Source organism: Pragia fontium DSM 5563 = ATCC 49100, assembly GCF_900112475.1.
Lineage (GTDB): Bacteria > Pseudomonadota > Gammaproteobacteria > Enterobacterales > Enterobacteriaceae > Pragia > Pragia fontium.
The window spans coordinates 57,672-108,704 of record NZ_FOLW01000011.1; the positions used below are offsets into that span (position 1 = coordinate 57,672).

Consider the following 51,033-nt stretch of genomic DNA (forward strand, 5'->3'; position numbering starts at 1 on the left):
TGGATGGGCTTTGGTTCAGCGATTAGCCGTTTATTGAGAAGTCGCCAATCGTGGGCGATCTTTAACGTATCGATGGGGATTCTGACCGCGGGGTGTGTGGTTTTTATCTGGCAATAGGTTGTAAATTAAAAGAGGGAACCGAGTAAAGGTTCCCCCCTGAGTATCAGCTTTAGCCGTTATCCTGATTAAAGCTGTTGGTCATCTCTTCCAACTGTTCATGTAATTCCAGCCAGTGCATTTCACACTCTTCCTGAGCTGACTTAACTGCGACCTGCTGCTGCAGTAATTTGGTTAACTCCGCTTTCTTTTCTGCTTCATAAATCGCACTGTCGGATAGCGACTGTTCAATATCGCTAAGCTGTTTAGACAGTTTCTCTAGTTCGTTATCCAGCTTGTCGATTTTTTTGCGGATTGGCTGAGTTTGTGCTCTGAAATCTGCTTCACGGCGTTTTTGGTCTTTTCGGGCCTGGGCGCTGTTGGCGGTAGACTCTTTGCTGCTCTCTTCCGGTTGAAGTTCCTGTTTTTGTAGATCGACCAGCCACTGTTGATAATCTTCAATGTCGCCGTCAAAAGGCTCAACTTTTTGGTCATGAACCAGATACAGCTCATCGGTGGTGGAACGCAGTAAGTGACGATCGTGGGATACCACAACCAAGGCACCATCAAAGTCGATCAGGGCTTCGGTTAGCGCCTGACGCATATCAAGGTCGAGGTGGTTAGTCGGTTCATCAAGCAGCAACAGGTTTGGTCTTTGCCAGACGATTAGCGCCAGTACCAAACGGGCTTTTTCACCGCCGGAAAAACGTTCAGTATTTTCACTTACTTTATCGCCGCGAAATCCGAACCCACCCAGATAATCACGTAATGGCTGCTCAAATTCTTGCGGAGCCAGGCGACTAAGGTGCTGTAACGGGGACTCGTCCGAGCGCAGCGTCTCTAACTGATGCTGGGCGAAATAGCCCAGCTTGATACCTTTCGCCAAGCCAATTTCACCCTGTTGGGGAGTCAACGTTCCAGCCAGCAGTTTGATCAGGGTTGATTTACCGGCACCGTTGCGACCCAATAGCCCAATACGTGAACCCGGTACCAGATTCAGTTTGATTGATTGCAGAATAGTTTTATCACCGTAGCCAGCGCTGACCTTTTCCATTCTTAGCAGTGGATTTGGCAGGCTTTCTGGTTCCCGGAAGCTAAAATGGAACGGATTATCAACGTGGGCTGGGGCAATCAGCTCCATGCGCTCCAGCATCTTAATTCTGCTCTGGGCCTGTTTGGCTTTAGTGGCTTTGGCTTTGAAGCGGTCAATATAGCTTTGTAGATGTGCCACTTTTTCTTGCTGACTTTGGTATAAAGCCTGCTGCTGCGATAGCTTAGCGACTCGCTGGCGCTCAAAAGAGGAGTAGTTACCTGTGTATTCGAATAACTGCTGTTGCTCAATATGCAGAATTTTATCGACGATCGGATCGAGGAAATCGCGGTCGTGCGAAATCAGAATTAAGGTGCCGTCGTAGTTTTTCAGCCATTTTTCCAACCAGATTACTGCGTCCAAATCCAAGTGGTTGGTCGGTTCATCCAGCAGGAGTAAATCGGAACGGCACAATAGGGCCTGTGCCAGATTCAGACGCATCCGCCATCCACCTGAGAAAGCGCTAACGGATTGTTGTAACTGTTCCTGAGAGAAGCCTAATCCGTGCAGTAAACTTGAAGCGCGAGGATAAATGGTCCAAGCCTGAATAGCATCCAGTTTGCCATGTAGCAAAGCGATAGCATGTCCATCATCTTTTTCGTTAGCTACAGCCAGTTCGCGTTCTAACTGGCGATACTCTCTGTCGCCATCAATAACGTACTCAATCGCTGGTATATCCAGAGCGGGAGTTTCCTGATTGACCCATGATAGCGCCCAGGCGGAAGGGAACGTGAAGCTACCTCCGTCAGCGGTTAGTTCGCCTTTTAATAACGAGAGCAGGGTGGATTTACCGCAGCCATTTTTGCCCACTAAGCCAACTTTCTGGCCGGGGTTAATAGTTGCTGTGGCGTTATCGAGTAATACATTCACGCCGCGTCGGATTTGTAACGAAGAAAATACAATCATAGGGTCACGTATCTGGTTATCTGTAACAAGGCTATCAATTGGCTAAAAAACCTAAAGCCAATGATGAAACCATTGATAGAAAATAGCGGGAGGAGGAGTACACTCTCAATCGCGCTATTTTTAGTATTATTATTAAAAAGCAATGTGTTCAGGGTGGTTGATAATGGGAGATTAGGTTACTTATCACCATCTCTTTTTTCATCATCTTATTTATCAACATCTGGATACATTAGCTAGACTTATAGCGTGTGATGTTCGTACAAAACAGTCATCTGTTCACGTCAATAATTAAATAAGTTATGCATGGTAGCGGAAAATGTCAGCGATGACGATGTTTAGGGGAAACGAAATGTCACACTTACCGAAAGTGCTTGTCTTGTTTGCCCACCCGGAGCCTAAACGCTCGGTGGCCAACAAAGCGTTATTAAGAGTGATCCGAAATTTAGATAATGTGACGGTTCGCGATTTATACGCCTATTATCCTGATTTCTTTATTCATACCCACCGGGAACATCAACTGTTAAGGGAGCATGACACTATCGTGTTTCAGTTTCCTATACACACCTATGGTTGCCCGGCTTTAATGAAAGAATGGATTGATAGGGTATTGAACCTTCAGTTTGCCGGAAGTATTGGCGGGAATGAATTATCAGGTAAGCGTTTCCGGCTGGTGGTGACTGCTGGGGGGACGGAGAACAGCTATCAACCAGGGGGTTCGGTGGGCTATTCATTTCAGGATATTTTATTACCGTTTCGCATTATGGCTAAATCTTGTGGAATGGTATGGGTTGATCCGATGATTATTTATCGCGCCCGTCGTCTTGAAGACGATCAGTTACAGCAGTATGCCCTGAAGTATGCTGAATGGTTGAGCGTGTCTGCGGAAGAGGGCAACCAATAATGGAAACTTCACCACAGTTGGCCGCGGTTTTAATTTTTCTGTCTGTTGCCGTTTTAGCGGTTCCTCTTGCCCGACGCGTTGGTATTGGTGCGGTACTCGGCTATTTGATAGCTGGAATTGCTATCGGTCCGTGGGGATTTCGCCTGATTAACGATGTGGATGAGATTCTACACTTTTCCGAAATGGGTGTGGTTCTACTGTTGTTCGTTATCGGATTAGAGTTGAATCCAGCCAAACTCTGGAAGATGAGAAAGCCTATTTTTGGTTTAGGTACGGCTCAGGTGTTGTTCACGACGGCGATTATCTGTGGATTGTTATATTGGGCTGGTTTCGGCTTATCGGCGGCGATCATCGGTGCTCTGGGGTTGTCGATGTCTTCTACGGCCATGGCTTTACAGTTGATGAAAGAGAAAGGCATGCGCGGTGATGGAGGGCAATCCGGTTTTGCCGTCTTGCTGTTTCAAGATATGGCGGTTGTTCCGGCTTTAGCGTTAGTGCCGATCTTGGCGGGGAAAAGTACCGGTGATGCGGATTGGTTTACCGTACTCAGTAAAGTCGTCGGATTAGCAATATTAGTGCTCGCTTGTCGTTACCTATTAAGACCTATTTTCCGTTACGTGGCGTCATCCGGTGTACGGGAAGTATTTACTGCCACTGCGCTGTTAGTGGTGTTGGGTGCCGCAGCGCTGATGCAAGAAATTGGTTTCTCAATGGCGTTGGGAACGTTTCTGGCAGGGGTACTGTTAGCTGAAAGTGAGTATCAGCACGAATTGGAAGTGGCTATCGAGCCTTTTAAAGGGTTATTGTTGGGGCTATTTTTTATTTCGGTGGGTATGGTGTTGAATCTGGGGGTTTTCTACTCCCATTTTCTACAGGTCTTAATCTGGGTTTGTGTATTGTTGTTGGTTAAAGGCTCGGTACTGTATGGACTCGCGCGCTTTTTCCGCATTAATCGCTCAGAGCGTTTGCAGTTTTCTGCGGTGTTGAGTCAGGGAGGAGAGTTTGCCTTTGTGCTGTTTGCCGCGGCTCGGGCGCAGAATATTTTTGATACTGAGCAGATTTCACTGTTGCTGGTCGTTGTGACGATTTCGATGATGACTACGCCGTTTATGATGCAGATTGTTGACCGAATTTTGGCTCGACGCTATAACTCTGGTGAAGAGAATGACCAGAAATCTGATGTAGAAGACGATGAACCACAGGTTATTGTGGTGGGATTTGGGCGTTTTGGTCAGGTCGTTGGACGTTTGTTGATGGCCAATGAAATTCGTTTAACGGTGTTGGAACGCGATGTCAGTCAGGTCGGTATTTTGCGCAGCCACGGTTATAAGGTTTACTATGGCGATGCAACTGAGCTTGAGCTATTACGGGCTGCTGGTGCGGCGAAAGCCAAAGCGATTGTAATTGCCAGTGATCTACCAGAAGAAACCATGACCATCGTTCATCTCTGTCAGCAATACTTTCCCAATCTATCTATTTTGGCGCGTGCCAGAGGTCGAGTTGAAGCTCATGAATTATTAAGTGCCGGCGTCGAGCTTTTCTCCAGAGAGACATTTTCCAGTGCAACGGATCTTGCTCGTAAGGCCTTAATTGATTTGGGGATGCACCCTCATCAAGCCTATCGAGCGCAACAGTATTTTAAACGGCTGGATGAAAGTATGTTGCGTGAATTAGTGCCGGTTAGACAGGGAAATATGCAGCAGATATCACGTGTAGCAGAAGCGAGACGTGAACTGGAAAACCTCTTCCAGCGAGAGATGCAGTATGACAGTAAATTATCTGACGATTGGGATTTGGACGAAGAGGTTCAAGAAACCAAGCATGATACCTTGGATTGATGATGAGATAACCTGATGGCGCTTTTATTTTTGCAAATGAATATTCGACATTGGTCGTACTTAGTAATATAAAGTTGCCTAAATTTTTATCTCAGTGAGTACAGCGCCGTTGATTTCAGCTACAATCAGCGGAAATTAGGTATCAACGGTAGGAGAAATCATGAAAGTAGCAAAAGACCTAGTGGTCAGCCTGGCATATCAGGTTCGTACAGAAGACGGTGTATTAGTTGATGAGTCTCCGGTGAGCGCACCGCTGGACTATCTGCACGGACATGGTTCTCTGATCGCGGGTTTAGAAAAAGCATTGGAAAACCATGCGGTAGGCGATCGTTTTGACGTGTTTGTAACGGCAAATGAAGCGTATGGCGATTATGATGAAGTGTTGGTTCAGCGCGTACCTAAAGATGTTTTCATGGGCGTTGATGAGCTTCAGGTTGGTATGCGCTTTTTAGCCGATACCGATCAAGGGCCTGTTCCGGTTGAAATTACCGAAGTAGAAGACGACCACGTGGTGGTTGATGGTAACCATATGCTGGCTGGTCAGAATCTGAACTTCAATGTAGAAGTGGTAGCGATTCGCGAAGCGACTGAAGAAGAATTAGCTCATGGTCATGTACATGGTGAGCACGATCACCATGGTGAAGGCGGCTGCTGTGGCGGCAATGGTCACGGCGAAGGCGGTGGTTGTTGCGGTGGTGGTGGTCACGACCATGACCACGATCATGAACACGGTGAAGGTGGCTGTGGCGGTCATGGCAAAGGCAACGATGGTTGTGGTTGCAGCCATTAATACGGCATTCATAGCAATTAAAATGGCAGCTTAAGGGCTGCCATTTTCTTTGGTATATTTTAAGCCCAGCATTAGTAGTGTGGTGGTGGGACTTCTTCTGATAGTGGTGCAATCATCGAAGGTTGTGACTCTTTTAGTTTATCGCTTAATAGTCTCAACTGTTCTTGAAGTTTTGCTATTTCACGCTGGTGTTGAATGATTGCCTGATTGAGATCGTCAATAGTCACCTCCTGAAAGGCTTGACGACTTTCAAGTAGTTCTAGTCGCTGTAGTAGTCTTTCAATATCGAGCTGTTGCATGTTATCTCCGGTGAATAGTGATTAGTCTGATTTGATGAATATGATATTAAATCAGCGAAAAAATTTGTAATATGTGTGTTGAATCGAATGCTTGCCATCGAGTTTTGTTATTGTAATAAAGGGAAGTAAGCGTTTAATTGGATTATTCTACAATGAAACACAAGGAATATATTGATGTCTTTTTTAAATAAGCATTCATACGTGATTGGTGCTTTGCTTTTTGCATTGCCCGTTTTTAGCATTTCTGCTAATCAGTTAACGAATAATAACAAAAATGAGAAGAATGAGAACGTAGTACAGGCTGAATCTACCCCGGTTAAGGAGCAATCAACTGCATCAGTAGAAGCCGTTGGTTCAGTTCAAAAGGATGCGGTTGTATCCACATCAACTCCGGAACAAGCTATTGTCGCAGAGCATGTTCCAGCTGCTGTTTCGGTGGGACTTGTTGCTCAGGTTGAGAAAGACGCCACAGAATCAGCACCTGCTCAGAAATCATCTTCTGAGGCAGCGTCAGTAGAAAAAGTTTCTGCAGAACAAGTTGTTGCACCAACCACACCGGTGAAAACCGCCGTTCAGGTTAAGAAAGATGCTTCAGAGTCTAGCCAAGCTAAGGACCCATCTTCCACAGCTGCACTGGCAGACGCTGCCGTTCAGGCCGAGGAAGAGGCTACAGAATCTACTCCTGCTCAGAAACAATCTCCGGCAACAGTGGCAGTAGTAGAAGCTACTGAACAAGCATTAACAGTACCGGTAGAAGCGGAGAAAGATGTTGCTGTATCTACTACAGCTGATCCTGCAATAGTGGCAGTCGATACGGCTGAGCAAGCTCAGAAGGACAATGCAGTCTCTATATCAGGTTTAGTTGTTACAACACCGCAAGAACAAGCGCCATTAGCCGAAAAAAATCAGGTTAAACCTAGCGTTAAAGATGATAACAAAGAAAAAAGTTCGGCACCGACAGAAGACAAAATGTTAGAGACGTCTTCGTTATCTGCTGTGAAATTTCATTTAAACAGTGAAGAACAACGCCGTGCCTATGCGAGTGGTGTGGCCTTAGCACGTTATTTACAAGAAAATATGGCCCAGCAGCAGAAACTGCATATCACGTTGGATCCTAAAATTGTTTTAGCCGGTATCGTTGATACTTTTGGTAATGATATCAAAATGGATGAAGCCACGATTAAACAAACCATGGATGTGTTTGACGATCAGGTTAATACCTTGAATAAAGCCAAGGTTGAACAGGATGCCCGCCATGAGAGTGAAATGGGTAAGGCATTTCAGGCTGAATTTGCTCAGCAGGATGGAGTGAAAAAAAATAAAACCGGCCTGCTTTATCTGATCGAGAAAAAAGGATCTGGCGCAGCAATTACCGATAAAAATACGGTTGAACTTGAATTGCAGGGTATGTTGGTCAATGGAACTGTATTTGAGAAAACAACAACCCCAATTATTTTGAAAGTAGCGGATGTGATTCCTGCTTTACGTAGCGGAATTAAACTGGCTGGTAACGGTGGTAAAATTAAACTCGTGGTACCGCCAGAACAGGCTTATGGGGAAAAAGGTGCGCTACCAAGTATTCCACCTAATGCAACATTAGTATTTGAAATTACGGTGTTACGTGTAAATCCAAGTAAAGCTAAATAATGACAGTGATGTTATTGATGGTTCGTTGAAAGATTATATTTATTCTCTTAGCGAACCATTACGTTTTATGCTGTCGAAGATTAGGTCATGAAGTTCATAAACACTTATCATTGAGTAATAAGATTTTTTGATACTCTTTGATTATATTTATCGATAACCTGTATGGTATAAATTCCGGGTTTATTTGTTGCGTAATATTTTCCTATCACTGGAGAAGTAGATGAAATCATTATTTAAAGTAACGCTGTTAGCGACCTCGATGGCTTTTGCTACTGGTGCTATGGCTGACGATGCCGCGTCGAAAACAGCAGCGCCAGCTGCGGCAACACCAGCAACTGCGCCAGCATCAGCTGTAAAATTTGACAGCGAAGATCAGAAAGCGGCTTATGCTTTAGGTGCTTCTCTGGGCGGTTATATGAATAACTCGCTGAAGGATCAAGATAAGTTGGGTGTTGTATTAGACCGCACCCAAATTCAAGCGGGTTTTAAAGATGCGTTTGAAAGCCAAAGTAAATTAAGTGATGCTGAAATTGAGCAGACGTTGCAAACCTTTGAAAATCGCGTGAAAGAAAAAGCTCAAGCGAAAATGATGGAAGAGGCGAAGGTCAATGAAGCTAAGGGTGCAGAGTATCGCGCTAAATTTGCTAAAGAAGCCGGTGTGAAGAAAACCGAGTCAGGTCTGCTGTATAAAGTAGAAACTGCCGGTACGGGTGCAGCCCCTAAAGACAGCGACAGTGTGGTAGTGAACTACAAAGGTACCTTGATTGATGGTACTGAGTTTGATAATTCTTACAAACGTAACCAACCAGCAACTTTCCGTTTAGATAGCGTGATTCCTGGCTGGACTGAAGGTCTTAAGAATCTGAAAAAAGGTGGGAAAATGACGTTAGTTATTCCTCCTGCTTTAGCTTATGGCGATAATGTGATTCCGGGTATTCCGGTTAATTCTACTCTGGTCTTCCAGGTTGAATTACTGGATATCAAAGCAGAAGCGGCAGAACCGAAGAAAAAATAATTTTTAAGCATTAACCGAAAACCGCATGAGAAATCCTGCGGTTTTTTTATTTCTTAAGTTAGTCTGGTATTTGCTAGACTAAAGCAACATACCAAGAATGAGTCTCCAGGTTTTTTCAGTCTGAGGACCAACGTAGACTAAATATATTGGAGAAACGCAATGTCACATTCGCAATTATCCAGCGAGTATGAACCGTTGGATGAGCAGCCATTTACCCGCGAAGATCATAATATTTTATGTTCTTATGAATCCGTGGTTGACGGATTAGCGATGCTGATTGGTTCGCACTGCGAGATCGTTTTGCATTCACTTGAAGATTTGAAGTGTTCCGCGGTACGTATCGCGAACGGTGAACATACCGGACGTAAAATAGGTTCTCCGATTACCGATATGGCTTTACGCATGTTGCATGCCATGTCTCATGATGACAGTAGCGTTTCCAAGGCTTATTTTACTCGGGCAAAAAGTGGCTCACTGATGAAGTCACTCACTATCGCTATCCGTAATAAAGAACGTCGAGTTATTGGTCTGCTGTGTATCAATATGAATCTGGATGTGCCCTTTTCTCAAATCATGCAAACCTTTATTCCACCGGAAGCGAAAGAGGCTCACTCGAATGTGAACTTTGCTTCATCCGTCGATGATCTGGTTGCACAAACGCTAGAGTTCAGTATTGAAGAGGTCAATGCCGATCGCAACGTCTCAAATAATGCCAAGAATCGCCAAATTGTGCTCAATTTGTATGAGAAAGGCATTTTTGATATTAAAGATTCGATTAACCAGGTTGCCGATCGATTGAATATCTCTAAACATACGGTGTATCTCTATATTCGCCAGTTTAAAAATGGTGATTTTTCAGGAAACGAGAAGTGAGTTTAAGCTATGCCTTGTTGGTGACGGGGCCAGCTTATGGAACTCAACAAGCAACCAGCGCTTGGCTGTTTTCGCAGGCGTTGATTGAAAAAGGCCATAAGATACAAAGCGTTTTTTTCTATCGGGAAGGGGTGAATAACGCCAATCAGTTGGTTTCTCCGGCCAGTGACGAGTTTCATTTGGTGACCGCATGGCAAACGTTGGCTGAGCAGCAGGGAACGCTACTACATGTATGTGTGGCCGCCGCGTTACGTCGAGGCGTGGTCGATAAACAGGAAGCTGAATTGCAAAAGCTACCGGTGGCTAATTTGCAATCCGGATTTGTGTTAAGCGGCTTGGGGTCATTAGCGGAAGCCATGTTGACTTGCGATCGAATTGTTCAGTTTTAGCTTAGAGCCGCGGATCATGAAGAAAATTGCATTTGTATTTACTCAAGCCCCTCACGGCACTTCTGGTGGAAGAGAAGGGTTGGATGCGGTGCTAGCCACTTCCGCTTTAACGGAAGAGATCGGTTTATTTTTTCTCTCCGATGGCGTATTCCAACTGTTGCCACAACAGAATCCGGATAAAATCCTATCGCGTAACTATATTGCTACCTTTGGGGTATTGGCGTTGTATGATATTGACCAGTGCTTTATTTGTCGCGATTCTCTGACAGCGCGCGGTCTCAATGACGATTTTGAGATGGTATTAAAAGCGCAATCTCTCGAGCGTTGGCAAATCAGTGAATACTTGTCGACCTATGACGTTGTTTTAACTTTCTGAGGCGCCACGGTGTTATATACGGTTTCCCGCTCGTTTTACCAGATTGATATGGAATCATTGCTGAATATGGTAACGCAGCGTGATGTCTTGTTGTTATTGCAAGATGGCGTGACTGCGGCTATTGCAGGCAGCGCAAGTTTAAATCAATTGATGGCATGTGGTGCAGTGATTTACGCCTTAAGGGAAGATGTTGAAGCCAGAGGGCTGTTAACATTAATGGGAAATGATGTTGAACTCATCGATTATCAAGGATTCGTTGATTTAACCGTAAACCATTCTCCACAGATGGCTTGGTAATTATTTCATGAAAAGTGGAATAAAATTGGCTAGGCTTTGGTTATTCTGCATTTTTTTTCGGTTAATTGGTACGAATTAGCCAATATCGTCCGTTGTTCGTCGAACAACGCTGTATATTTCTTGACACTTACTCTCTTCAGCCATAAAATTTTGCGTCCCTCAGTGTACCTATACTCGAGGGATCGATTTATCACGTGTTTACGAAAGTAAAAAAACCAGGAGCTTTTTTTAATGGCAACAATTAATCAGCTGGTACGCAAACCGCGCTCAATGAAGGTTGCAAAAAGCAACGTTCCTGCGCTGGAAGCTTGCCCGCAGAAACGTGGCGTATGTACTCGCGTATATACCACCACTCCAAAAAAACCAAACTCTGCATTACGTAAAGTTTGTCGTGTACGCTTAACTAACGGTTTTGAAGTTTCTTCATATATAGGTGGTGAAGGCCATAACCTACAGGAACACTCCGTGATCCTGATTCGCGGTGGTCGTGTAAAAGACCTGCCGGGTGTGCGCTATCACACCGTTCGTGGTGCACTGGACTGCTCAGGTGTTAAAGACCGTAAGCAGGCTCGCTCCAAGTATGGCGTGAAGAAGCCGAAGGCTTAATGGTTACCCGTTAAGTAAGGCCAAACATTTTTAACTTAATGTCAAAATAAACTCATCGAGTTTTGGACAATCCTGAATTAACAACGGAGTAATTCCATGCCACGTCGTCGCGTCATTGGTCAGCGTAAAATTCTGCCAGATCCTAAGTTCGGATCTGACTTACTGGCCAAATTTGTAAATATTTTAATGGTAGATGGTAAGAAATCTACTGCAGAAGCTATCGTTTATAATGCGCTTGAGACTTTAGCTCAGCGTTCAGGTAAAAACGAACTGGAAGCTTTTGAAATTGCCCTGGACAACGTAAGACCAACTGTAGAAGTTAAGTCTCGTCGTGTTGGTGGTTCTACTTATCAGGTGCCGGTTGAAGTTCGCCCGGTTCGCCGTAATGCACTTGCCATGCGTTGGATTGTAGAAGCTGCTCGTAAACGCGGTGATAAATCCATGGCTTTACGCTTAGCGAATGAACTGTCTGATGCTGCAGAGAACAAAGGTACTGCAGTTAAGAAACGTGAAGACGTTCACCGTATGGCTGAAGCCAACAAGGCGTTCGCCCACTACCGCTGGTAATTTACCTTCGGTAGTCATGCTAATCATCATGCGGGCGCTTTTTAAGTTGACCCGCATGGGTTATCTGAAGAACGACCTAGTAATCGAGGAATAAAATGGCTCGTACAACCCCTATTGAGCGTTATCGCAACATCGGTATCAGTGCTCACATTGATGCCGGTAAAACAACCACAACTGAGCGTATCCTTTTTTATACTGGTGTAAACCATAAAATTGGTGAAACTCACGAAGGTTCTGCGACTATGGACTGGATGGAGCAGGAGCAGGAGCGTGGTATTACTATCACCTCAGCTGCGACTACTGCGTTCTGGTCTGGTATGGCTAAACAATTTGAACCCCATCGTGTCAATATCATTGATACCCCGGGACACGTAGACTTTACTATCGAAGTAGAGCGCTCTATGCGTGTTCTGGATGGTGCAGTAATGGTTTACTGTGCAGTTGGTGGTGTTCAGCCTCAGTCTGAAACTGTTTGGCGTCAGGCTAACAAATATAAAGTTCCACGCATCGCGTTCGTTAACAAAATGGACCGTATGGGTGCTAACTTCCTGCGTGTAGTTGAGCAGCTTAAATCACGTCTGGCAGCAAATGCTGTGCCTATTCAGTTACCAATCGGTGCTGAAGACAGCTTTACTGGCGTAATTGACTTGCTGAAAATGAAAGCAATCAACTGGAGTGATGCTGACCAAGGCGTTAGCTTCACTTATGAAGATGTTCCAGCGAACCTGTTAGAAGAAGCTAAAAAATGGCAGCAAAATGCATTTGAAGCTGCAGCTGAAGCATCTGAAGAGCTGATGGACAAGTATTTAGGCGGCGAAGAGCTGACTGAAGAAGAAGTGACTGAAGCACTGCGTAAGCGTGTCCTGAATAATGAAATTATTCTGGTTACCTGTGGTTCTGCGTTTAAGAACAAAGGTGTTCAGGCAATGTTGGATGCGGTAATTGAATATTTACCTGCACCAACCGACATCGAAGCAATTAACGGTGAACTGGAAGACGGTACCCATGCGGAACGTCATGCTAGCGATAGCGAGCCGTTCTCTGCTCTGGCGTTTAAAATTGCTACCGACCCATTCGTGGGTAACCTGACGTTCTTCCGTGTTTATTCCGGTGTTGTAAACTCTGGTGACACAGTACTGAACTCAGTGAAAGACAAGCGTGAGCGTTTTGGTCGTATCGTTCAGATGCATGCGAATAAGCGTGAAGAGATCAAAGAAGTACGTGCGGGTGATATCGCGGCAGCTATCGGTCTGAAAGATGTGACCACAGGTGACACCTTATGTGACCAAGCTAAGCCGATCATTCTGGAGCGTATGGAATTCCCTGAGCCAGTAATTTCGGTTGCAGTTGAACCAAAAACTAAAGCTGACCAAGAAAAAATGGGTATCGCTTTAGGTCGTTTGGCACAAGAAGATCCATCATTCCGCGTATCGAGTGATGAAGAGTCTGGCCAAACAATTATCGCAGGTATGGGTGAGCTACACTTAGACGTGTTAGTTGACCGTATGCGTCGCGAGTTCAACGTTGAAGCTAACATTGGTAAGCCTCAGGTTGCATACCGTGAAACAATTCGTGAAACGGCTAAAGACGTTGAAGGTAAACACGCCAAGCAGTCTGGTGGTCGTGGTCAGTATGGTCACGTTATTATCGATCTGTCTCCGTTGGAAGCTGGTGGTCCGGGTTACGAATTTGTCAACGAAATCAAGGGTGGTGTAATTCCTGGTGAATTCATCCCTGCGGTTGATAAAGGTATTCAGGAGCAGCTGAAGTCTGGTCCTCTGGCTGGTTACCCGGTAGTTGATATCAAAGTGCGTCTGCACTATGGTTCTTACCATGATGTTGACTCATCAGAACTGGCGTTTAAATTGGCCGCTTCTCTTGCCTTTAAAGAAGGCTTCATGAAAGCGAAACCAATTCTGCTGGAGCCGGTCATGAAAGTTGAAGTTGAGACTCCAGAAGACTATATGGGCGATGTAATCGGTGACTTAAACCGTCGTCGCGGCATCATTGAAGGTATGGAAGACACTGCTACAGGTAAAACTGTACGTGCTCAGGTTCCACTATCTGAAATGTTTGGTTATGCTACAGACCTGCGTTCACAAACTCAGGGTCGTGCTTCTTACTCCATGGAGTTCTTGAAGTACAGTGAAGCGCCAAGTAACGTTGCTACAGCAATTATCGAAGCTCGCAAGGCTAAATAAGCCTCACGGGTAACAATTTATATCCCAGTCCCCCTCGGATAGAGGGGGACAGTGTAAAGGAAGAGAATCGTGTCTAAAGAAAAATTTGAACGTACAAAACCGCACGTTAACGTTGGTACTATCGGCCACGTTGACCACGGTAAAACAACTCTGACCGCAGCTATCACCAACGTATTAGCAAAAACCTACGGTGGTAACGCGCGTGCATTCGATCAAATCGATAACGCACCAGAAGAAAAAGCTCGTGGTATTACCATCAATACTTCTCACGTAGAATACGACACCCCTACGCGTCACTATGCACACGTTGACTGCCCAGGACACGCCGACTACGTTAAGAACATGATTACCGGTGCTGCTCAGATGGACGGCGCTATTCTGGTTGTTGCTGCAACTGATGGTCCTATGCCACAAACTCGTGAGCACATCCTGTTAGGTCGCCAGGTTGGCGTACCATACATCATTGTGTTCCTGAACAAGTGTGACATGGTTGATGATGAAGAGCTGTTAGAACTGGTTGAAATGGAAGTTCGTGAGCTTCTGTCTCAGTACGATTTCCCAGGTGATGATACTCCAGTTGTTCGTGGTTCTGCGCTGAAAGCGTTAGAAGGCGAAGCTGAGTGGGAAGCTAAAATCATTGAATTAGCTAGCTACCTGGACAGCTACATTCCAGAGCCAGAGCGTGCAATTGATAAGCCGTTCCTGCTGCCAATCGAAGACGTTTTCTCAATCTCTGGCCGTGGTACAGTAGTAACCGGTCGTGTAGAGCGCGGTATCGTTAAAGTTGGTGAAGAAGTTGAAATCGTTGGTATCAAAGATACTGTGAAAACAACTTGTACTGGCGTTGAAATGTTCCGTAAGTTACTGGATGAAGGCCGTGCGGGTGAGAACGTTGGTGTTCTGCTGCGTGGTACTAAGCGTGACGAAATCGAACGTGGTCAAGTATTAGCAAAACCAGGTTCAATCAACCCGCATACTAACTTCGTATCAGAAGTTTATATCCTGAGCAAAGATGAAGGTGGTCGTCATACTCCATTCTTCAAAGGCTACCGTCCACAGTTCTACTTCCGTACAACTGACGTGACCGGTACCATCGAACTGCCAGAAGGCGTAGAGATGGTAATGCCAGGTGATAACATTCAGATGACTGTAACTCTGATTGCCCCAATCGCGATGGACGAAGGTTTACGCTTCGCTATCCGTGAAGGTGGCCGTACTGTTGGTGCGGGTGTTGTTGCTAAGATCATCAAGTAATTCTAATTACTTATGAATGAAAAAAGGGTGCTTAGGCACCCTTTTTTATGGTCAAAAGAAAAGTTAGCTGACGGAAGGTATGTCTGATACTTTCGGCGGTTTAAAATTAAAGCGCCATATAGGCGCTTTAATTCATCACGATTAACCTCATTCTCCAGCAGTTTTGAGGTCCTGATACAGATAGTGCTTATAACTATTCGTTAGCTTTTGATCCGGACAGTCATCTAAACGCCCCTGACAGAGATTTCTCATTCGGATATTAGCTTCATAGAATGGAGAGACAGGCAGACCCGTTCTTTCCAGCAGTATTCCACCTAAAAATGAAATGTCAGTGATATCACCAAAATTTTGAAGGGGCTCTGAGGCTAAATTATCCTTAAGATAAAATTGGGTGAGATACCAGGCGTTGGTTAATGTCGTATTGTACTTGCCGTTCCAGCCAACGTTAGGTTGGTGGTCACCAAAGTAGAGGAACATGGTTGGCTTTTCTCGTTCGGCAACAAATTGTGAGAATTGATTTGTTGCAGTATCCAACAGTTTTATCTTGTCTATATAGTGGCTAATTGCTCCCGCAGCGTTTTTGTCCCCGCTAGATTTTGCTATTTGAAAATCGTCAGAGTGATCTTTTTCATAAGGGCCGTGCTCATTCATGGTTAACACAAAGATAAATACTGGTTTATCCGTATGTTGCTTTAATAACTGCTTTACGTAACCAAGCATGGCTTCAGTTGAAATGGTCCATAGGTTATCGTCTAGTTCTGCCGGATAGCCCAATTCTTGAGGTTGAATAATCAGGTCAATGCCGAGATTTTTGTAGGTAGGACCTGCGTTATAGTTCATTTTAAACATGGGTGTTAACACAACAGTGTAATAACCATTATTTTTAAGCTCACGAAATAGACTGTTCTTTATATGTGGTGCAACCGTATAGAAGACCGAATTTTTTCTGAACTTGAAGTCATCGGTATTAAGTCCAGTGAGCAGTGAGAATTCAGAAAGCCAAGTTCCTCCGCCGAAAGTTTGCACTCTTAATGGGCTGGTTGCCCGAGTATCTTTATCGTGGGCAAACATTTTAAACTCAGGAAATGTCACCCCTGGGAGGTGATAAAGTTCAGGGTTAACCGTTGACTCTTGCAGCATAACCACGATATCTGGCTTACTGGCATTCTCCTTGGGGAGATAACTAAATTGTTTATTTGATAAAAAGTAATTGGATGATTCTTTGTATTGCGGTGGTTGGTAATACATCTGCTGGGCAGACATAAACATGTTAACAATTGTCCCTTTTCCTTTGGGGAGAGCGCCTTGCCAATTTTCGATATTATGTTTATTTTGGCTAAATTGCGTAATGCCTAAAATTAATCCCGCCATGATAAATAATGAGAGAAAACGGTAGGGGAGTGAAATTTTTATTGTGCGTATATAAAGCACAACATTTAGAGCCAATAAAATCACTAATCCAATCAGACCCAACAGTGCTAGGGGGTAATGGAAGAGTGTACCGAAATTAGCAGGATCGAGCGCGATGCTAATATCTTGGAAAAAAAGCCGTTCTTTGTAGTAATGTGCTTTTATCTGATTTAGCAGCTGAAGTATGACAATTAGCGTACTGGTAATGCTTAATGAGAGTTTTACTCTACCAGATAGAAAGAGTAGGGCAGTAAAAATAGCCAAGAAGAAGCCGAAAGCGATGAAGCCAACGTATGAAAAGCTAAATCGACTACTGCAAATAATTAATGCGGCAAGCGTAATCAGATATAAATAAGCTGTAGAAATGAAACTTTTATTGTTCTTTGATAGAAGCATGTAGTTATTAACTTAAAATAATGAAAAGGCAATCTAAGACAGCCAAAAAAGAGGCATGTTCCATAACGATTGATTTTTGTTAGTGCATTGGAGAAATAGAGCCAACTGTTTAGGCCGGGTGAATTATACATTAAATTAAAATGACAATCGGGTCTGAAATGGTAAACCGTGAATTTAATCCCAGATTGCGCTTGCGTGATGGGTGTAAATCTGTACAATGCTCAGGCCTGCACTTTTATGTGGTGCGGTATAAGTACGAAGTTAGTGCTTATTACTACAACGTTATCCTGTAAAGCTTAATTTTGTAGTAACAATACTCCCGATCTGGGGGTTACATGAAGAACGATTACACTCCCCCATCAATCGAAATGGGTGTGAGGAGTAATTTTTTTACGTTTATAAAATAATTGGAGCTCTGGTCTCATGCAGAACCAAAGAATCCGTATCCGCCTGAAAGCGTTTGATCACCGTTTGATCGACCAATCAACCGCGGAAATCGTCGAGACTGCTAAGCGCACTGGCGCTCAAGTTCGTGGTCCGATCCCGCTGCCGACCCGCAAAGAGCGTTTTACCGTTCTGATCTCTCCGCACGTCAATAAAGATGCGCGCGATCAGTACGAAATTCGTACTCACAAGCGTCTGGTTGACATCGTTGAGCCAACTGAAAAAACGGTTGATGCTCTGATGCGTCTGGATCTGGCTGCCGGTGTTGACGTGCAGATCAGCCTGGGTTAATCAGGTCATTGAGCGATTGAGAGGTTGAAACAATGATTGGTTTAGTCGGTCGTAAAGTGGGAATGACCCGCATCTTCACTGAAGATGGCGTATCTATCCCCGTGACTGTTATCGAAGTAGAAGCGAACCGTGTTACTCAGATCAAAGATCTGGCTAACGATGGATACCGTGCTGTTCAGGTTACTACCGGTGCTAAAAAAGCTAACCGCGTAACTAAGCCTGAAGCAGGTCATTTCGCGAAGGCTGGCGTAACTGCCGGTCGTGGTTTGTGGGAATTCCGTCTGAATGAAGGCGAAGAATTTACTGCAGGTCAAGAAATTAACGTTGACATTTTTGCTGACGTTAAAAAAGTTGACGTTACCGGTACATCTAAAGGTAAAGGTTTTGCTGGCACTGTTAAGCGCTGGAACTTCCGTACTCAAGATGCTACCCATGGTAACTCTTTGGCACACCGTGGTCATGGTTCAATCGGTCAGAACCAGACTCCAGGTAAAGTGTTCAAAGGCAAGAAAATGGCAGGCCATTTAGGTGACGAGCGTGTAACCGTTCAAAGCCTGGACGTAGTACGTGTTGACGCTGAGCGCAACCTGCTGCTGGTCAAGGGTGCTGTTCCGGGAGCAACCGGTAGCGACCTGATCGTTAAACCGGCTGTCAAGGCGTAACGTCGAGGAGATAGGAATGGAATTGGTAATGAAAGACGCGCCTGGCGCGCTGACTGTTTCCGAAACTACCTTCGGGCGTGATTTCAATGAAGCGTTAGTACACCAAGTTGTTGTTGCTTATGCAGCTGCAGCTCGTCAAGGTACTCGTGCTCAGAAGACCCGCGCTGAAGTAACAGGTTCCGGTAAAAAACCGTGGCGTCAAAAAGGCACCGGCCGTGCGCGTTCAGGTTCTGTAAAGAGCCCGATCTGGCGTTCAGGCGGCGTGACCTTTGCTGCTCGTCCACAAGACCACAGCCAGAAAGTCAACAAAAAGATGTACCGCGGCGCACTGAAGTGCATTCTGTCCGAACTGGTACGTCAAGACCGTCTGATTGTAGTTGAGAAGTTCACTGTAGAAGCACCTAAAACTAAGTTGCTGGTACAGAAACTGAAAGAAATGGCTCTGGATGATGTACTGATCATCACTGGCGAAGTTGAACCTAATTTGTACCTGGCAGCAGGTAACTTACACAAGGTTGACGTTCGTGATGTTGCTGGTATTGATCCGTTTAGCCTAATCGCTTTTGATAAAGTGGTGATGACTGCTGATGCTGTGAAGCAAGTAGAGGAGATGCTGGCATGATCCGTGAAGAACGCCTGCTGAAAGTCCTACGCGCACCACACGTTTCTGAGAAAGCCTCTGGCGCAATGGAAAAGCACAATACTATCGTGCTGAAAGTTGCTAAAGATGCTACTAAGGCAGAAGTAAAAGCTGCTGTTCAGAAGCTGTTTGAGGTTGAAGTCAATGAAGTTCGTACTTTGCTGGTTAAAGGCAAAACGAAACGTCATGGTCAGCGTGTTGGTCGTCGTAGCGACTGGAAAAAAGCTTACGTCACTTTGAAAGAAGGCCAGAATCTGGACTTCATCGGCGGCGCAGAGTAAGTCGGAGGATTGAAAAACAATGGCAATTGTTAAGTGTAAGCCAACATCTCCGGGTCGTCGCCACGTAGTTAAAGTGGTTAACCCTGAGTTGCACAAGGGCAAGCCTTATGCCCCATTGCTGGAAAAAAACAGCAAATCAGGTGGCCGTAACAACAATGGCCGCATCACCACGCGTCATATTGGTGGTGGTCACAAGCAGCAGTATCGTCTAGTTGACTTTAAACGCAACAAAGATGGTATTCCTGCAATTGTTGAGCGTCTGGAATATGATCCGAACCGTTCCGCGAATATCGCGCTGGTTCTGTATAAAGACGGTGAACGCCGTTATATTCTGGCACCAAAAGGCCTGAAAGCCGGTGACCAAATCCAATCTGGTGTTGATGCTGCTATTAAGGCGGGTAACTGCCTACCAATGCGCAACATCCCAGTGGGTTCTACGGTTCACAACGTTGAAATGAAACCAGGTAAAGGCGGCCAAATGGCTCGTTCTGCCGGTGGATATGTTCAAATCGTTGCCCGTGAAGGTTCCTACGTAACGATACGTCTTCGTTCTGGCGAAATGCGTAAAGTATTATCTGATTGCCGCGCCACCTTAGGTGAAGTGGGTAACTCAGAGCATATGCTGCGCGTACTGGGTAAAGCCGGTGCTAGTCGTTGGCGTGGTGTTCGTCCTACCGTTCGCGGTACTGCGATGAACCCAGTCGATCACCCACACGGTGGTGGTGAAGGTCGTAACTTTGGTAAGCATCCTGTGACTCCATGGGGCGTGCAGACCAAAGGTAAGAAGACCCGTAGCAACAAGCGTACCGATCAATATATCGTACGTCGCCGTAGTAAAAAATAATTAGAGGATAAGCCATGCCACGTTCTCTCAAGAAAGGTCCATTTATAGACCTGCACTTGCTGAAGAAGGTAGAGAAAGCGGTGGAAAGCGGAGACAAAAAGCCTGTTAAGACTTGGTCCCGTCGTTCAACGATCTTTCCAAACATGATCGGTTTGACCATCGCTGTCCATAATGGTCGTCAGCACGTTCCAGTCTTTGTTACCGACGAAATGGTCGGTCATAAACTGGGCGAATTCGCGCCGACTCGTACTTATCGCGGCCATGCGGCTGACAAAAAAGCCAAAAAGCGCTAAGGTAGGAGGAAGAGATGGAAACTATCGCTAAACATCGCCACGCTCGTTCTTCTGCTCAGAAGGTTCGCTTAGTTGCAGACCTGATTCGCGGTAAGAAAGTGTCGCAAGCTCTGGAAATTTTAACCTACAACAACAAGAAAGCTGCTGATCTGGTTAAAAAAGTACTTGAGTCTGCCATTGCAAACGCAGAACACAACGATGGCGCTGACATCGACGATCTGAAAGTCGCGAAAATCTTTGTCGACGAAGGTCCTACCATGAAGCGTATTATGCCTCGTGCAAAAGGCCGTGCAGATCGTATCCTGAAGCGCACCAGCCACATCACTGTGGTTGTGTCCGATCGCTGAGACTCTGGAGAATAGCAATGGGTCAGAAAGTACATCCGAATGGTATTCGACTGGGTATTGTCAAACCTTGGAACTCTACCTGGTACGCAAATACCAAAGAATTCGCTGACAACCTAGACAGCGACTTTAAAGTTCGTCAATTCTTAACTAAAGAATTGTCGAAAGCTTCCGTTTCTCGCATCGTGATCGAGCGTCCTGCGAAGAGCATCCGTGTGACTATTCACACTGCTCGCCCAGGCATCGTGATCGGCAAGAAAGGTGAAGACGTCGAAAAACTGCGCAACGCTGTAGCAGCTATTGCTGGCGTTCCTGCGCAAATTAATATCGCCGAAGTCCGTAAACCGGAACTAGACGCTAAATTGGTTGCTGACAGCATCACTTCACAGCTGGAACGTCGTGTTATGTTCCGTCGTGCTATGAAGCGTGCAGTTCAAAACGCCATGCGTATAGGCGCTAAAGGAATTAAAGTGGAAGTAAGCGGTCGCTTAGGCGGCGCTGAAATCGCGCGTACCGAATGGTACCGTGAAGGTCGTGTTCCATTGCATACACTGCGTGCGGACATTGACTATAACACTTCCGAAGCGCACACCACTTATGGTGTAATCGGCGTAAAAGTGTGGATCTTCAAAGGTGAGATCTTGGGTGGTATGGCTGCCGTTGAACAACCGGAAAAACCGGCTGCTCAACCGAAGAAGCAGCAGCGTAAAGGCCGTAAATAAGGAGCATCGCTGATGTTACAACCAAAGCGTACAAAATTCCGTAAAGTGCACAAGGGCCGCAACCGTGGTCTGGCTGCCGGCGCGGATGTGAGCTTCGGCACTTTCGGTCTGAAAGCTGTGGGCCGCGGTCGTTTGACTGCTCGCCAAATCGAGGCGGCACGTCGTGCCATGACACGTGCAGTTAAGCGTCAAGGTAAAATCTGGATCCGTGTGTTCCCAGACAAACCAATCACTGAAAAGCCGCTTGAAGTGCGTATGGGTAAAGGTAAGGGTAACGTGGAGTATTGGGTTGCCCTGATTCAACCGGGAAAAGTCCTGTATGAAATGGACGGTGTTTCGGAAGAAGTTGCCCGTGAAGCATTCAAGCTGGCAGCAGCAAAACTGCCGATTAAAACCACCTTTGTAACTAAGACGGTGATGTAATGAAAGCAAAAGAGCTGCGTGAAAAAAGTGTTGAAGAGCTGAACACTGAGCTGCTGAACCTGCTGCGTGAACAGTTTAATCTGCGCATGCAAGCAGCAAGCGGTCAACTGCAACAGTCTCACCTGTTGAAACAAGTGCGTCGTAATGTTGCACGTGTGAAAACTTTACTGAATGAGAAGGCGGGTGCGTAATGACTGATAAAATCCGTACTCTGCAAGGTCGTGTTGTTAGCGACAAAATGGAGAAATCCATTGTCGTTGCGATTGAGCGTATGGTGAAGCACCCGATGTATGGTAAGTTCATCAAACGTACGACTAAGCTGCATGTACATGACGAGAACAATGAGTGTGGTATTGGCGATCTGATTGAGATTAGCGAATGCCGTCCTCTGTCAAAGACTAAGTCTTGGACACTTGTTCGAGTTGTAGAGAAAGCGGTTCTGTAATACAGTACCCTTTCTTAAACAAAATAAACGGCTCAGTAAACGGGCCGTTTATTTTTTCTACCCAACATCGAAAAGCGATGGTATAATGCCGCGCCCCGATGTATGGGGGTTTTTAAACGACCCGTGAGGGTCCTTAGTAGTTGACATTAGCGGAGCACTAAGATGATCCAAGAACAGACTATGCTTAACGTCGCTGACAACTCTGGCGCACGTCGCGTAATGTGTATCAAGGTTCTGGGTGGATCGCACCGTCGCTACGCTGGCGTAGGCGACATCATCAAAATTACCATCAAGGAAGCAATTCCGCGTGGTAAGGTTAAGAAAGGTGATGTGCTTAAAGCGGTAGTGGTGCGCACCAGAAAGGGTGTTCGTCGCCCTGACGGATCTGTCATTCGCTTCGATGGTAATGCTTGCGTTATTTTAAATAACAACAGTGAGCAACCTATCGGCACGCGTATTTTTGGACCGGTAACTCGTGAATTACGTAATGAAAAATTCATGAAAATTATCTCTCTGGCACCAGAAGTACTGTAAGGAGCGAACCATGGCAGCGAAAATCCGTCGTGATGACGAAGTTATCGTGTTAACCGGTAAAGATAAAGGTAAACGCGGTAAAGTTAAGAATGTTCTGTCTTCCAGTAAGATTGTTGTTGAAGGTATCAACCTGGTTAAGAAACATCAGAAGCCTGTACCGGCTCTGAACCAACCAGGTGGCATCGTTGAAAAAGAAGCTGCAATTCAGGTTTCTAACGTTGCAATCTACAACGCAGCTACAGGTAAGGCTGACCGTGTAGGCTTTCGTTTTGAAGACGGCAAAAAAGTCCGTTTCTTCAAATCTAATAGCGAAACTATCAAGTAATTTGGAGTAGTACGATGGCGAAACTGCATGATTACTACAAAGAACAGGTAGTAAATAAACTGGTAGACCAGTTTGGCTACAAATCTGTCATGCAAGTCCCTCGGGTCGAGAAGATCACCCTTAATATGGGTGTTGGTGAAGCGATCACTGATAAGAAACTGCTGGATAACGCAGCAGCTGATTTAGCAGCGATCAGTGGCCAAAAGCCGCTAATCACCAAAGCACGCAACTCTGTTGCAGGCTTCAAAATCCGCCAGGGCTATCCGATCGGCTGTAAAGTGACCCTACGTGGCGAACGTATGTGGGAATTCTTAGAGCGTCTGATTTCTATTGCTGTACCTCGTGTACGTGACTTCCGTGGCTTAAATCCTAAGTCATTTGATGGTCGTGGTAACTACAGCATGGGCGTGCGTGAGCAGATTATCTTCCCAGAAATCGACTATGACAAAGTCGATCGTGTACGTGGTTTGGACATTACCATTACCACTTCTGCGCAATCTGACGAAGAAGGCCGCGCTCTGCTGGCTGCCTTTAACTTCCCGTTCCGCAAGTAAGGTAGGGTTACTAATGGCTAAGCAATCAATGAAAGCACGTGAAGTTAAACGTGTGAAGTTAGCAGACAAGTTCTACGCTAAGCGTACTGAACTTAAAGCGATTATCTCTGATGTGAATGCATCCGATGAAGACCGTTGGAATGCAGTGCTCAAACTGCAAACTCTTCCACGTGATTCCAGTCCAAGTCGTCAACGTAACCGTTGTCGTCAAACAGGTCGCCCACACGGCGTTCTGCGTAAATTTGGATTGAGTCGTATCAAGGTCCGTGAAGCCGCAATGCGCGGTGAAATCCCGGGTCTGAAAAAGGCTAGTTGGTAATATCACCATTGAATCACGGGAGTAGAGACAGATGAGCATGCAAGATCCGATCGCGGATATGCTGACCCGTATCCGAAACGGTCAGGCCGCGAACAAAGTTGCGGTCACTATGCCTTCCTCCAAGCTAAAACTGGCTATTGCCAAAGTGCTGAAGGAAGAAGGTTATATTGAAGAATATAAAATTGAAGGCGACACCAAGCCCGAACTGGAATTAGTACTTAAGTACTTCCAGGGCGCGCCTGTTGTAGAAAGTATTCAGCGAGTAAGCCGTCCTGGTCTGCGCATCTATAAAAGAAAAGATGAGCTGCCAAAGGTAATGGCTGGTTTAGGTATCGCTGTTGTTTCTACCTCTAAAGGTGTCATGACTGATCGTGCAGCTCGCCAAGCAGGTCTTGGTGGCGAGATTATCTGCTACGTAGCTTAATCAGGAGGAAAGAATGTCTCGTGTTGCAAAAACACCCGTCGTTATTCCTGCTGGCGTAGAGGTAAAACTCAACGGTCAGGTTATAACAATTAAGGGTAAAAACGGCGAGCTGTCGCGTACAGTCCATGATTCCGTTGAAGTTAAACAAGAAAACAATGAAATCACTTTCGGTCCACGCGAAGGTTTTGTTGACGGATGGGCCCAAGCGGGTACCGTACGTTCTTTGGTTAACGGAATGGTTATCGGTGTTACTGAAGGCTTCGTTAAGAAGCTACAGCTGGTAGGCGTAGGTTACCGTGCAGCAGTTAAAGGCAATGTGGTGAATTTATCTTTAGGATTCTCTCACCCTGTTGAACATCAACTGCCAGCAGGCATTACTGCCGAATGTCCAAGCCAAACTGAAATCGTGCTGAAAGGCGCTGATAAGCAGGTTATTGGTCAGATCGCAGCAGAATTGCGTGCCTACCGTCGTCCTGAGCCTTATAAAGGCAAGGGTGTCCGTTACGCCGACGAAGTCGTGCGTACCAAAGAGGCTAAGAAGAAGTAAGGTAACACTATGGATAAGAAAGCAGCTCGTATCCGTCGTGCGACCCGCGCACGTCGTAAGATTAAAGAACTGTGTGCGACTCGCCTGGTGATTCACCGTACTCCGCGCCATATTTATGCGCAGATTATCGCACCAAACGGTTCTGAAGTTCTGGCAGCCGCTTCTACGTTAGAAAAGGCTATTGCAGAACAATTGAAGTATACCGGAAACAAAGATGCAGCAGCAGCAGTAGGTAAAGCTATCGCTGAGCGCGCACTGGCCAAAGAGATTACGAAAGTATCTTTTGACCGTTCTGGTTTCCAATATCATGGTAGAGTCCAGGCGCTGGCAGATGCTGCCCGCGAAGCTGGCCTTCAGTTCTAAGGTAGAGGTGTAAGATGTCTCACATCGAGAAACAAGCTGGCGAACTGCAGGAAAAGCTGATCGCGGTTAACCGCGTATCTAAAACCGTAAAAGGTGGTCGTATTTTTAGCTTCACCGCACTAACTGTAGTGGGTGATGGCAACGGCCGCGTTGGTTTTGGTTACGGAAAAGCGCGTGAAGTTCCAGCAGCGATCCAGAAAGCGATGGAAAAAGCCCGTCGCAACATGATGAATGTTGCATTAAACAACGGAACTCTGCAGCATCCTGTTAAAGGTGCTCATACAGGTTCTCGCGTGTTTATGCAGCCTGCATTTGAAGGTACCGGTATTATCGCCGGCGGTGCAATGCGCGCCGTTCTGGAAGTCGCCGGAGTACGTAACGTATTAGCTAAGGCTTATGGTTCTACTAACCCGATTAACGTGGTTCGTGCAACTATTGATGCCTTGGATAATATGAAGTCTCCTGAGATGGTTGCTGCCAAGCGCGGTAAAACTGTCGAAGACATTCTGGGGTAATGAGCAATGGCAAAGACTATTAAAGTTACTCAAATTCGCAGCTCTATCGGCCGCCTGCCTAAACATAAGGCAACGCTGGTTGGTTTGGGTCTGCGTCGCATCGGTCACACTGTAGAGCGCGAGGATACTCCTGCTGTACGTGGCATGATCAACCTGGTTTCTTACATGGTTAAAGTGGAGGAGTAAGAGATGCGTTTAAATACTCTGGCTCCGGCCGAAGGTGCAAAACACGCTTCTAAGCGTTTAGGTCGTGGTATTGGTTCTGGTCTGGGTAAAACCGGCGGCCGTGGTCACAAAGGTCAGAAGTCTCGTTCTGGCGGTGGCGTACGTCGTGGTTTCGAAGGCGGCCAAATGCCTTTATACCGTCGTTTACCAAAATTTGGTTTTACTTCTCGTAAAGCAATGATCACGGCAGAAGTTCGTCTGTCTGAGCTTGCTCAAGTAGAAGGCGAGGTTATTGACCTGAACGCACTGAAAGCGGCAAACGTAGTTGGCGTACAAATTGAGTTCGCGAAAGTTATGCTTTCAGGCGAAATCAGTCGTCCAGTTACTTTACGCGGTCTGCGTGTAACCAAAGGCGCTCGTGCTGCAATCGAAGCCGCTGGCGGGAAAATTGAGGAATAAGTAGCAGATGGCTAAGCAACCAGGATTAGATTTTCAAAGTGCAAAGGGCGGACTAGGCGAGCTGAAGCGCAGACTCTTATTTGTTGTCGGTGCTTTGATCGTGTTCCGTATTGGCTCTTTTATTCCAATTCCTGGTATTGACGCCACTGTGCTTGCTAAGTTAGTCGAAGAGCAGAGAGGCACCATCATTGACATGTTTAACATGTTCTCTGGTGGCGCCCTCAGTCGTGCTTCTGTCTTCGCGCTTGGTATTATGCCGTATATTTCGGCCTCTATTATCGTGCAGCTGTTAACGGTGGTTCATCCTAAGTTAGCGGAATTGAAGAAAGAGGGCGAGTCTGGCCGTCGTAAGATAAGCCAGTACACTCGATATGGTACGTTGGTTCTGGCCATATTCCAGTCAGTCGGTATTGCTACCGGCTTACCGAATATGGGAATGCCGGGTCTGGTGATTAATCCAGGCTTTGCGTTCTACTTTACCGCGGTTGTGAGCTTAGTTACGGGAACCATGTTCCTGATGTGGCTGGGTGAGCAGGTGACTGAACGAGGTATCGGTAACGGTATTTCAATCATCATTTTCGCTGGTATTGTTGCTGGTTTACCACCTGCTATTGGACAGACTATCGAGCAGGCTCGGCAGGGTGACTTACATGTTCTTCTGCTGCTATTGGTTGCGGTGTTAGTATTCGCGGTGACTTTCTTTGTTGTATTTGTTGAGCGTGGTCAGCGTCGTATCGTCGTTAACTATGCGAAACGTCAGCAAGGTCGTCGTGTTTACGCTGCACAGAGTACCCACTTACCGTTGAAAGTGAATATGGCCGGTGTAATACCTGCAATTTTTGCTTCAAGTATCATTCTGTTCCCTGCGACAATTGCCTCATGGTTCGGTGGTGGTACTGGTTGGAACTGGTTGACAACTATTTCTATGTATTTGCAACCCGGTCAGCCACTTTATGTGTTACTCTATGCATCTGCGATCATATTCTTCTGTTTCTTCTATACAGCGTTGGTTTTCAACCCTCGTGAAACAGCAGATAACCTGAAGAAGTCCGGTGCGTTTGTACCAGGGATTCGTCCGGGAGAGCAAACGGCTAAATATATTGATAAAGTAATGACGCGTTTAACCTTTGTTGGTGCAATGTACATTACCTTTATCTGCCTGATCCCGGAGTTTATGCGTGACGCAATGAAAGTACCTTTCAACTTTGGTGGTACTTCGTTACTTATCGTCGTTGTCGTCATCATGGACTTTATGGCTCAAGTGCAAACTCTGATGATGTCGAGTCAATATGAGTCTGCATTGAAGAAAGCAAACCTGAAAGGCTACGGCCGTTAATTCAGGGCTAGCTTGAGAAGTTACGGAGAGTTAAAATGAAAGTTCGTGCTTCCGTCAAGAAGTTATGTCGCAACTGCAAAATCATCAAGCGCCACGGCGTTGTTCGCGTGATTTGCGTTGAACCAAAGCATAAACAGCGTCAAGGCTGATTTATAATTTGGCATATTTTTCTTGCAAAGTGTGATTGAGCTGGCTAGATTAGCCAGCCAATCTTTTTGTGTGTGACAGCAACATTATTTGAGTATCCTGAAAACGGGCTTTTCAGAGTAGTGTTGCAGTATATAATTAGTAGGAGTGCATAGTGGCCCGTATAGCAGGCATTAACATTCCTGATCATAAACATACCGTAATTGCATTAACTGCGATCTTCGGTGTCGGCAAAACCCGCTCACAGGCTATCTGTAAAGCGTCTGGTATTGCTGAAAATGTTAAGATCAGTGAACTGTCTGAAGAGCAAATTGACAAGCTGCGTGACGAAGTTGCCAAGTACGTTGTAGAAGGTGATCTGCGTCGTGAAGTTACCATGAGCATCAAGCGTCTTATGGACCTTGGTTGTTATCGTGGTGTACGTCATCGTCGTGGTCTACCGGTTCGCGGACAGCGTACCAAGACTAACGCCCGTACCCGTAAGGGTCCGCGTAAACCGATCAAGAAATAATCGGGGTGATTGAATAATGGCAAAAGCACCTGTTCGTGCACGTAAGCGTGTAAGAAAACAAGTTTCTGACGGTATGGCTCATATCCATGCTTCTTTTAACAACACCATTGTGACTATTACCGATCGCCAGGGTAATGCATTGGGTTGGGCAACAGCTGGTGGTTCCGGCTTCCGTGGTTCTCGTAAATCCACTCCATTTGCTGCTCAAGTAGCGGCAGAGCGCTGCGCAGAAGCAGTAAAAGAGTACGGAATTAAGAACCTAGAAGTTATGGTTAAAGGCCCAGGTCCAGGTCGTGAGTCAACTATCCGCGCATTAAACGCGGCTGGTTTCCGCATCACTAATATTACTGATGTGACTCCGATTCCTCACAACGGTTGTCGTCCTCCTAAGAAACGTCGCGTTTAATCGCCACTGTTTCTAGGATTGTTGGAGAAAGAAAATGGCAAGATATTTGGGTCCTAAGCTCAAGCTTAGCCGTCGTGAGGGCACAGACTTATTCCTTAAGTCTGGTGTTCGCGCGATCGATACCAAGTGTAAAATTGAACAAGCTCCTGGTCAGCACGGTGCGCGCAAGCCACGTCTGTCTGACTATGGCGTACAGTTACGTGAAAAGCAAAAAGTTCGCCGTATGTATGGTGTTCTTGAGCGTCAGTTCCGTAATTATTATAAAGAAGCAACGCGTCTGAAAGGCAACACTGGTGAAAACCTGCTGTGTCTTTTAGAAGGCCGTTTAGACAACGTGGTTTACCGTATGGGCTTCGGCGCTACTCGTGCAGAAGCACGTCAGTTAGTTAGCCACAAAGCTGTTATGGTTAATGGTCGCGTTGTTAACATCGCTTCTTTTCAGGTATCTCCGAATGACGTAGTCAGCGTACGTGAGAAAGCTAAAAAGCAATCTCGTGTTAAAGCCGCTTTAGAGCTGTTTGAACAGCGCGAAAAGCCGACTTGGATCGAAGTTGATGCTGCTAAGATGGAAGGCGTTTTCAAACGCAATCCTGAGCGCTCCGATCTGTCTGCGGACATTAACGAACACCTGATCGTCGAACTTTACTCTAAGTAAAGTTTAGTACCAAAGAGAGGACACAATGCAGGGTTCTGTGACAGAGTTTCTAAAACCACGCCTGGTAGATATCGAGCAATTAAGTTCGACGCACGCTAAGGTGACCCTTGAGCCGTTAGAGCGTGGCTTCGGCCATACTTTAGGTAACGCACTGCGCCGCATTCTGCTTTCATCAATGCCGGGTTGTGCGGTAACTGAAGTTGAGATTGATGGTGTACTACATGAGTACAGCACCAAAGAAGGCGTACAGGAAGACATCCTGGAAATCCTGCTCAACCTGAAAGGGCTGGCGGTGAAAGTTCATGGTAAAGATGAAGTTATTCTTAGCTTGAATAAGTCTGGCATTGGCCCTGTGACTGCAGCCGACATTACCCATGATGGGGATGTTGAAGTCGTCAAACCTCAGCACTTGATCTGCCATCTGACTGACGAAAACGCATCTATTAGTATGCGTATCAAGGTTCAGCGTGGTCGTGGTTATGTGCCGGCTTCTGCCCGTATTCATACGGAAGAAGATGAGCGTCCAATTGGTCGTCTGTTGGTTGATGCATGCTACAGCCCGGTAGAGCGTATTGCCTACAATGTTGAAGCAGCGCGTGTAGAACAGCGTACTGACTTGGATAAGCTGGTCATCGAGATGGAAACTAACGGCACGATTGATCCGGAAGAATCAATCCGTCGTGCGGCAACCATCCTGGCTGAACAACTGGAAGCTTTCGTTGACTTACGTGATGTACGTCAGCCGGAAGTGAAGGAAGAGAAGCCAGAATTCGATCCGATCTTGCTACGCCCTGTTGACGATCTGGAACTGACTGTCCGCTCCGCTAACTGCCTCAAGGCAGAAGCTATCCACTACATCGGTGATCTGGTACAGCGTACCGAAGTTGAGTTGTTAAAAACTCCAAACTTGGGTAAAAAATCTCTTACTGAGATTAAAGACGTGCTTGCATCTCGTGGTTTGTCTCTGGGCATGCGCCTGGAAAACTGGCCACCAGCTAGCATTGCTGACGAGTAACCGGATCACAGGTTAAGGTTTTACTGAGAAGGATAAGGTCATGCGCCATCGTAAGAGTGGACGTCAACTGAACCGCAACAGCAGTCATCGCCAAGCTATGTTTCGTAACATGGCAGGCTCTTTAGTTCGTCATGAAATCATCAAGACGACTTTGCCTAAGGCGAAAGAGCTGCGTCGCGTGGTTGAACCACTGATTACACTTGCCAAGGCCGACAGCGTTGCTAATCGTCGTCTGGCATTCGCCCGTACTCGTGATAACGAGATCGTGGCAAAACTGTTTAATGAGCTTGGCCCGCGTTTCGCGAGCCGCGCAGGTGGTTACACTCGTATTCTTAAGTGTGGCTTCCGTGCAGGTGATAACGCTCCGATGGCTTACATCGAGCTGGTTGACCGTGCAGAAAAAGCTCCTGAAGAAGCAGCTGCAGAGTAATATCTACAGTTGTTGAAAAAAGCCGGGTTATCCCGGCTTTTTTTATATCTGCTATTTGAAGTAAAATAATAATTATTGTTATTGCTTTATCTATTGGTATTTCCTATCTTGTTATTTTAAGCTGCTCCTTCAAGGAGGTGTTTTATGTATCGTATTGGGCAACTGGCCAAACTGGCTAATGTCACACCGGATACTATTCGTTATTACGAAAAACAGAACATGATGTCTCATGATGTTCGTTCCGAAGGGGGATTTCGCCTCTATACCGAGCAAGATCTACAGCGGCTTAAATTTATTCGTTATGCTAAGCAACTGGGTTTTACGTTGGAATCTATTGCAGAGTTGCTATCAATTCGGGTTGAGCCAGAACAGCATACCTGTCAGGAATCAAAATTCATTGTTCAGTCCAGATTGGACGAGGTAGAGAAAAAGCTGCGTGAACTGGAACATATGAAGGCTTCTTTACAGAGATTAAGCGATGCATGTTGTGGTAGCGCCCATAGCAGCGCCTATTGCTCTATTTTAGAAGCGCTGGAGCAGGGGGCAACCAATGAATTACCTCATATAGATTTAAGAACTAAATAGCCAACGGGTAAATTTTGTTCTATTATGCGCCGGTTTTTATCGCCGAAATAAATTAAGAGAGGTTTCTATGGCGAAGTATCAGCACCAAAAAGGCACGATTCAGGATAATGCGTTGCAAGCTCTGCTGCATGACCCTTTATTTCGTCAACGCGTAGAGAAAAATGTTAAAGGTAAAGGCAGCTATCAGCGTAAAGCTAAACATGCTGGCAAAATGGGCCGGGAGGCTGGAGATAAAAGGATTCTAAGCGTCTTTTTATCTCCAGCCTTCTTTATTTCCGCTAGCAACAATCTTACGATAGCCAATAGAACATTCAGTTAACCGACGTATTTTGATGATAGTGCAATGCAATCATTAACTGGCTTAATTCTTTAAATACAAACGGATCCAGCGAAGTAATCTCTTTGATCTGATGCAGACGATAACTCAGCGTATTGCGGTGTATACCCAGTTCTTGTGAAGCGTTATTGACCTCAGCGTTATTCTCAATGTAGGTAATCAGCGTTTTTAATAGCGTTTTTCCGGTGCTATGGGCAAGTAACTTCTCGATTCTCCGATTAAAATAGAGTGTGAAGTAGCTGGTTTTGGCTTCGTTCAATAGTCCACTATAAGCAAATCGTTTTCCGCTAATTATCCGTTGTTCTGGTTGATACTGCTTACCATGCTTAATCATTTCCCTGACCATAAAAATAGACTGGCGAAATTGTTGCGGGGCATCTGATTGAACACCAACGCCAATAACGTAGTGGCTTAGCTGTGTTTCCAGAAAGCTATTAATTTGATCAATGATGAATTCTGCGCGCTCGGTGTCGGTGAGCAGTAAAAGAATTTCATCGTTGCTGAGCAGTAGAACTCGCTGCGATTTTATAATTCTTGATAGCTCATTTAGAATGTGGTCAATGGTTTTACCCAGTAAATGCCCACCGGTTTCTATATTGATTAATAAGGGAATCAGCGCACTGTCTAAACCGAGATGTTGTGGTTTTAGCTGATAGAGAATCTCCTCTCCTTTTTCGGTATTACCCAGTTCCAGATACTGTTTCAGCAGCAAATCACGAATGCGGTACTGCCAGTTAATCTCGCGAATATCCCATGATTGTTTAATCAATAATTCCGCCGCTAAAATAGCTAATTCGGCGTAACGGCCAATAGCAACCGGATTACCGCTGATGCCAATCACCATTACAACTTGATCGTCTACAATAATCGGATGATTAATGCCCGGCTGCACATTTTTGTATTTTGCGGCTTGCTGGGCATTCTCTATGGTCATTCTTTGGCGGCTTTTAATGACCTCATACGCAACTTCGTGACGTTCCCCTATGCGATGGTTCTCACCGGAGGCGATAATGATCCCCTGATGATCGATGACATTTACATTATGATGGATAATGCTCATTGCCCGTTTAACGATGGTATTGGCTAACTCTAAGGTGATAAGCATACTTGTTTCCTATGGATATAAAGCAACTAATCATAATGTGAGCTATAGCTTTGTATCATATTTAACGGCATTTATGAGGTATCAGTCTCATTCCTACATTTAAGGTGCGAATTAAGGCTTCAGCGGTATCGGCTAAAAGTACTTCAACATCTTGCATTGCTTGTTCCAGTGAAATAGGACGGGGGCAGATAGACCACATAGCATCAATATTATTCTGATAAAGCAGATTAGCGCCTTCTCCTAGTGAGCCTGCCAAAGCAATCACCGGTTTATTGTAAGTCGCTGCCAATGTCGCTACGCCAACTGGCGCTTTACCAAAACTGCTTTGTTTATCCAGCTTGCCTTCACCAGTGATAATCAGGTCGGCGTCTTTTATCAGTTTTTCGGCATCGAGTAATTCCAGCACGAGTTCAATTCCCGGGCGTAATTGCGCCTGAGTAAACCACAATAATGCAGCGCCCATGCCGCCAGCAGCACCGGATCCGGGAATCTGATTAACGCTATGATTTAATATTTGGCTGAGAACTTGATGATAATTAACCATCCCGGCTTCTAATTGGTCTAACTGAGCGGCGGTAGCTCCTTTTTGCGGCCCATAAATTCGGGTTGCGCCGTTATCACCGAGCAATGGATTATTGACATCGCATGACGCTTCAAACAACGTATTGGATATGGCCGGATGCAGTTGGCTAATATCCACAGCGTTCACTCGTATAAGGTCTTCACCGCAAGCTGGGGCTGGAATCAGATTATGTTGGCGATCGAAAAATTGCACGCCTAATGCTTGTGCAAAACCAATGCCGCCATCATTGGTGGCGCTGCCGCCTAATCCGATAATAATATGTTGGCAACCTTGATCCAGCGCTTGCTTAACCAGTTGTCCTAGCCCATAGGATGATGCTTTAGCTGAATGACGTTTCTCTTTTGGCGTTAATTCCAAACCGCAGGTCTGCGCCATTTCAATAATGGCTGTGCCACCGTCCAACATGAGGTATTCAGCATCCACCTGCTGACCATATGGGCCGCTGACGGTAAGTGAGTGCTTAATAAGTCCCTTTAGTGATGGGCTTTCATTTAATATTTGTAGTAATCCCTCGCCACCATCAGCAATAGGCAACTGGTAGGTTGTGATATCGTGGCGATAGCGAGTTAAACCGGAAGCAATCGCTTGGCAAGCCTGTTGTGCGCTACAGCTTCCTTTAAATGAATCAATGGCAATAACGATTTTCATAGCCCATCCTTTGTCGTTCGGAGTATTGGGGTGAAAGGGGGCGTTATGCCCCCTGGGAATTACTGTTCGCGTTCGAATAGTACCGAGATACCTTGCCCGCCGCCGATACACATAGTGGCGAGTCCGGTATTGACATTGCGACGTTCCATTTCGTACATCAACTTGACGGAAATAATGGCACCGCTAGCGCCGACGGGATGACCCAGCGCAATTGCCCCGCCGTTGACGTTAACTTTGGCTGGATCCAGCTGCAGATCGTTAATGACCGCAAGTGACTGGGCGGCAAAGGCTTCATTCAACTCAATGAGATCGATATCGTGTACCGACATATTGAGCTTTTTCATGAGTTTTTTGGTGGCCGGTGCTGGACCAAAGCCCATGATTTCTGCTTCACAACCTGCTACCGCCCAACCACGAACCACCATTCTAATTGGCAGGCCTAGTTGCTCAGCCTTTGCTCGGGTGGTCATAACCAGCGCACCTGCACCGTCATTAATACCGGATGAGGTTGCTGCGGTTACGGTGCCGTCTTTTTTAAAGGCTGGCTTAAGTTGAGCATATTTTTCTTTTGGCGTATCACGGGGATGCTCATCTGTTTGGAAGGTTCGGGTGCTTTTTCCTTCACGGATTTCAAGCGGCAGGATTTGAGACTCAAAGTATCCGGCTTTGATTGCTGCTAATGCCTTCTGTTGGCTATTCCAGGCAAACTCATCCATCGCTTCACGGCTAATATTAAAACGCTCTGCGGTGAATTCAGCTGTCATACCGTTATGGTAAGGGCCTTCTGGCCAAGTCAGGATTGAGATGATTCCATCCTCCAGCTCGCCGTGACCTAAACGATAGCCATAGCGGGCTTTACGGATATAGTAGGGCAACTGAGTCATATTCTCAGTGCCGCAGGCTACGGTGATTTCTGCATTGCCTGTTTGTAATTCCATCATACAGTCAACAATAGCCTGTAGACCGGAACCGCATTGACGATTGACGGAGTAGGAGGTTGTTTCGTTGGGCAATCCTGCTCTTAGCTGGCAGATACGGGCAATAAAACCACTTTCTGCAATTTGCCCCACGTTTCCTACCACAACCTCATCGATCTGTTCAGGTTTTAGTCCGGCTCGAGACACGGCTTCGCGGATGACCGCTGCGCCTAAGTCATGCTGATGGACATCTTTAAAACTGCCGCCCATGGTGCCGATTGCTGTGCGAACACCGCTGACAACCACGATATCATTTGCATTTTTCATCATATTTTCCTTATAGCACCATACCGCCGCCAACATTGATCACTTCGCCATTGATATAGCGGGCTTCATCGGAGGCTAAAAACGCAACGCAGTTACCCACATCTCGTGGGTCGCCAGCGTATCCGGCAGGAATTTTACTGACCATAATGTCCCAGACTTTTTCCGGTACGCCTTTGGTCATATCGGTTTCAATAAATCCAGGGCAGATGGCATTAACCGTGACGCCTTTTCTGGCTAATTCACGGCAGGCAGTTTTCGTTAAACCGATAACGCCAGCTTTTGAGGCGGCATAGTTGGCCTGACCGATATTTCCTAACCAACTGGCAGAAGAGATATTGATAATGCGACCGCTGGCGCGTTCACGCATACGTAAGGCGGCTTCCTGCATACAATGGAAAGTCCCTTTCAGGTTAACGTCCATAACCAGATCCCAGTTTTCCTCGGTCAGTTTATGTAACATTGCGTCGCGATTAATCCCGGCGTTATTGACCAGAATGTCTATTGGGCCCAGCTGTGCTTCGGTTTCAGCAAACAGATGGTTTACTTCATCACGATTGGCAATATTGCAGGGGATAAAAATAGCTTTGTGTCCGGCGTTCACCAGTTCCTGAGCGGTTTTTTCTCCGCCGTCTTTATCAACATCACAAATTGCTACGGCAGCGCCTTGTTCAGCTAGAACCAGCGCAATTCCTCGCCCTAAACCACGACTGGAACCGGTAACAATAGCCACTTTATTTTTTAACGACATAGGGTACTCCTTATATTTTTAAGCCTGACCGTTAACGATAACGGTGGATTAATGATGATTTGATTCAGTATGTTCATTGCTACAGAGTGCGTGTTTAAGGCCAAAATTGACCTCCTCAAACAGTGAGGCATCCATCAGTTTTAGGGATTCTGAAATTAATGGCGTAAATTCCATCTGTTGAAGCACGTCTTTTTCCAGGTCGATACCGGGGGCGATCTCTATCAACATGGGCCCCTGTTCCGTCAGCTCAAAGACCGCCCGCTCTGTGACTAGATGCATTTTTTGTTTCTTTTGACGAGCAATTTCGCCGTTGTAGGAAATTTGATTAATGTCTTTAACCAGCTTTTTGACCGAACCTTCCCGGAGGATTCTTAGCTGGCCGTCGCGGAACTCCACTTCCAATCCTTTTGTTGTAAAGGTGGAACAGAAAACCACGTGATGAGCATTTTGCGTGATATCAATAAAGCCGCCAGCACCGGTACAGCGGTCACCCATCTTGGTGGCATTAATATGACCGTTGGCGTCCATTTCACCGGCTCCCATATAGGTGATATCGACGCCGGTGCCGTTGTAATAGAGCATTTGTTCCTGATGGTTGATCATGGCAGTTAGGTTTTTGCCAATACCAAAATCAATGCCGCCAGCCTGAACCCCACCATAAATTCCGGACTCGACGGTAATCGTTATGTCATCACTGACTTCTTCTTCATGGATGATGGTGCCGATAACATCATTGGGAATGCCGGTACCTAAGTTGATAACGCAGCCGGGATAGAGAAACTGGCAGGCGCGACGACCGATTAGCTTGCGGATAGTTAACGGCAGCTTTTCTAGTTCGCTGGTGGGGGAAATTAGGTTACCGCAGTAGGCAGGGTCGTAGAACCAAGAGGAGGTTTGCCGATGATCCTGCTCTGGATTATCACAGACCACAACTGCATCAATAAAGTTGCCGGGTACAACCACTTGTTTAGGATGCAGGCTGCCCGTTTGCGCCAGATTTTTCACCTGAGCAAGCACCTTGCCACCAAAACGTTTAGCCGCCAGCACCGCCTGTAGGATTTCCAGCTTCATCGCTTCTTCTTCACAGGTCAGGTTGCCTTCGGCATCGGCAGTGGTTCCTCGGATAATGACGGTATCCAAAGGTAAAGCAGGATAAAACAGATATTCCTCACCGCGTAGAGAGACCACTTCCACCAGATCGGCAAGGGCGCGGGTACGGTCATTCATCTTGCCGCCTTCTAAGCGCGGATCGATAAATGTCCCCAAACCTACCTTCGACAAATAACCGGCCTGACCGGCCGCCATCGCGGTATACAAGTGAACGATTTGTCCCTGTGGTAGACAGAATGCTTCTACGCTGTCAGAAGCAATTCGCTCCATCCACTTTGGTGCTAACCCCCAGTGGGAGCCAATAATGCGTTTCACCATTCCCGGATGGGCAAAATGTTGGTTACCTCGTTCACGGTTTGACTGTCCGGCCGAATGGATATAGGTCAGATTAGCCGGAGAACCGGTTGCAAGAAATCGTTGTTCCAGCGCTTTCAGAATTGATTCTGCCGCACCAATAAGCGTCATACCGATAGTACAAACGGTGGAACCGTCATTCACTAAAGCTGCAGCTTGTTGAGCTGTGATAACTTTATTCTTCATAAGTCCTCTGTTCTGTGTTGCTTAATCAAATTCTGAAATACGGTGGTGGCTGCGCTACGTGGCGTCTTTTACGTAGCGCAGCGGCAATTATTTCTCTGCTTCAGCCCTGTTGTTATCTTTGGCACTCGGCGGCTGTTTTACCATTGCGGCACCAATGGTGGCGCAAACTAACAGAATGACGGCAAACCACAGACCCGCGCTTGGCGATCCGGTTTTATCTTCCAGTAGGCCAAATACGTAAGGACCAAAGAAGCCACCTGTGATACCTAAGCAGGCCAGTAGTCCTAGCCCACCGGCGAGCATGTTGCCGCTCATCAAGGTTGCCGGGTAAGTAAAGATGATGGACTGCACTACGAAGAACATTGAGGCGCCGATACAGAAGCCAATAAGTCCGAGAACTGGACCGCCCAGCGCGCCGATAACAAAACCAATCGCCATCGACATAAAGCCTGAAACCAGCATCATCTGGGAGCGTTTCGCGGTATTCGCGTATTTCGGCAGGAAGAAACCACCGAGGGCTGCGGCAATCCATGGGATGGCAGTTAATAGGCCAAGGGTAAAGGTACCCATCTCACCATAGCTGCGAATGATGCTTGGTAGAAAGTAAGTCAGACTGTAGACCGCAATCTGATGAGTAAAATAGATAGCTACGACCAGCAGAAACGTTTTATTGGTAAACGCTGTTTTAAATGAGAACTTTTGGTTTTTATCTACGCCAGCGGGCTGTTCTGCGGCCAGTTTAGTTTCAATATAGGAAACATCATCAGGCGTTAACCATTTCGCATCGCGGGGCTTATCGGGTAATACAGCGTAGACATAGAAGGCCAGAATAATGGCTGGAATACCTTCAACGATAAACATCCACTGCCAACCGTGCAGGCCAGCAACGCCGTCTAGCATGAGCAATGCACCACCTAAAGGGGCACCAACAATATTGGCAATACAAACACCAAGCAGGAACATGCCTACCGCTCTGGCTCGTTCCTCTCGACCAAACCAGTAGGTCAGATAAAGAATAATTCCGGGATAAAGCCCGGCTTCTGCGGCACCCAGCAGTAAACGCATCACATAGAAAGATATAGGCCCGGTAACGAAAGCCATACCGGCAGAAATTAATCCCCAGGTAATCATAATTCGGGTGATCCAGAAGCGAGCACCGACCCGTGCCATAATCAGATTGCTGGGAATTTCCATGGTGGAGTAAGTCAGGAAGAATAGCCCTGCGCCTAAGCCATATGCGGTTGCAGAGAGGCCTAGGTCAATTGACATTGAAGCCCTAGCAATACCGATATTGGTTCGATCAATAAAACTAATGATATAAACAATAATCAGTAGTGGCATGAGATGTTTATATATTTTGGCATTCGTTATTGCCGCTTGGCCTAACGATGCAACTTTCGATTGTACGTTTGACATGATTGACGTTCTCCCCTCATTGCTGAGGTTGTTATTCAGTGTAGGGTTTATTAGCTGAATGTTTTATTTCGGGAATAAGTCGCCATAGCCCGATTAATGGACATTGTCTTTTTTATTATTTAGCTAATAACGTTATTGAATTAGATTAATTATCTCCTGTTGAATTAATTTAATTTTTATTATTAATGGAGGCTGTTTGCTCTCCGTCTTAATTCTATTTTGTCTGTTTTTCCATTGGTGTTTTTAGGAAGCTCAGGAATAAAAATTATTCTTGAGGGAATTTTAAATTTAGCGATTTTGTCCGATAGCCATTGAATAATATTATCGCTGACGAGTGGCTTATCTTGCTGGGCGATAATAAACGCTACCGCTTCTTCTCCATAGATATCGCTTTGTCTTGGGACAATGGCGATATCCTTGACGCCAGGATAGCTAGAAATCAAATTCTCAATTTCTATGCAGTATATTTTTTCACCGCCTCGGTTAATCATGTCCTTACTGCGATCTTTGATAAATAGGTAATTATCCCGATCGAGGCTGGCGATATCGCCGGTGTAGAACCAGCCATCGTGAAAGTATTGCTGGTTTACTTTAGGGTTGTTCCAGTATTGTTTAATCACTACTGGTCCTCTTAACCATAAATGGCCAGTTTCTCCTGTAGCAAGCAGTCGATTATTATCGTCTCTAATCTGACATTCCAAACCGGGTATCGGTAAACCTGAACTGCCAACTTTATCGCTGTGTCTAACATCGACTGGAAATATACTGGCGGGAGAAGTCGTTTCCGTTAGGCCATATATTGGACGTATTTCTGTTTGTGGAAATAATTGGGTTAATTTATCAATCAGACCGGTATTTAAATGACCGGCACCACAGGCAATCATTCTTAAACTGGAATAATTATATTTTTCCTGGTTTTTTTCTGATTCTTGAGTCAGGAAAATAAATACCGTAGGGGAACCATGCATAAATGTAATTTTGTGCTGGTGGATTGTTTTTAGAATTTCTTCAGCATTAAATCGTTGCTGTAAGTGAATGGTTCCACCAATATGAATAAATAAGCAGAGGAGGGCGGATAAGCCAGTAATATGACAAATAGGAATGGGTAAAATAGTACTGTCATCAGCATTTAGCTGGAGAATATCTTTATAAGCATGGATAGCATGTAGAAAATTACTGTGGGTTATGGCCGCGCCCTTTGGCGATCCGGTGGTGCCTGATGTGTAGATAATCGCTGCAATATCATCAGCAAAGATCTCGGTTTGATTAACGGATATTGGCAACGCCCGGTCGTCGGCATTACGTAATATAAATTGCCAATTAGCGAGTGAAATACGTTGCTCTTTTGCCGTATTCACCGCTAGCCAGGGTTGATTATCCGGATCAAAAAAGACCACTTTAGCCTCAACGCTATCTAAAATAATATTGCTGTCATCAGACTTAAGCTTGGTGCTTAGAGGGACCACTATGACCCCCAGAGCCATTGCTGCATAAAATAACGTGCAGAATTCAGGGCGATTGCCTAAAGCCAGTACGATAACGTCACCCTTTTTGAGCTTAAAATTCTCCATCAAGCAGGTGATATTCAGGTTAACGCTATGGTTAAACTGATCGTAACTGTATTTATGGCCTTCAAAATAGATAGCGGTATTCTCAGCTCTGGCTTTAACCGCATGCTGTAGGCTTTGATATAGATGTTGGGCGGTTAATTGCGGCATACCTATTCTCCGATAACGTTGCTACATATAATCTGACGTAGCAAAGTATAGGGAATGGTTGGGGGCTAAAAATGTGTAAAGTTTCACATCTTGCTTTGGCGCTTGGCTCGAGACTATTGTGTAAATTGCCAATTTTATTACAGCAGGCGTGACGTTATTATCACGTTTCAGTCGACAAAATTTGTTAAATTTATTTTAAATTTTGGTTGATTAACTGTTTTGCATGAAATTTGTACGTTTATTTTTGTGCAAATGAATAAAACATACGGCATAAGACATTAAAAAGCCCCCATATAAATGGGGGCTTCGTTAATTTTCAGATGTGAAAGTGACTAATTAGCGCTATTTCTGCTGTTGCTTCAGAATATCACGAATATCTGTCAGCAATTTTTCTTCCGTTGTTGGTGCTGGAGGTGCCGCTGGTGGCTCTTCACGACGAATTTTATTCATCAGTTTAATCGCCATAAAAATGGCAAAGGCAACAATGACAAAATCAAAAATATTCTGGATAAAAACGCCGTAATGCATGATAACCGCTGGCGTATCACCTTGAGCCGCGCGTAATACGAATTGAAATTGTTTAAAATCTACTCCACCGATCAGTAGGCCTAACGGTGGCATAATAATGTCAGAAACCAACGACGATACTATTTTACCGAAGGCGGCACCGATAATTACACCGACGGCAAGGTCAACCACATTACCGCGCATCGCGAATTCGCGAAATTCTTTAAGCAGACTCATATACAATTACCTTTATCAGAACATATGTTATTTATAAGCATAACCACAGACCGCAATTTTTCCATATTTTCGAAAGAATAGATTGGATTTATTCCCATATTGTTCAGGGAATAAACCGTGTGATAATTATAAGAAGAAGGGACTCGGTTGGAACAACCTTTCAACATCAGAGATATATTTTTTATCTGCCAAAAACATAATGACGTGATCGCCCTGTTCAATAACGGTAGCCCGATCGGCAATAATCACCTCATCTCCTCTGACTAGCGCTCCGATAGTGGTGCCCGGTGGTAGCTTAATATTTTCCAGCTGGCGGCCGACAACCTTCGACGTAGTGTCATCTCCGTGAGCAATGGCTTCGATAGCTTCGGCAACGCCACGACGTAAGGTAGACACACTAACGATATCGGCTTTTCTGACATGCCCCAGAAGGGCGGAAATGGTCGCCTGTTGAGGGGAAACGGCAATATCAATTACGCTGCCCTGAACCAAATCAATATAGGCATGGCGTTGGATAAGAACGATAACTTTTTTAGCCCCCAGCCGTTTAGCCAGCATGGCTGACATGATATTAGCTTCATCATCATTGGTTAGGGCGATAAACAGATCGATCTGGTCGATATTCTCTTCAGTAAGCAATTCTTGATCGGAGGCATCGCCGCAAAAAACCACGGTATCCTGAAGCATTTCAGCTAATTCTGCCGCGCGCTCAGCATTACGTTCAATAAGCTTTACGCTGTAATCTTTTTCCAGACGCTTGGCCAGCCCGGCACCAACGTTACCGCCGCCAACAATCATCAAACGCTTATACGGTTTTTCCAGACGTTGCAGCTCACTCATGACCGCGCGAATATTTTCTGACGCAGCGACGAAAAACACCTCGTCACCCGCCTCAATAATGGTGGAGGCCTGAGGACGAATAGGACGATCCTGACGGAAAATCGCGGCCACACGAGTTTCAATATGCGGCATATGCTCACGCAGCGAGGATAAGGCGTTACCCACTAGTGGGCCACCATAATAGGCATTAACACCAGCGATACTTACTTTGCCTTCAGCAAAGTTCACCACCTGTAGCGCACCGGGATATTCAATTAGCTTGTAAATATAATCGGTTACCAGCTTTTCCGGAGAGATAATATGGTCGACCGGGATCACTTCAGGTTCAAACAGCTTATCTTCTTCACGGATATACTCCGACGAGCGAATTCGCGCAATACGGTTTGGCGTGTTAAATAGCGAATAGGCTATCTGGCAGGCGATCATATTAATTTCGTCGGAGTTAGTCACCGCGACCAACATATCTGCGTCATCCGCCCCTGCATCACGCAGTACTCGAGGGTGACAGGCATGGCCTTGAACAACCCGCAGGTCGAATTTGTCCTGCAACTGACGTAGCCGGACAATGTTGTTATCAACCAACGTAATGTCGTTATTTTCACCGACCAGATTTTCTGCCAGAGTGCCGCCAACTTGACCAGCACCGAGAATAATAATCTTCATTTTGTTCTCTTTTTAGCGCTGAATACGCTTTGTGCAACAGTTCGAATTTATGCCTTTATTAGTTTGGCATAAAAAAATCCGTCGCCACCATCTTGTGATGGTAAATTTTGACGATAAGGTGATTCATCCGTACCAATATTCACTAAATGAGCATCGCTATGGCGGTGGATAAAGTCATTTATTTGTAATGTATTCTCTTCCGGGAGAATGGAGCAGGTGGCATAAACCATTGTTCCTCCCGATTTAAGCTGAGGCCAGATGGCGTCGATGATTTGCTTCTGTAGTGCAACTAATTCATCAATATCGCTGTTGCGGCGTAGCCATTTAATATCTGGATGGCGGCGAATGACTCCAGTTGCTGAACAAGGGGCATCCAGCAATATGCGGTCGTATATTTGACCATTGCTCCAGGTTTCGGGAGTTCTGCCATCACCACATAGCACTGTAGCCTGTTGTTTCAGGCGGGCTAGGTTTTCTGCTACTCGCTTTAAGCGACTTTCATCTACATCAACGGCGGTGACCTGTGCTTCCGGTGCTGCTTCCAAAATATGGGTGGTTTTGCCGCCGGGGGCTGCGCATAAATCCAGAATGATTTCGCCATTTTGCGGTTCGAGTAAAGGAGTACATCCTTGTGCTGATGCATCCTGCACCGTAATCCAACCGGCATCAAATCCCGGTAGCGCAGTAACGGCACAAGGGGTAACTAAGCGCAAAGCATCCGGATAGTCCTGATGAATAACCGCTTCAATCCCCGCCAACTGAAGTAATTCAAGATATTCATCACGGCTATGGTGTTGACGATTAACTCGTAACCACATCGGTGGCTTTTGGTTATTCGCATCAACGATTTGTTGCCATTGTTCAGGATAGGCATCTTGTATGCGCTTCAATAGCCAGCCAGGGTGTAAAAAACGGCTGGATTGAGTTTGAACCTGTGCGGTAAGTTCTTGCTGCTGGCGCTGAAATTGGCGCATAACTCCATTAATCAGCCCCTTCATCTGCGGGCGTTTTAGCGTAATCGCACCATTAACGGTTTCAGCGACGGCGGCATGAGGGGGAATGCGGGTATACAGTAATTGATACAGGCCAACCATCAATAAGTAATGAAGGGGTCTCTGTTTACCGGTGAGTACTTTTTCCATCAGCTGCTGTAGATACCATTCGAGTTCCGGCAGAACCCGCAGGGTGCCGAAGCACAGCTCTTGCAGTAGCGATTTATCTTTATCGGAAATGTTTTTTTGGAGTTCGGGCAAAACGGTACTTAGCGATTGGCCTTTATCAAGAACTTGACCGATAGCTTTTGCGGCAATAGCCCGAAGATTATATTTGTTATTCATAGCAAAATTTGACCGCAGCGATATAAGTATTAACAGCGCCGGTGGTGAAACAACCGGCGCTGGCATCAGGCTAAATGATGGCCGGGAAGAAACCATTCACGACGAGAGTTCAGTAGATCCTGAGCTGACATCGCTTTTTTACCTGCAGGTTGGAGTTGAGTGATGTTTAATATGCCCTGAGCGGTGGCGATTTGGATGCCGGATTTTCCCGCATCAATAATGGTACCGGGCTGAACCTGATGAGGCGTATTCAGCACTTCTGCCGCCCAGACTTTCACTGGTTGATCATCAACCACGAAATAGCTCACTGGCCATGGATTAAACGCGCGGATACAGCGTTCTAATTGTTCCGCAGAGAGTGACCAATCGAGTTTAGCCTCTTCTTTACTCAGCTTATCAGCATAGTTGGCTAGGGTATCGTCCTGCTTTTCAGCCTGGATGGTACCGGCAGCAAACTGTTCCAACGTGTTTAATAAGGCCTGTGGCCCCAGTTGAGCCAGCTTATCATACAGGGTGGCGCTGGTGTCTTCAGCCAAAATAGGACAGGTCAACTTATACAGCATATCCCCGGTATCCAGACCTTCATCCATTTGCATAATGGTAATGCCGGTTTCACTGTCGCCTGCCCATAAAGAACGTTGAATTGGCGCTGCGCCCCGCCATTTTGGTAGCAGAGAGCCGTGTACGTTAATGCAACCCAGTTTCGGCATGTTCAATACTGCCAAGGGAAGGATCAGACCATAGGCAACCACCACCATCACATCGGCATTTAGCGCTTTTACTAACTGCTGATTTTCTTCAGGTCGTAAGGATTTCGGCTGAAATACTGGGATGTTATGTTGTTCCGCCAGTTGTTTAACCGGGCCTGAAGTCAGTTTATTACCGCGGCCAGCAGGGCGATCGGGTTGAGTGAAAACCCCAACAATGTGGTGATGAGACGAAAGCAGCGCATCTAAGTGACGCGCTGCAAAATCAGGGGTACCAGCAAAAATAATTCGCAAAGGTTCAGACACTGTAATTTCCTATCTTTTATCGAGGACGCGCTATTCAGATTATTTTGAACGCGATTCCTGTCTGGCGATTTTTTCTAACTTTTGACGAATACGCTGACGCTTAAGGGGGGAGAGGTAATCAACAAACAGTTTACCTTCCAGATGATCCATTTCATGTTGGATACAGATGGCCAGCAGGTCATCAGCGTCTATTTCGTAAGCCTCACCGTCACGATTGAGGGCACGAATTTTAATCTTTTCTGCACGAGGAACGAAACCGCGAGATTCTGGAATTGACAGACAGCCCTCTTCAATACCGGTTTCCCCAGATTTTTCCAGCACTTCTGGGTTGATAATCACGTAAGGCCGATCGCGGTTTTCTGAAACGTCAATCACGATAATACGCTGGTGAATATCAACCTGAGTTGCAGCAAGGCCAATACCTTCTTCTTCATACATAGTTTCCAGCATATCGTCTGTGATGCGCTGGATTTCCGGTGTCACTTTTGCCACCGGTTTAGCTTTGATGCGTAATCTTTCATCAGGAAAATGTAGGACGGGTAATACTGCCATATATCTCTAAATCGCCATCTTTATGGATAAAATTTGATTCCTATATTCTAGACCTTTCCGAGGATGATTGACAGTATCAGTCAACTATTGAAGCGATAGATAGTAGGGTTAGACGATTTTTTTATGCAGACTACTGAACCGTAGAATTGTGATATTTGCCGATAATAAATGCTATTGCTCAGTTGTTTTTTAATAAAATTACGTAGTTGCCCCAAATACTTTACTTTCATCCTTAATCCAGCCTCTTTTATGTTTTAGTTTTATTGAAATTTGATTATTGAATGCAGGTTACCTAATGAGTCGGGAAGAATGGTGGCTGAGATTATTGATGATATCCGGACCGAAACTGCCTTATATCCGACGATTAAATCCATATTCTTTTCAGGATGTTGATTTTAATGAACGATTGCTGACTAACTTGGGGTTTAGTGAAGAACAATGTCATCTGTTTAGCCATGCCGATAAATATGACGTGTTGAAGTGTTTGGATTGGCTATCCGGTTCTGATTGTCATTTAGTCACTTATGCGGATAGCGACTATCCGGAAATGCTGCGCCATATTGCTGGTGCTCCTGTGGCTTTGTTTGTTAAAGGAGGGAAGCAGAACCTGAGTACACCACAGTTGGCCATGGTAGGGAGTCGGCGCTATAGCCACTATGGGGAGCGGTGGGCCAACTATTTTTCACAGCAACTGGCGGCGAGTGGGTTGACAATTACCAGTGGGTTGGCCGTTGGTATTGATGGCATTTGTCATCGTGGGGCACTGGCAGTTGAAGGGACAACCATTGCAGTATTGGGCAGTGGGCTGGGCAAGTTGCATCCTAAGAGTCATTTGCGTTTAGCACAGCAAATTCTGGAACAGAATGGTTCTTTAGTTTCTGAGTTTTTGCCGTTTGCTGAAGCCAGAGCCGAGTACTTTCCTCGCAGAAATCGCATCATTAGCGGACTGAGTTTGGGGGTATTGGTGATTGAGGCCGAATTACGCAGTGGCTCACTGATTACGGCAAAATATGCCTTGGAGCAGGGAAGGGAAGTGTTCGCGATTCCGGGGCCGTTGGATAATCACAACAGTCAAGGAACCCATAATCTCATTCAGCAGGGGGCGATGCTGGTGGCGCAGCCTACGGACATTATTGAAAACTTGAATAGCTCACTCTGCTGGCTGCCATCATTACCATTGGAACCGTTAACGGAACCGCTGATAAAGGTCAAAGACACAGAGAGTCAGTCAGGAATGTCACCGTTATATCGTTATCTTAGTCATGAACCGACTCCCGTTGATATTCTGGCGCTAAAAACACAGCTTTCCGTTACTGATGTGATGATTCAGTTACTCGAACTGGAATTATCCGGTTGTGTGAAGGGTGTTCAGGGAGGATATATTCGCAGCGGTTAAACAAGACGGTATAAAAATAGTGCTAATCAGGTAGACTGTCGGGTATTAAGAGTGGTAGATGGTCAGTTGTGTAGATGACTTAAATAGATGGCAGTGAGGTTATGAATAAAACGGCATTGTTTACTGGTAAAAGTGAAGAGCTCTGTCCCGAGTGTGGCGCTCCGCTGGTTATCCGTAGTGGAAAACAGGGGCCGTTTCAGGGGTGTTCACGCTATCCGGAATGTACTTATATCCACTCATTTAAGCCTCAGAGCGATGGGCATGTGGTAAAAGTGCTTGAGGGTCAGAACTGTCCAAAATGTGGTGAGACGTTGGTTCTCAGACAGGGGCGCTATGGCATGTTTATTGGTTGCAGCAGCTATCCTGATTGCGATTACATTGCAGTTATAGATAAGCCTGATGAAACACAGATAGCCTGTCCACAGTGTAAACAGGGAAAGCTACTCCAGCGTAAGTCTCGTTATGGCAAGGTCTTTCACTCTTGCGATCGCTATCCTGAATGTCAATTTACCTTGAATTACACGCCGATAGCGGGTGTGTGTCCAATATGCGACTATCCTCTACTTCTGGAAAAACGCACTTCTCGGGGAAATCGCCTGTTTTGTGCGAGTAAACTATGTGGCAAAGAAGTTCTTACAGATAAAGATGACTGATAATTTACAATTAATAGTAAACCAACTCCGCCAGCAGCAGGTTGTGGCTTATCCTACCGAGGCTGTATTTGGCTTAGGTTGTGATCCTGACGATCGTTTGGCGGTAGATCGGCTGTTACAGCTGAAACAGCGTTCATGGGAAAAGGGCCTAATATTAATTGCTGCCGATTATGAGCAGCTTCGGCCCTATGTTGACGATCAACAACTGACACTGGAACAAAAAGAGCGGGTGTTTGCATGCTGGCCGGGGCCGGTGACTTGGGTGATGCCAGCTCGGCCAACAACGCCAAAATGGCTGACTGGTCGCTTTGATTCTCTGGCTGTTAGAGTAAGTGATCACTTACTGGTGAGGGAGTTGTGTTTATCTTTTGGTAAACCGATTGTTTCAACCAGCGCTAATCTGAGTGGTCTGGAACCTTGTAAAACAGAACAGTGCGTTCATCAGCAGTTTGGTCCGTCATTTCCGGTACTTAGCGGGTTAGTAGGTGGCCGTCAGAAGCCATCAGAAATAAGAGATGCATTAACCGGAAAATTATTCCGGCAGGGATAACTATCTACAGGAGCGTTATGCAACAGTTTGCCGTTTTTGGTAACCCTATTGGGCACAGCAAATCACCACGTATCCATCAGCTGTTTGCGAATAGTTGTAATATTCGTCTGCATTATGGCACTCAGTTAGCGCCTATAGAGGGTTTCGAGCTGGCGATTCAACATTTCTTTGCCAATGGCGCAGTGGGAGCTAATGTTACTCTGCCGTTTAAAGAGCAGGCTTTTGCACTATGTGATGAGCTAACTGAACGAGCGGCTTCAGCGGGTGCAGTAAATACCATTAAGCGCCTGGATGATGGTCGTCTACTTGGCGATAACACCGATGGTATTGGTCTGTTAAGTGATTTACAGCGCTTAAATATGATCCAGTCGGGCTCGAGAATTCTGCTGATTGGTGCGGGTGGCGCTGCTCGAGGTGTGATTTTACCGCTATTGTCATATGGCTGTGAGTTAGTGATTACTAACCGAACCCATGCTAAAGCGGATGTATTGGCTAATTTGTTCTCTCATCATGGTTCAATAACCAGCAAAATGCCGGATGAATTGCAGGGTGAACAGTTTGATTTAATCATTAATGCAACCTCTACCGGTATCAGCGGCGATCTTCCGCCGATCCCTTCATCACTGATTTCAGTCAATACCGCATGTTATGACATGTTTTATCAGGCTGAATTAACGCCATTTCTGGTGTGGGCTGCATCTTATGGTGCTACTAACTATGCGGATGGCTTGGGGATGTTGGTTGGGCAGGCGGCTCATGCTTTTGCTCTGTGGCATGGCGTTATGCCAGATGTTGAAAGCGTGCTGCTCGAATTACGTCAGGATTTCACTAAGTGAATCAGGCGATCATTTTTACCGATCGTGAAGAGTGGGATCCAATACGCCATGGTGTTGTTTGCATGGCTCAGGTCAATGGTTTTCAGATTTACTGTTGTGTTGCGGCCCAAACATTAAGTGATAGGTATGGCTCAGCGGCGGAACCTGAACAATATATTGCGTTGTTCAGGCAACACCGTTGGGATCTTGAAGATGAGTTGGAGCAAGCGATCCTTGATGAAGCATTCGAGGATGATGGCTGGGTTGTAATCTAGTCTTCCAGATACTCATCTTTAAGAATCACGTAGTTTTGGGCTGAAACGGCTAAGGATTGAATTTCGTCTTCAGTGAGTGGCCGGACTTTTCGAGCCGGATTACCAATATATAGATAACCTTTTTCAAGATGCTTGCCCGGCCCAACCAGACTGCCGGCACCCAGGATAACGTTGTCGTCAATCTTGGCGCCATCAAGGACTCGTGCTCCCATACCGATTAACGTTCTATTACCAATGATGCACCCGTGCAGAATTGCACCATGTCCTACGGTAACTTCCTCACCAATGATCAGCGGATAGCCGTTTGGGTTATGTTCCGTTTTACGGGCAACGTGCAAAATGCAACCATCCTGAATATTGCTCCTTGCCCCTACTTGGATGTAATTAACATCCCCACGGATAACAACCAAGGGCCAAATACTGACATCATCCCTTAAATCTACCCGACCAATGATCGTACTGGATCGATCAACCATTACACGTTTAGCTATTTTGGGCGAATGATGAAGATAGTTGCGCAGAGCTTCGGTCATCTGATGTACACCTATAAAATGAATGAGTGATCCTATCTATTTTAAGTAAATTGGATCCTTTTGATATCGACAGATCAAAAATAGTGACGATTACGTTTAAAAAAACAGCTAAAAAGGGCCTGAAAGAGTAAAAAATGCGCATATGAATTTTTTTTATCAAAAAAGCCTTGTGCAAAAAGATCCGTTCCCTATAATGCGCCTCCATCGAACGGGATGTGAGGCAACTCACAAAATGACCTTCGAGAGAGTTAACGAATTAATTGACTCTAAAACGGATTAGCGTAATATACGCAGCCCGTGCCACAGCAAGCGAAGCTACTGTTGGCCATGCTCTTTAACAATTTATCAGACAATCTGTGTGGGCACTCACAAGACGGTATCTCACGCTGTAACACTTCGGTGTTCAGCAACAAAAAATACCAAGTCTTAAAGAGTGACCAGGCAGTAATTCATTTGTAATTTATTACAGACGTTTTATTACGAAAGTAATCTTTGAGCATCAAGCTTTTAATTGAAGAGTTTGATCATGGCTCAGATTGAACGCTGGCGGCAGGCCTAACACATGCAAGTCGAGCGGCAGCGG

65 protein-coding genes and 1 rRNA gene (1 of these 66 cut by a window edge) are annotated in these 51,033 nt (G+C 45.8%); 50 read left to right on the top strand and 16 right to left on the bottom strand.

What is annotated here, in order from left to right; translation table 11 throughout:
• Window positions 1-117: the 3' portion of a LysE family translocator gene (locus BMZ28_RS14255; RefSeq protein ID WP_074824225.1), read on the top strand. 486 nt of this gene lie to the left of the window's left edge; 117 of the gene's 603 nt are visible here — the last part of the coding sequence; its start codon lies beyond the left edge, outside the window; the stop codon is at window positions 115-117.
• A gap of 52 nt (window positions 118-169) precedes the next feature.
• On the opposite strand, the gene BMZ28_RS14260 is transcribed toward BMZ28_RS14255, so the two are convergent.
• Window positions 170-2,092, bottom strand: coding sequence for an ABC transporter ATP-binding protein (locus tag BMZ28_RS14260; protein WP_074824228.1), 1,923 nt, complete (start codon window positions 2,090-2,092; stop codon window positions 170-172).
• A 349-nt stretch (window positions 2,093-2,441) separates the two neighbouring features.
• Here BMZ28_RS14260 and kefG point away from each other — a divergent pair, with 349 nt between their 5' ends.
• The 3 genes from kefG (at window position 2,442) to slyD (ending at window position 5,621) form a co-directional block, all read left to right on the top strand.
• Window positions 2,442-2,993, top strand: coding sequence for a glutathione-regulated potassium-efflux system ancillary protein KefG (kefG, locus tag BMZ28_RS14265; RefSeq protein WP_074824232.1), 552 nt, complete (start codon window positions 2,442-2,444; stop codon window positions 2,991-2,993).
• Window positions 2,993-4,831: a glutathione-regulated potassium-efflux system protein KefB gene (kefB, locus tag BMZ28_RS14270; protein WP_074824234.1), complete on the top strand. Its 1,839-nt coding sequence runs from the start codon at window positions 2,993-2,995 to the stop codon at window positions 4,829-4,831. Before kefG ends, kefB begins: the two co-directional genes overlap by 1 nt.
• 160 nt (window positions 4,832-4,991) lie before the next feature.
• Window positions 4,992-5,621: a peptidylprolyl isomerase gene (gene slyD, locus BMZ28_RS14275; protein WP_074824237.1), complete on the top strand. Its 630-nt coding sequence runs from the start codon at window positions 4,992-4,994 to the stop codon at window positions 5,619-5,621.
• A 71-nt stretch (window positions 5,622-5,692) separates the two neighbouring features.
• On the opposite strand, the gene BMZ28_RS14280 is transcribed toward slyD, so the two are convergent.
• A complete protein-coding gene (locus tag BMZ28_RS14280; protein WP_047779679.1) occupies window positions 5,693-5,920 on the bottom strand; it encodes a SlyX family protein in 228 nt (75 codons plus the stop codon).
• 174 nt (window positions 5,921-6,094) lie between these two features.
• Between BMZ28_RS14280 and BMZ28_RS14285 the strand changes: the two genes are divergently transcribed.
• The 10 genes from BMZ28_RS14285 (at window position 6,095) to tuf (ending at window position 15,145) form a co-directional block, all read left to right on the top strand.
• Window positions 6,095-7,567 carry an FKBP-type peptidyl-prolyl cis-trans isomerase gene (locus tag BMZ28_RS14285; protein ID WP_074824240.1) on the top strand — a complete coding sequence of 491 codons (1,473 nt, stop codon included), beginning with the start codon at window positions 6,095-6,097 and terminating at the stop codon, window positions 7,565-7,567.
• Between the two features lie 220 nt (window positions 7,568-7,787).
• A complete protein-coding gene (fkpA, locus tag BMZ28_RS14290; RefSeq protein WP_074824242.1) occupies window positions 7,788-8,582 on the top strand; it encodes an FKBP-type peptidyl-prolyl cis-trans isomerase in 795 nt (264 codons plus the stop codon).
• A 159-nt stretch (window positions 8,583-8,741) separates the two neighbouring features.
• A complete protein-coding gene (locus BMZ28_RS14295; protein ID WP_047779681.1) occupies window positions 8,742-9,455 on the top strand; it encodes a helix-turn-helix transcriptional regulator in 714 nt (237 codons plus the stop codon).
• The gene (gene tusD, locus BMZ28_RS14300) at window positions 9,452-9,844 is read left to right on the top strand and encodes a sulfurtransferase complex subunit TusD (protein ID WP_047779682.1); all 393 of its coding nucleotides are present in this window, start codon (window positions 9,452-9,454) and stop codon (window positions 9,842-9,844) included. Before BMZ28_RS14295 ends, tusD begins: the two co-directional genes overlap by 4 nt.
• Window positions 9,845-9,860: 16 nt before the next feature.
• Window positions 9,861-10,220, top strand: a complete 360-nt coding sequence (gene tusC, locus BMZ28_RS14305) for a sulfurtransferase complex subunit TusC (protein ID WP_047779683.1) — start codon at window positions 9,861-9,863, stop codon at window positions 10,218-10,220.
• A 9-nt stretch (window positions 10,221-10,229) separates the two neighbouring features.
• Window positions 10,230-10,517, top strand: coding sequence for a sulfurtransferase complex subunit TusB (gene tusB, locus BMZ28_RS14310; RefSeq protein ID WP_047779684.1), 288 nt, complete (start codon window positions 10,230-10,232; stop codon window positions 10,515-10,517).
• 231 nt (window positions 10,518-10,748) lie between these two features.
• Window positions 10,749-11,123, top strand: coding sequence for a 30S ribosomal protein S12 (rpsL, locus tag BMZ28_RS14315; protein ID WP_047779685.1), 375 nt, complete (start codon window positions 10,749-10,751; stop codon window positions 11,121-11,123).
• Window positions 11,124-11,219: 96 nt separating this feature from the next.
• Window positions 11,220-11,690, top strand: coding sequence for a 30S ribosomal protein S7 (rpsG, locus tag BMZ28_RS14320; RefSeq protein ID WP_047779686.1), 471 nt, complete (start codon window positions 11,220-11,222; stop codon window positions 11,688-11,690).
• A gap of 95 nt (window positions 11,691-11,785) precedes the next feature.
• Window positions 11,786-13,891: an elongation factor G gene (fusA, locus tag BMZ28_RS14325; protein WP_047779687.1), complete on the top strand. Its 2,106-nt coding sequence runs from the start codon at window positions 11,786-11,788 to the stop codon at window positions 13,889-13,891.
• A gap of 69 nt (window positions 13,892-13,960) precedes the next feature.
• Window positions 13,961-15,145, top strand: a complete 1,185-nt coding sequence (gene tuf, locus BMZ28_RS14330; protein ID WP_047779688.1) for an elongation factor Tu — start codon at window positions 13,961-13,963, stop codon at window positions 15,143-15,145.
• 147 nt (window positions 15,146-15,292) lie between these two features.
• Here the strand turns inward: tuf and BMZ28_RS14335 are convergent, their stop codons facing one another.
• On the bottom strand, window positions 15,293-16,951 hold the full coding sequence (locus tag BMZ28_RS14335; RefSeq protein WP_074824244.1) for an LTA synthase family protein: 1,659 nt from the start codon (window positions 16,949-16,951) through the stop codon (window positions 15,293-15,295).
• A gap of 423 nt (window positions 16,952-17,374) precedes the next feature.
• Here BMZ28_RS14335 and rpsJ point away from each other — a divergent pair, with 423 nt between their 5' ends.
• The 30 genes from rpsJ to BMZ28_RS14485 all read left to right on the top strand — a co-directional run bounded on the left by rpsJ (window position 17,375) and on the right by BMZ28_RS14485 (window position 31,949).
• Entirely contained in the window at window positions 17,375-17,686 is a 312-nt protein-coding gene (gene rpsJ, locus BMZ28_RS14340; protein WP_001181005.1) for a 30S ribosomal protein S10, read from the top strand.
• Between the two features lie 32 nt (window positions 17,687-17,718).
• Window positions 17,719-18,348 (top strand): 50S ribosomal protein L3, encoded by a 630-nt coding sequence (rplC, locus tag BMZ28_RS14345; protein WP_047779690.1) that lies wholly within the window; start codon window positions 17,719-17,721, stop codon window positions 18,346-18,348.
• A gap of 16 nt (window positions 18,349-18,364) precedes the next feature.
• Window positions 18,365-18,970 carry a 50S ribosomal protein L4 gene (rplD, locus tag BMZ28_RS14350; protein ID WP_047779691.1) on the top strand — a complete coding sequence of 202 codons (606 nt, stop codon included), beginning with the start codon at window positions 18,365-18,367 and terminating at the stop codon, window positions 18,968-18,970.
• Window positions 18,967-19,269: a 50S ribosomal protein L23 gene (gene rplW, locus BMZ28_RS14355; protein ID WP_047779692.1), complete on the top strand. Its 303-nt coding sequence runs from the start codon at window positions 18,967-18,969 to the stop codon at window positions 19,267-19,269. The genes rplD and rplW overlap by 4 nt, the downstream gene beginning before the upstream one ends.
• A 19-nt stretch (window positions 19,270-19,288) precedes the next feature.
• On the top strand, window positions 19,289-20,113 hold the full coding sequence (gene rplB / locus BMZ28_RS14360) for a 50S ribosomal protein L2 (RefSeq protein ID WP_047779693.1): 825 nt from the start codon (window positions 19,289-19,291) through the stop codon (window positions 20,111-20,113).
• Window positions 20,114-20,127: 14 nt separating this feature from the next.
• Window positions 20,128-20,406: a 30S ribosomal protein S19 gene (gene rpsS / locus BMZ28_RS14365; protein WP_047756688.1), complete on the top strand. Its 279-nt coding sequence runs from the start codon at window positions 20,128-20,130 to the stop codon at window positions 20,404-20,406.
• Window positions 20,407-20,420: 14 nt separating this feature from the next.
• A complete protein-coding gene (rplV, locus tag BMZ28_RS14370; protein WP_047779694.1) occupies window positions 20,421-20,753 on the top strand; it encodes a 50S ribosomal protein L22 in 333 nt (110 codons plus the stop codon).
• A gap of 17 nt (window positions 20,754-20,770) precedes the next feature.
• Window positions 20,771-21,472 (top strand): 30S ribosomal protein S3, encoded by a 702-nt coding sequence (gene rpsC, locus BMZ28_RS14375; RefSeq protein WP_047779695.1) that lies wholly within the window; start codon window positions 20,771-20,773, stop codon window positions 21,470-21,472.
• Between the two features lie 12 nt (window positions 21,473-21,484).
• Window positions 21,485-21,895 (top strand): 50S ribosomal protein L16, encoded by a 411-nt coding sequence (gene rplP, locus BMZ28_RS14380; protein ID WP_047779696.1) that lies wholly within the window; start codon window positions 21,485-21,487, stop codon window positions 21,893-21,895.
• Complete coding sequence (gene rpmC, locus BMZ28_RS14385; protein ID WP_047779697.1) at window positions 21,895-22,086, top strand: 50S ribosomal protein L29; 192 nt, start codon at window positions 21,895-21,897, stop codon at window positions 22,084-22,086. The genes rplP and rpmC overlap by 1 nt, the downstream gene beginning before the upstream one ends.
• Entirely contained in the window at window positions 22,086-22,340 is a 255-nt protein-coding gene (gene rpsQ / locus BMZ28_RS14390) for a 30S ribosomal protein S17 (RefSeq protein WP_047779698.1), read from the top strand. The genes rpmC and rpsQ overlap by 1 nt, the downstream gene beginning before the upstream one ends.
• A 162-nt stretch (window positions 22,341-22,502) precedes the next feature.
• Window positions 22,503-22,874, top strand: coding sequence for a 50S ribosomal protein L14 (gene rplN / locus BMZ28_RS14395; protein ID WP_020322771.1), 372 nt, complete (start codon window positions 22,503-22,505; stop codon window positions 22,872-22,874).
• A 10-nt stretch (window positions 22,875-22,884) separates the two neighbouring features.
• Window positions 22,885-23,199 (top strand): 50S ribosomal protein L24, encoded by a 315-nt coding sequence (rplX, locus tag BMZ28_RS14400; RefSeq protein WP_029095684.1) that lies wholly within the window; start codon window positions 22,885-22,887, stop codon window positions 23,197-23,199.
• Window positions 23,200-23,213: 14 nt separating this feature from the next.
• Complete coding sequence (gene rplE, locus BMZ28_RS14405; protein WP_047779699.1) at window positions 23,214-23,753, top strand: 50S ribosomal protein L5; 540 nt, start codon at window positions 23,214-23,216, stop codon at window positions 23,751-23,753.
• A gap of 13 nt (window positions 23,754-23,766) precedes the next feature.
• On the top strand, window positions 23,767-24,072 hold the full coding sequence (gene rpsN / locus BMZ28_RS14410) for a 30S ribosomal protein S14 (RefSeq protein ID WP_047779700.1): 306 nt from the start codon (window positions 23,767-23,769) through the stop codon (window positions 24,070-24,072).
• 31 nt (window positions 24,073-24,103) lie between these two features.
• Window positions 24,104-24,496, top strand: a complete 393-nt coding sequence (rpsH, locus tag BMZ28_RS14415; RefSeq protein WP_047779701.1) for a 30S ribosomal protein S8 — start codon at window positions 24,104-24,106, stop codon at window positions 24,494-24,496.
• A gap of 13 nt (window positions 24,497-24,509) precedes the next feature.
• On the top strand, window positions 24,510-25,043 hold the full coding sequence (gene rplF, locus BMZ28_RS14420) for a 50S ribosomal protein L6 (RefSeq protein WP_047779702.1): 534 nt from the start codon (window positions 24,510-24,512) through the stop codon (window positions 25,041-25,043).
• 9 nt (window positions 25,044-25,052) lie between these two features.
• A complete protein-coding gene (rplR, locus tag BMZ28_RS14425; protein WP_047779703.1) occupies window positions 25,053-25,406 on the top strand; it encodes a 50S ribosomal protein L18 in 354 nt (117 codons plus the stop codon).
• 14 nt (window positions 25,407-25,420) lie between these two features.
• The gene (gene rpsE, locus BMZ28_RS14430; RefSeq protein ID WP_047779704.1) at window positions 25,421-25,921 is read left to right on the top strand and encodes a 30S ribosomal protein S5; all 501 of its coding nucleotides are present in this window, start codon (window positions 25,421-25,423) and stop codon (window positions 25,919-25,921) included.
• 6 nt (window positions 25,922-25,927) lie between these two features.
• Window positions 25,928-26,107 carry a 50S ribosomal protein L30 gene (gene rpmD, locus BMZ28_RS14435; RefSeq protein ID WP_029095691.1) on the top strand — a complete coding sequence of 60 codons (180 nt, stop codon included), beginning with the start codon at window positions 25,928-25,930 and terminating at the stop codon, window positions 26,105-26,107.
• Window positions 26,108-26,110: 3 nt separating this feature from the next.
• Complete coding sequence (gene rplO / locus BMZ28_RS14440; protein ID WP_047779705.1) at window positions 26,111-26,545, top strand: 50S ribosomal protein L15; 435 nt, start codon at window positions 26,111-26,113, stop codon at window positions 26,543-26,545.
• Window positions 26,546-26,552: 7 nt separating this feature from the next.
• Entirely contained in the window at window positions 26,553-27,881 is a 1,329-nt protein-coding gene (gene secY / locus BMZ28_RS14445; RefSeq protein ID WP_047779706.1) for a preprotein translocase subunit SecY, read from the top strand.
• Between the two features lie 35 nt (window positions 27,882-27,916).
• Window positions 27,917-28,030, top strand: a complete 114-nt coding sequence (rpmJ, locus tag BMZ28_RS14450; protein WP_029095694.1) for a 50S ribosomal protein L36 — start codon at window positions 27,917-27,919, stop codon at window positions 28,028-28,030.
• 152 nt (window positions 28,031-28,182) lie between these two features.
• Window positions 28,183-28,539: a 30S ribosomal protein S13 gene (rpsM, locus tag BMZ28_RS14455; RefSeq protein WP_047779707.1), complete on the top strand. Its 357-nt coding sequence runs from the start codon at window positions 28,183-28,185 to the stop codon at window positions 28,537-28,539.
• Between the two features lie 16 nt (window positions 28,540-28,555).
• Window positions 28,556-28,945 carry a 30S ribosomal protein S11 gene (gene rpsK, locus BMZ28_RS14460; protein ID WP_027275681.1) on the top strand — a complete coding sequence of 130 codons (390 nt, stop codon included), beginning with the start codon at window positions 28,556-28,558 and terminating at the stop codon, window positions 28,943-28,945.
• A gap of 34 nt (window positions 28,946-28,979) precedes the next feature.
• Window positions 28,980-29,600, top strand: a complete 621-nt coding sequence (rpsD, locus tag BMZ28_RS14465) for a 30S ribosomal protein S4 (protein ID WP_047779708.1) — start codon at window positions 28,980-28,982, stop codon at window positions 29,598-29,600.
• 25 nt (window positions 29,601-29,625) lie between these two features.
• The gene (locus BMZ28_RS14470; protein ID WP_047779709.1) at window positions 29,626-30,615 is read left to right on the top strand and encodes a DNA-directed RNA polymerase subunit alpha; all 990 of its coding nucleotides are present in this window, start codon (window positions 29,626-29,628) and stop codon (window positions 30,613-30,615) included.
• Window positions 30,616-30,655: 40 nt separating this feature from the next.
• A complete protein-coding gene (rplQ, locus tag BMZ28_RS14475; RefSeq protein WP_027275684.1) occupies window positions 30,656-31,045 on the top strand; it encodes a 50S ribosomal protein L17 in 390 nt (129 codons plus the stop codon).
• A 144-nt stretch (window positions 31,046-31,189) separates the two neighbouring features.
• Window positions 31,190-31,630 carry a Zn(2+)-responsive transcriptional regulator gene (gene zntR, locus BMZ28_RS14480; protein ID WP_047779710.1) on the top strand — a complete coding sequence of 147 codons (441 nt, stop codon included), beginning with the start codon at window positions 31,190-31,192 and terminating at the stop codon, window positions 31,628-31,630.
• A gap of 67 nt (window positions 31,631-31,697) precedes the next feature.
• On the top strand, window positions 31,698-31,949 hold the full coding sequence (locus BMZ28_RS14485) for an alternative ribosome-rescue factor A (protein WP_074824247.1): 252 nt from the start codon (window positions 31,698-31,700) through the stop codon (window positions 31,947-31,949).
• Here BMZ28_RS14485 and BMZ28_RS14490 read toward each other — a convergent pair.
• The 12 genes from BMZ28_RS14490 to def form a co-directional block, all read right to left on the bottom strand.
• Complete coding sequence (locus BMZ28_RS14490; RefSeq protein ID WP_074824249.1) at window positions 31,942-33,072, bottom strand: CdaR family transcriptional regulator; 1,131 nt, start codon at window positions 33,070-33,072, stop codon at window positions 31,942-31,944. The genes BMZ28_RS14485 and BMZ28_RS14490 overlap by 8 nt on opposite strands.
• Before the next feature lie 61 nt (window positions 33,073-33,133).
• Window positions 33,134-34,303 (bottom strand): glycerate kinase, encoded by a 1,170-nt coding sequence (locus BMZ28_RS14495; protein WP_074824252.1) that lies wholly within the window; start codon window positions 34,301-34,303, stop codon window positions 33,134-33,136.
• Window positions 34,304-34,362: 59 nt separating this feature from the next.
• Window positions 34,363-35,547, bottom strand: coding sequence for a thiolase family protein (locus BMZ28_RS14500; protein WP_074824255.1), 1,185 nt, complete (start codon window positions 35,545-35,547; stop codon window positions 34,363-34,365).
• Between the two features lie 10 nt (window positions 35,548-35,557).
• The gene (gene fabG, locus BMZ28_RS14505; protein ID WP_047779715.1) at window positions 35,558-36,295 is read right to left on the bottom strand and encodes a 3-oxoacyl-ACP reductase FabG; all 738 of its coding nucleotides are present in this window, start codon (window positions 36,293-36,295) and stop codon (window positions 35,558-35,560) included.
• A 48-nt stretch (window positions 36,296-36,343) separates the two neighbouring features.
• On the bottom strand, window positions 36,344-37,945 hold the full coding sequence (locus tag BMZ28_RS14510; RefSeq protein ID WP_074824258.1) for an acyl CoA:acetate/3-ketoacid CoA transferase: 1,602 nt from the start codon (window positions 37,943-37,945) through the stop codon (window positions 36,344-36,346).
• An 87-nt stretch (window positions 37,946-38,032) separates the two neighbouring features.
• Window positions 38,033-39,361, bottom strand: a complete 1,329-nt coding sequence (locus BMZ28_RS14515) for an MFS transporter (protein ID WP_047779717.1) — start codon at window positions 39,359-39,361, stop codon at window positions 38,033-38,035.
• A gap of 182 nt (window positions 39,362-39,543) precedes the next feature.
• Window positions 39,544-41,079: a class I adenylate-forming enzyme family protein gene (locus BMZ28_RS14520; protein WP_074824261.1), complete on the bottom strand. Its 1,536-nt coding sequence runs from the start codon at window positions 41,077-41,079 to the stop codon at window positions 39,544-39,546.
• Window positions 41,080-41,421: 342 nt separating this feature from the next.
• The gene (mscL, locus tag BMZ28_RS14525; protein ID WP_047779719.1) at window positions 41,422-41,823 is read right to left on the bottom strand and encodes a large-conductance mechanosensitive channel protein MscL; all 402 of its coding nucleotides are present in this window, start codon (window positions 41,821-41,823) and stop codon (window positions 41,422-41,424) included.
• Between the two features lie 126 nt (window positions 41,824-41,949).
• Complete coding sequence (gene trkA / locus BMZ28_RS14530) at window positions 41,950-43,326, bottom strand: Trk system potassium transporter TrkA (protein WP_047779720.1); 1,377 nt, start codon at window positions 43,324-43,326, stop codon at window positions 41,950-41,952.
• Window positions 43,327-43,373: 47 nt separating this feature from the next.
• Window positions 43,374-44,663 (bottom strand): 16S rRNA (cytosine(967)-C(5))-methyltransferase RsmB, encoded by a 1,290-nt coding sequence (rsmB, locus tag BMZ28_RS14535; protein WP_074824278.1) that lies wholly within the window; start codon window positions 44,661-44,663, stop codon window positions 43,374-43,376.
• 65 nt (window positions 44,664-44,728) lie between these two features.
• A complete protein-coding gene (gene fmt, locus BMZ28_RS14540) occupies window positions 44,729-45,676 on the bottom strand; it encodes a methionyl-tRNA formyltransferase (RefSeq protein WP_074824264.1) in 948 nt (315 codons plus the stop codon).
• 39 nt (window positions 45,677-45,715) lie between these two features.
• Entirely contained in the window at window positions 45,716-46,228 is a 513-nt protein-coding gene (gene def / locus BMZ28_RS14545; RefSeq protein WP_047779722.1) for a peptide deformylase, read from the bottom strand.
• Between the two features lie 295 nt (window positions 46,229-46,523).
• On the opposite strand from def, the gene dprA reads away from it, so the two are divergent.
• The 5 genes from dprA to BMZ28_RS14570 all read left to right on the top strand — a co-directional run bounded on the left by dprA (window position 46,524) and on the right by BMZ28_RS14570 (window position 49,917).
• The gene (gene dprA / locus BMZ28_RS14550; RefSeq protein ID WP_047779723.1) at window positions 46,524-47,624 is read left to right on the top strand and encodes a DNA-processing protein DprA; all 1,101 of its coding nucleotides are present in this window, start codon (window positions 46,524-46,526) and stop codon (window positions 47,622-47,624) included.
• Window positions 47,625-47,725: 101 nt separating this feature from the next.
• Window positions 47,726-48,277, top strand: coding sequence for a DNA topoisomerase family protein (locus BMZ28_RS14555; RefSeq protein WP_047779724.1), 552 nt, complete (start codon window positions 47,726-47,728; stop codon window positions 48,275-48,277).
• Window positions 48,270-48,827, top strand: a complete 558-nt coding sequence (tsaC, locus tag BMZ28_RS14560; RefSeq protein WP_074824267.1) for an L-threonylcarbamoyladenylate synthase type 1 TsaC — start codon at window positions 48,270-48,272, stop codon at window positions 48,825-48,827. The genes BMZ28_RS14555 and tsaC overlap by 8 nt, the downstream gene beginning before the upstream one ends.
• 17 nt (window positions 48,828-48,844) lie before the next feature.
• Window positions 48,845-49,663 (top strand): shikimate dehydrogenase, encoded by an 819-nt coding sequence (aroE, locus tag BMZ28_RS14565; RefSeq protein WP_074824270.1) that lies wholly within the window; start codon window positions 48,845-48,847, stop codon window positions 49,661-49,663.
• Window positions 49,660-49,917, top strand: a complete 258-nt coding sequence (locus tag BMZ28_RS14570) for a DUF1488 family protein (protein ID WP_047779727.1) — start codon at window positions 49,660-49,662, stop codon at window positions 49,915-49,917. The genes aroE and BMZ28_RS14570 overlap by 4 nt, the downstream gene beginning before the upstream one ends.
• Here BMZ28_RS14570 and BMZ28_RS14575 read toward each other — a convergent pair.
• A complete protein-coding gene (locus BMZ28_RS14575; protein ID WP_047779728.1) occupies window positions 49,914-50,450 on the bottom strand; it encodes a gamma carbonic anhydrase family protein in 537 nt (178 codons plus the stop codon). The two genes, BMZ28_RS14570 and BMZ28_RS14575, sit on opposite strands and share 4 nt — an antisense overlap.
• 508 nt (window positions 50,451-50,958) lie before the next feature.
• On the opposite strand from BMZ28_RS14575, the gene BMZ28_RS14580 reads away from it, so the two are divergent.
• Window positions 50,959-51,033 (top strand): 16S ribosomal RNA (locus tag BMZ28_RS14580); the annotation flags it as partial.

Bases quoted from the DNA above. Each gene is read 5' to 3' on its own strand.
- BMZ28_RS14260 (WP_074824228.1), bottom strand. From the start codon at position 2,092: ATGATTGTATTTTCTTCGTTACAAATCCGACGCGGCGTGAATGTATTA.
- kefG (WP_074824232.1), top strand. From the start codon at position 2,442: ATGTCACACTTACCGAAAGTGCTTGTCTTGTTTGCCCACCCGGAGCCT.
- kefB (WP_074824234.1), top strand. From the start codon at position 2,993: ATGGAAACTTCACCACAGTTGGCCGCGGTTTTAATTTTTCTGTCTGTT.
- slyD (WP_074824237.1), top strand. From the start codon at position 4,992: ATGAAAGTAGCAAAAGACCTAGTGGTCAGCCTGGCATATCAGGTTCGT.
- BMZ28_RS14280 (WP_047779679.1), bottom strand. From the start codon at position 5,920: ATGCAACAGCTCGATATTGAAAGACTACTACAGCGACTAGAACTACTT.
- BMZ28_RS14285 (WP_074824240.1), top strand. From the start codon at position 6,095: ATGTCTTTTTTAAATAAGCATTCATACGTGATTGGTGCTTTGCTTTTT.
- fkpA (WP_074824242.1), top strand. From the start codon at position 7,788: ATGAAATCATTATTTAAAGTAACGCTGTTAGCGACCTCGATGGCTTTT.
- BMZ28_RS14295 (WP_047779681.1), top strand. From the start codon at position 8,742: ATGTCACATTCGCAATTATCCAGCGAGTATGAACCGTTGGATGAGCAG.
- tusC (WP_047779683.1), top strand. From the start codon at position 9,861: ATGAAGAAAATTGCATTTGTATTTACTCAAGCCCCTCACGGCACTTCT.
- rpsL (WP_047779685.1), top strand. From the start codon at position 10,749: ATGGCAACAATTAATCAGCTGGTACGCAAACCGCGCTCAATGAAGGTT.
- rpsG (WP_047779686.1), top strand. From the start codon at position 11,220: ATGCCACGTCGTCGCGTCATTGGTCAGCGTAAAATTCTGCCAGATCCT.
- fusA (WP_047779687.1), top strand. From the start codon at position 11,786: ATGGCTCGTACAACCCCTATTGAGCGTTATCGCAACATCGGTATCAGT.
- BMZ28_RS14335 (WP_074824244.1), bottom strand. From the start codon at position 16,951: ATGCTTCTATCAAAGAACAATAAAAGTTTCATTTCTACAGCTTATTTA.
- rpsJ (WP_001181005.1), top strand. From the start codon at position 17,375: ATGCAGAACCAAAGAATCCGTATCCGCCTGAAAGCGTTTGATCACCGT.
- rplC (WP_047779690.1), top strand. From the start codon at position 17,719: ATGATTGGTTTAGTCGGTCGTAAAGTGGGAATGACCCGCATCTTCACT.
- rplD (WP_047779691.1), top strand. From the start codon at position 18,365: ATGGAATTGGTAATGAAAGACGCGCCTGGCGCGCTGACTGTTTCCGAA.
- rplW (WP_047779692.1), top strand. From the start codon at position 18,967: ATGATCCGTGAAGAACGCCTGCTGAAAGTCCTACGCGCACCACACGTT.
- rplB (WP_047779693.1), top strand. From the start codon at position 19,289: ATGGCAATTGTTAAGTGTAAGCCAACATCTCCGGGTCGTCGCCACGTA.
- rpsS (WP_047756688.1), top strand. From the start codon at position 20,128: ATGCCACGTTCTCTCAAGAAAGGTCCATTTATAGACCTGCACTTGCTG.
- rplV (WP_047779694.1), top strand. From the start codon at position 20,421: ATGGAAACTATCGCTAAACATCGCCACGCTCGTTCTTCTGCTCAGAAG.
- rpsC (WP_047779695.1), top strand. From the start codon at position 20,771: ATGGGTCAGAAAGTACATCCGAATGGTATTCGACTGGGTATTGTCAAA.
- rplP (WP_047779696.1), top strand. From the start codon at position 21,485: ATGTTACAACCAAAGCGTACAAAATTCCGTAAAGTGCACAAGGGCCGC.
- rpmC (WP_047779697.1), top strand. From the start codon at position 21,895: ATGAAAGCAAAAGAGCTGCGTGAAAAAAGTGTTGAAGAGCTGAACACT.
- rpsQ (WP_047779698.1), top strand. From the start codon at position 22,086: ATGACTGATAAAATCCGTACTCTGCAAGGTCGTGTTGTTAGCGACAAA.
- rplN (WP_020322771.1), top strand. From the start codon at position 22,503: ATGATCCAAGAACAGACTATGCTTAACGTCGCTGACAACTCTGGCGCA.
- rplX (WP_029095684.1), top strand. From the start codon at position 22,885: ATGGCAGCGAAAATCCGTCGTGATGACGAAGTTATCGTGTTAACCGGT.
- rplE (WP_047779699.1), top strand. From the start codon at position 23,214: ATGGCGAAACTGCATGATTACTACAAAGAACAGGTAGTAAATAAACTG.
- rpsN (WP_047779700.1), top strand. From the start codon at position 23,767: ATGGCTAAGCAATCAATGAAAGCACGTGAAGTTAAACGTGTGAAGTTA.
- rpsH (WP_047779701.1), top strand. From the start codon at position 24,104: ATGAGCATGCAAGATCCGATCGCGGATATGCTGACCCGTATCCGAAAC.
- rplF (WP_047779702.1), top strand. From the start codon at position 24,510: ATGTCTCGTGTTGCAAAAACACCCGTCGTTATTCCTGCTGGCGTAGAG.
- rplR (WP_047779703.1), top strand. From the start codon at position 25,053: ATGGATAAGAAAGCAGCTCGTATCCGTCGTGCGACCCGCGCACGTCGT.
- rpsE (WP_047779704.1), top strand. From the start codon at position 25,421: ATGTCTCACATCGAGAAACAAGCTGGCGAACTGCAGGAAAAGCTGATC.
- rpmD (WP_029095691.1), top strand. From the start codon at position 25,928: ATGGCAAAGACTATTAAAGTTACTCAAATTCGCAGCTCTATCGGCCGC.
- rplO (WP_047779705.1), top strand. From the start codon at position 26,111: ATGCGTTTAAATACTCTGGCTCCGGCCGAAGGTGCAAAACACGCTTCT.
- secY (WP_047779706.1), top strand. From the start codon at position 26,553: ATGGCTAAGCAACCAGGATTAGATTTTCAAAGTGCAAAGGGCGGACTA.
- rpmJ (WP_029095694.1), top strand. From the start codon at position 27,917: ATGAAAGTTCGTGCTTCCGTCAAGAAGTTATGTCGCAACTGCAAAATC.
- rpsK (WP_027275681.1), top strand. From the start codon at position 28,556: ATGGCAAAAGCACCTGTTCGTGCACGTAAGCGTGTAAGAAAACAAGTT.
- rpsD (WP_047779708.1), top strand. From the start codon at position 28,980: ATGGCAAGATATTTGGGTCCTAAGCTCAAGCTTAGCCGTCGTGAGGGC.
- BMZ28_RS14470 (WP_047779709.1), top strand. From the start codon at position 29,626: ATGCAGGGTTCTGTGACAGAGTTTCTAAAACCACGCCTGGTAGATATC.
- rplQ (WP_027275684.1), top strand. From the start codon at position 30,656: ATGCGCCATCGTAAGAGTGGACGTCAACTGAACCGCAACAGCAGTCAT.
- zntR (WP_047779710.1), top strand. From the start codon at position 31,190: ATGTATCGTATTGGGCAACTGGCCAAACTGGCTAATGTCACACCGGAT.
- BMZ28_RS14485 (WP_074824247.1), top strand. From the start codon at position 31,698: ATGGCGAAGTATCAGCACCAAAAAGGCACGATTCAGGATAATGCGTTG.
- BMZ28_RS14490 (WP_074824249.1), bottom strand. From the start codon at position 33,072: ATGCTTATCACCTTAGAGTTAGCCAATACCATCGTTAAACGGGCAATG.
- BMZ28_RS14495 (WP_074824252.1), bottom strand. From the start codon at position 34,303: ATGAAAATCGTTATTGCCATTGATTCATTTAAAGGAAGCTGTAGCGCA.
- BMZ28_RS14500 (WP_074824255.1), bottom strand. From the start codon at position 35,547: ATGAAAAATGCAAATGATATCGTGGTTGTCAGCGGTGTTCGCACAGCA.
- fabG (WP_047779715.1), bottom strand. From the start codon at position 36,295: ATGTCGTTAAAAAATAAAGTGGCTATTGTTACCGGTTCCAGTCGTGGT.
- BMZ28_RS14510 (WP_074824258.1), bottom strand. From the start codon at position 37,945: ATGAAGAATAAAGTTATCACAGCTCAACAAGCTGCAGCTTTAGTGAAT.
- BMZ28_RS14515 (WP_047779717.1), bottom strand. From the start codon at position 39,361: ATGTCAAACGTACAATCGAAAGTTGCATCGTTAGGCCAAGCGGCAATA.
- BMZ28_RS14520 (WP_074824261.1), bottom strand. From the start codon at position 41,079: ATGCCGCAATTAACCGCCCAACATCTATATCAAAGCCTACAGCATGCG.
- mscL (WP_047779719.1), bottom strand. From the start codon at position 41,823: ATGAGTCTGCTTAAAGAATTTCGCGAATTCGCGATGCGCGGTAATGTG.
- trkA (WP_047779720.1), bottom strand. From the start codon at position 43,326: ATGAAGATTATTATTCTCGGTGCTGGTCAAGTTGGCGGCACTCTGGCA.
- rsmB (WP_074824278.1), bottom strand. From the start codon at position 44,663: ATGAATAACAAATATAATCTTCGGGCTATTGCCGCAAAAGCTATCGGT.
- def (WP_047779722.1), bottom strand. From the start codon at position 46,228: ATGGCAGTATTACCCGTCCTACATTTTCCTGATGAAAGATTACGCATC.
- dprA (WP_047779723.1), top strand. From the start codon at position 46,524: ATGAGTCGGGAAGAATGGTGGCTGAGATTATTGATGATATCCGGACCG.
- BMZ28_RS14555 (WP_047779724.1), top strand. From the start codon at position 47,726: ATGAATAAAACGGCATTGTTTACTGGTAAAAGTGAAGAGCTCTGTCCC.
- tsaC (WP_074824267.1), top strand. From the start codon at position 48,270: ATGACTGATAATTTACAATTAATAGTAAACCAACTCCGCCAGCAGCAG.
- aroE (WP_074824270.1), top strand. From the start codon at position 48,845: ATGCAACAGTTTGCCGTTTTTGGTAACCCTATTGGGCACAGCAAATCA.
- BMZ28_RS14575 (WP_047779728.1), bottom strand. From the start codon at position 50,450: ATGACCGAAGCTCTGCGCAACTATCTTCATCATTCGCCCAAAATAGCT.